59 protein-coding genes, 4 tRNA genes and 1 pseudogene (1 of these 64 only partly in view) are annotated in these 54,693 nt (G+C 61.8%); 29 read left to right on the top strand and 35 right to left on the bottom strand.

Annotated elements, in window-relative coordinates:
• Positions 1–109: 109 nt before the first annotated feature.
• Together TZ03_RS08865 and TZ03_RS28575 are read right to left on the bottom strand one after the other, a co-directional pair.
• On the bottom strand, positions 110–502 hold the full coding sequence (locus TZ03_RS08865; protein ID WP_051097121.1) for a glycine zipper domain-containing protein: 393 nt from the start codon (positions 500–502) through the stop codon (positions 110–112).
• 73 nt (positions 503–575) lie between these two features.
• Positions 576–755: a hypothetical protein gene (locus TZ03_RS28575; RefSeq protein ID WP_082056590.1), complete on the bottom strand. Its 180-nt coding sequence runs from the start codon at positions 753–755 to the stop codon at positions 576–578.
• Between the two features lie 223 nt (positions 756–978).
• Between TZ03_RS28575 and TZ03_RS08870 the strand changes: the two genes are divergently transcribed.
• Positions 979–2,178 carry a GGDEF domain-containing protein gene (locus tag TZ03_RS08870; protein WP_051097217.1) on the top strand — a complete coding sequence of 400 codons (1,200 nt, stop codon included), beginning with the start codon at positions 979–981 and terminating at the stop codon, positions 2,176–2,178.
• Here the strand turns inward: TZ03_RS08870 and TZ03_RS08875 are convergent.
• Positions 2,138–2,428, bottom strand: a complete 291-nt coding sequence (locus tag TZ03_RS08875; protein ID WP_051097122.1) for an RcnB family protein — start codon at positions 2,426–2,428, stop codon at positions 2,138–2,140. The genes TZ03_RS08870 and TZ03_RS08875 overlap by 41 nt on opposite strands.
• 117 nt (positions 2,429–2,545) lie before the next feature.
• Here TZ03_RS08875 and TZ03_RS08880 point away from each other — a divergent pair, with 117 nt between their 5' ends.
• Together TZ03_RS08880 and TZ03_RS08885 are read left to right on the top strand one after the other, a co-directional pair.
• A complete protein-coding gene (locus TZ03_RS08880) occupies positions 2,546–2,896 on the top strand; it encodes a hypothetical protein (RefSeq protein WP_051097123.1) in 351 nt (116 codons plus the stop codon).
• 318 nt (positions 2,897–3,214) lie between these two features.
• Positions 3,215–4,036 (top strand): class I SAM-dependent methyltransferase, encoded by an 822-nt coding sequence (locus TZ03_RS08885; RefSeq protein ID WP_051097124.1) that lies wholly within the window; start codon positions 3,215–3,217, stop codon positions 4,034–4,036.
• Here TZ03_RS08885 and TZ03_RS08890 read toward each other — a convergent pair whose 3' ends face one another.
• The 4 genes from TZ03_RS08890 to TZ03_RS08905 all read right to left on the bottom strand — a co-directional run bounded on the left by TZ03_RS08890 (position 4,037) and on the right by TZ03_RS08905 (position 7,251).
• The gene (locus TZ03_RS08890) at positions 4,037–4,804 is read right to left on the bottom strand and encodes an SDR family oxidoreductase (protein WP_051097125.1); all 768 of its coding nucleotides are present in this window, start codon (positions 4,802–4,804) and stop codon (positions 4,037–4,039) included. It lies immediately after the preceding gene.
• A 36-nt stretch (positions 4,805–4,840) separates the two neighbouring features.
• Positions 4,841–5,908, bottom strand: a complete 1,068-nt coding sequence (locus TZ03_RS08895) for a phosphotransferase family protein (RefSeq protein ID WP_051097126.1) — start codon at positions 5,906–5,908, stop codon at positions 4,841–4,843.
• A 259-nt stretch (positions 5,909–6,167) separates the two neighbouring features.
• Positions 6,168–6,485: an SCP2 sterol-binding domain-containing protein gene (locus tag TZ03_RS08900; RefSeq protein ID WP_051097127.1), complete on the bottom strand. Its 318-nt coding sequence runs from the start codon at positions 6,483–6,485 to the stop codon at positions 6,168–6,170.
• 55 nt (positions 6,486–6,540) lie between these two features.
• Positions 6,541–7,251, bottom strand: coding sequence for a histidine phosphatase family protein (locus TZ03_RS08905; protein WP_051097128.1), 711 nt, complete (start codon positions 7,249–7,251; stop codon positions 6,541–6,543).
• A gap of 197 nt (positions 7,252–7,448) precedes the next feature.
• Here TZ03_RS08905 and sohB point away from each other — a divergent pair, with 197 nt between their 5' ends.
• Together sohB and TZ03_RS08915 are read left to right on the top strand one after the other, a co-directional pair.
• Positions 7,449–8,468 (top strand): protease SohB, encoded by a 1,020-nt coding sequence (sohB, locus tag TZ03_RS08910; RefSeq protein ID WP_051097129.1) that lies wholly within the window; start codon positions 7,449–7,451, stop codon positions 8,466–8,468.
• Positions 8,469–8,622: 154 nt separating this feature from the next.
• Positions 8,623–8,696 (top strand) — tRNA-Cys (locus tag TZ03_RS08915).
• Positions 8,697–9,108: 412 nt separating this feature from the next.
• Here TZ03_RS08915 and TZ03_RS08925 read toward each other — a convergent pair.
• Together TZ03_RS08925 and adhP are read right to left on the bottom strand one after the other, a co-directional pair.
• Positions 9,109–9,327: a hypothetical protein gene (locus tag TZ03_RS08925; protein WP_051097131.1), complete on the bottom strand. Its 219-nt coding sequence runs from the start codon at positions 9,325–9,327 to the stop codon at positions 9,109–9,111.
• A 553-nt stretch (positions 9,328–9,880) separates the two neighbouring features.
• Complete coding sequence (adhP, locus tag TZ03_RS08930; protein ID WP_051097132.1) at positions 9,881–10,891, bottom strand: alcohol dehydrogenase AdhP; 1,011 nt, start codon at positions 10,889–10,891, stop codon at positions 9,881–9,883.
• Between the two features lie 469 nt (positions 10,892–11,360).
• Here adhP and TZ03_RS08935 point away from each other — a divergent pair, with 469 nt between their 5' ends.
• Positions 11,361–11,558: a hypothetical protein gene (locus tag TZ03_RS08935; RefSeq protein WP_051097133.1), complete on the top strand. Its 198-nt coding sequence runs from the start codon at positions 11,361–11,363 to the stop codon at positions 11,556–11,558.
• 1 nt (position 11,559) lies between these two features.
• Here TZ03_RS08935 and TZ03_RS08940 read toward each other — a convergent pair whose 3' ends face one another.
• The 3 genes from TZ03_RS08940 to TZ03_RS08950 all read right to left on the bottom strand — a co-directional run bounded on the left by TZ03_RS08940 (position 11,560) and on the right by TZ03_RS08950 (position 14,252).
• Positions 11,560–11,973 (bottom strand): DoxX family protein, encoded by a 414-nt coding sequence (locus TZ03_RS08940; RefSeq protein ID WP_051097134.1) that lies wholly within the window; start codon positions 11,971–11,973, stop codon positions 11,560–11,562.
• A 255-nt stretch (positions 11,974–12,228) separates the two neighbouring features.
• Positions 12,229–13,863: a reverse transcriptase domain-containing protein gene (locus TZ03_RS08945; RefSeq protein ID WP_321163302.1), complete on the bottom strand. Its 1,635-nt coding sequence runs from the start codon at positions 13,861–13,863 to the stop codon at positions 12,229–12,231.
• Between the two features lie 304 nt (positions 13,864–14,167).
• Positions 14,168–14,252, bottom strand: a tRNA-Leu gene (locus TZ03_RS08950).
• Positions 14,253–14,925: 673 nt separating this feature from the next.
• On the opposite strand from TZ03_RS08950, the gene TZ03_RS08955 reads away from it, so the two are divergent.
• The 4 genes from TZ03_RS08955 to TZ03_RS08970 all read left to right on the top strand — a co-directional run bounded on the left by TZ03_RS08955 (position 14,926) and on the right by TZ03_RS08970 (position 18,261).
• Positions 14,926–15,201, top strand: coding sequence for a hypothetical protein (locus TZ03_RS08955; protein ID WP_051097135.1), 276 nt, complete (start codon positions 14,926–14,928; stop codon positions 15,199–15,201).
• A gap of 82 nt (positions 15,202–15,283) precedes the next feature.
• On the top strand, positions 15,284–16,444 hold the full coding sequence (locus tag TZ03_RS08960) for a two-component system sensor histidine kinase NtrB (protein ID WP_051097136.1): 1,161 nt from the start codon (positions 15,284–15,286) through the stop codon (positions 16,442–16,444).
• 5 nt (positions 16,445–16,449) lie between these two features.
• Positions 16,450–17,895, top strand: a complete 1,446-nt coding sequence (locus tag TZ03_RS08965; RefSeq protein ID WP_051097137.1) for an ATPase domain-containing protein — start codon at positions 16,450–16,452, stop codon at positions 17,893–17,895.
• 12 nt (positions 17,896–17,907) lie between these two features.
• Entirely contained in the window at positions 17,908–18,261 is a 354-nt protein-coding gene (locus TZ03_RS08970; RefSeq protein ID WP_051097138.1) for a response regulator, read from the top strand.
• Positions 18,262–18,306: 45 nt separating this feature from the next.
• Here the strand turns inward: TZ03_RS08970 and csrA are convergent, their stop codons facing one another.
• The 8 genes from csrA to TZ03_RS09005 form a co-directional block, all read right to left on the bottom strand.
• Positions 18,307–18,504, bottom strand: coding sequence for a carbon storage regulator CsrA (csrA, locus tag TZ03_RS08975; protein WP_004375914.1), 198 nt, complete (start codon positions 18,502–18,504; stop codon positions 18,307–18,309).
• Between the two features lie 253 nt (positions 18,505–18,757).
• Positions 18,758–19,780 (bottom strand): DNA topoisomerase IB, encoded by a 1,023-nt coding sequence (locus TZ03_RS08980; RefSeq protein WP_051097139.1) that lies wholly within the window; start codon positions 19,778–19,780, stop codon positions 18,758–18,760.
• 57 nt (positions 19,781–19,837) lie between these two features.
• Complete coding sequence (gene modC / locus TZ03_RS08985) at positions 19,838–20,929, bottom strand: molybdenum ABC transporter ATP-binding protein (RefSeq protein ID WP_051097140.1); 1,092 nt, start codon at positions 20,927–20,929, stop codon at positions 19,838–19,840.
• A 1-nt stretch (position 20,930) separates the two neighbouring features.
• Complete coding sequence (modB, locus tag TZ03_RS08990) at positions 20,931–21,611, bottom strand: molybdate ABC transporter permease subunit (RefSeq protein WP_051097141.1); 681 nt, start codon at positions 21,609–21,611, stop codon at positions 20,931–20,933.
• Positions 21,611–22,369 (bottom strand): molybdate ABC transporter substrate-binding protein, encoded by a 759-nt coding sequence (gene modA, locus TZ03_RS08995; protein WP_051097142.1) that lies wholly within the window; start codon positions 22,367–22,369, stop codon positions 21,611–21,613. Before modA ends, modB begins: the two co-directional genes overlap by 1 nt.
• 206 nt (positions 22,370–22,575) lie before the next feature.
• The gene (locus TZ03_RS09000; RefSeq protein WP_051097143.1) at positions 22,576–23,652 is read right to left on the bottom strand and encodes an NAD(P)H-dependent flavin oxidoreductase; all 1,077 of its coding nucleotides are present in this window, start codon (positions 23,650–23,652) and stop codon (positions 22,576–22,578) included.
• A 50-nt stretch (positions 23,653–23,702) separates the two neighbouring features.
• Positions 23,703–23,873 (bottom strand): hypothetical protein, encoded by a 171-nt coding sequence (locus TZ03_RS31230; protein ID WP_177328450.1) that lies wholly within the window; start codon positions 23,871–23,873, stop codon positions 23,703–23,705.
• 7 nt (positions 23,874–23,880) lie between these two features.
• Positions 23,881–24,183: a DUF1883 domain-containing protein gene (locus TZ03_RS09005; protein ID WP_051097144.1), complete on the bottom strand. Its 303-nt coding sequence runs from the start codon at positions 24,181–24,183 to the stop codon at positions 23,881–23,883.
• 158 nt (positions 24,184–24,341) lie between these two features.
• On the opposite strand from TZ03_RS09005, the gene TZ03_RS09010 reads away from it, so the two are divergent.
• From TZ03_RS09010 to TZ03_RS09045, 8 genes are all read left to right on the top strand, one after another.
• Complete coding sequence (locus TZ03_RS09010; protein WP_051097219.1) at positions 24,342–24,701, top strand: hypothetical protein; 360 nt, start codon at positions 24,342–24,344, stop codon at positions 24,699–24,701.
• A 77-nt stretch (positions 24,702–24,778) separates the two neighbouring features.
• Positions 24,779–25,429: a c-type cytochrome gene (locus tag TZ03_RS09015; protein ID WP_051097145.1), complete on the top strand. Its 651-nt coding sequence runs from the start codon at positions 24,779–24,781 to the stop codon at positions 25,427–25,429.
• Positions 25,426–26,340, top strand: coding sequence for a c-type cytochrome (locus TZ03_RS09020; protein WP_051097146.1), 915 nt, complete (start codon positions 25,426–25,428; stop codon positions 26,338–26,340). The genes TZ03_RS09015 and TZ03_RS09020 overlap by 4 nt, the downstream gene beginning before the upstream one ends.
• 298 nt (positions 26,341–26,638) lie before the next feature.
• A complete protein-coding gene (gene galU / locus TZ03_RS09025) occupies positions 26,639–27,478 on the top strand; it encodes a UTP--glucose-1-phosphate uridylyltransferase GalU (protein WP_051097147.1) in 840 nt (279 codons plus the stop codon).
• A 97-nt stretch (positions 27,479–27,575) separates the two neighbouring features.
• Positions 27,576–28,931: a glutathione-disulfide reductase gene (gene gorA / locus TZ03_RS09030; RefSeq protein ID WP_051097148.1), complete on the top strand. Its 1,356-nt coding sequence runs from the start codon at positions 27,576–27,578 to the stop codon at positions 28,929–28,931.
• Positions 28,932–29,199: 268 nt separating this feature from the next.
• Positions 29,200–29,763, top strand: a complete 564-nt coding sequence (gene ahpC, locus TZ03_RS09035) for an alkyl hydroperoxide reductase subunit C (protein WP_051097149.1) — start codon at positions 29,200–29,202, stop codon at positions 29,761–29,763.
• A gap of 126 nt (positions 29,764–29,889) precedes the next feature.
• Positions 29,890–31,452, top strand: coding sequence for an alkyl hydroperoxide reductase subunit F (gene ahpF / locus TZ03_RS09040; protein WP_051097150.1), 1,563 nt, complete (start codon positions 29,890–29,892; stop codon positions 31,450–31,452).
• Positions 31,453–31,622: 170 nt separating this feature from the next.
• Positions 31,623–31,811 carry a hypothetical protein gene (locus tag TZ03_RS09045; RefSeq protein ID WP_029886312.1) on the top strand — a complete coding sequence of 63 codons (189 nt, stop codon included), beginning with the start codon at positions 31,623–31,625 and terminating at the stop codon, positions 31,809–31,811.
• Between the two features lie 4 nt (positions 31,812–31,815).
• On the opposite strand, the gene TZ03_RS09050 is transcribed toward TZ03_RS09045, so the two are convergent.
• From TZ03_RS09050 to nhaR, 3 genes are all read right to left on the bottom strand, one after another.
• A complete protein-coding gene (locus TZ03_RS09050) occupies positions 31,816–32,463 on the bottom strand; it encodes a YceH family protein (protein ID WP_025339663.1) in 648 nt (215 codons plus the stop codon).
• A 273-nt stretch (positions 32,464–32,736) separates the two neighbouring features.
• Positions 32,737–33,948, bottom strand: a complete 1,212-nt coding sequence (gene sstT, locus TZ03_RS09055) for a serine/threonine transporter SstT (protein WP_051097151.1) — start codon at positions 33,946–33,948, stop codon at positions 32,737–32,739.
• A gap of 168 nt (positions 33,949–34,116) precedes the next feature.
• On the bottom strand, positions 34,117–35,010 hold the full coding sequence (gene nhaR, locus TZ03_RS09060; RefSeq protein WP_051097152.1) for a transcriptional activator NhaR: 894 nt from the start codon (positions 35,008–35,010) through the stop codon (positions 34,117–34,119).
• Positions 35,011–35,144: 134 nt separating this feature from the next.
• On the opposite strand from nhaR, the gene TZ03_RS09065 reads away from it, so the two are divergent.
• Complete coding sequence (locus TZ03_RS09065) at positions 35,145–35,381, top strand: hypothetical protein (protein ID WP_051097153.1); 237 nt, start codon at positions 35,145–35,147, stop codon at positions 35,379–35,381.
• Positions 35,382–35,409: 28 nt separating this feature from the next.
• A complete protein-coding gene (locus TZ03_RS09070; protein ID WP_051097154.1) occupies positions 35,410–36,162 on the top strand; it encodes a TerC family protein in 753 nt (250 codons plus the stop codon).
• Positions 36,163–36,288: 126 nt separating this feature from the next.
• On the opposite strand, the gene TZ03_RS09075 is transcribed toward TZ03_RS09070, so the two are convergent.
• A complete protein-coding gene (locus tag TZ03_RS09075; protein ID WP_051097155.1) occupies positions 36,289–36,468 on the bottom strand; it encodes a hypothetical protein in 180 nt (59 codons plus the stop codon).
• A gap of 164 nt (positions 36,469–36,632) precedes the next feature.
• Between TZ03_RS09075 and TZ03_RS09080 the strand changes: the two genes are divergently transcribed.
• On the top strand, positions 36,633–37,376 hold the full coding sequence (locus TZ03_RS09080) for a peptidase C39 family protein (RefSeq protein WP_051097156.1): 744 nt from the start codon (positions 36,633–36,635) through the stop codon (positions 37,374–37,376).
• Between the two features lie 111 nt (positions 37,377–37,487).
• Here the strand turns inward: TZ03_RS09080 and TZ03_RS09085 are convergent, their stop codons facing one another.
• The gene (locus TZ03_RS09085; RefSeq protein ID WP_051097157.1) at positions 37,488–38,771 is read right to left on the bottom strand and encodes an NAD(P)/FAD-dependent oxidoreductase; all 1,284 of its coding nucleotides are present in this window, start codon (positions 38,769–38,771) and stop codon (positions 37,488–37,490) included.
• A 201-nt stretch (positions 38,772–38,972) separates the two neighbouring features.
• Between TZ03_RS09085 and TZ03_RS09090 the strand changes: the two genes are divergently transcribed.
• The 8 genes from TZ03_RS09090 (at position 38,973) to TZ03_RS09125 (ending at position 45,992) form a co-directional block, all read left to right on the top strand.
• A tRNA-Val gene (locus TZ03_RS09090) sits at positions 38,973–39,049 on the top strand.
• A gap of 341 nt (positions 39,050–39,390) precedes the next feature.
• A tRNA-Val gene (locus TZ03_RS09095) sits at positions 39,391–39,467 on the top strand.
• Positions 39,468–39,640: 173 nt separating this feature from the next.
• Positions 39,641–41,011 carry an oligosaccharide flippase family protein gene (locus TZ03_RS09100; protein WP_051097158.1) on the top strand — a complete coding sequence of 457 codons (1,371 nt, stop codon included), beginning with the start codon at positions 39,641–39,643 and terminating at the stop codon, positions 41,009–41,011.
• A gap of 78 nt (positions 41,012–41,089) precedes the next feature.
• Entirely contained in the window at positions 41,090–42,034 is a 945-nt protein-coding gene (locus tag TZ03_RS09105; RefSeq protein WP_051097159.1) for a DUF535 family protein, read from the top strand.
• Positions 42,035–42,311: 277 nt separating this feature from the next.
• Positions 42,312–43,454, top strand: coding sequence for a hypothetical protein (locus tag TZ03_RS09110; RefSeq protein WP_051097160.1), 1,143 nt, complete (start codon positions 42,312–42,314; stop codon positions 43,452–43,454).
• Between the two features lie 33 nt (positions 43,455–43,487).
• Positions 43,488–44,603 carry a glycosyltransferase family 61 protein gene (locus tag TZ03_RS09115; protein ID WP_051097161.1) on the top strand — a complete coding sequence of 372 codons (1,116 nt, stop codon included), beginning with the start codon at positions 43,488–43,490 and terminating at the stop codon, positions 44,601–44,603.
• A 126-nt stretch (positions 44,604–44,729) separates the two neighbouring features.
• Positions 44,730–45,299, top strand: coding sequence for an SPOR domain-containing protein (locus TZ03_RS09120; protein ID WP_051097162.1), 570 nt, complete (start codon positions 44,730–44,732; stop codon positions 45,297–45,299).
• Positions 45,300–45,566: 267 nt separating this feature from the next.
• Positions 45,567–45,992 carry a GTP pyrophosphokinase gene (locus TZ03_RS09125; protein WP_051097163.1) on the top strand — a complete coding sequence of 142 codons (426 nt, stop codon included), beginning with the start codon at positions 45,567–45,569 and terminating at the stop codon, positions 45,990–45,992.
• An 85-nt stretch (positions 45,993–46,077) separates the two neighbouring features.
• Here TZ03_RS09125 and TZ03_RS09130 read toward each other — a convergent pair whose 3' ends face one another.
• The 10 genes and pseudogenes from TZ03_RS09130 to TZ03_RS09175 all read right to left on the bottom strand — a co-directional run.
• The gene (locus TZ03_RS09130) at positions 46,078–46,320 is read right to left on the bottom strand and encodes a DUF1654 domain-containing protein (RefSeq protein WP_051097220.1); all 243 of its coding nucleotides are present in this window, start codon (positions 46,318–46,320) and stop codon (positions 46,078–46,080) included.
• A 120-nt stretch (positions 46,321–46,440) separates the two neighbouring features.
• Positions 46,441–47,148 (bottom strand): GntR family transcriptional regulator, encoded by a 708-nt coding sequence (locus tag TZ03_RS09135; protein ID WP_051097222.1) that lies wholly within the window; start codon positions 47,146–47,148, stop codon positions 46,441–46,443.
• Positions 47,149–47,301: 153 nt separating this feature from the next.
• A pseudogene (locus TZ03_RS28585) lies at positions 47,302–47,527 on the bottom strand (FAD-dependent oxidoreductase); the annotation flags it as partial.
• A gap of 247 nt (positions 47,528–47,774) precedes the next feature.
• Positions 47,775–48,548, bottom strand: coding sequence for an AraC family transcriptional regulator (locus tag TZ03_RS09145; RefSeq protein ID WP_051097165.1), 774 nt, complete (start codon positions 48,546–48,548; stop codon positions 47,775–47,777).
• A 38-nt stretch (positions 48,549–48,586) separates the two neighbouring features.
• On the bottom strand, positions 48,587–49,819 hold the full coding sequence (locus tag TZ03_RS09150; RefSeq protein ID WP_051097166.1) for an MFS transporter: 1,233 nt from the start codon (positions 49,817–49,819) through the stop codon (positions 48,587–48,589).
• A gap of 165 nt (positions 49,820–49,984) precedes the next feature.
• Complete coding sequence (locus TZ03_RS09155) at positions 49,985–50,449, bottom strand: DUF1348 family protein (protein ID WP_051097167.1); 465 nt, start codon at positions 50,447–50,449, stop codon at positions 49,985–49,987.
• Between the two features lie 456 nt (positions 50,450–50,905).
• Positions 50,906–52,087 carry an MFS transporter gene (locus TZ03_RS09160; protein WP_051097168.1) on the bottom strand — a complete coding sequence of 394 codons (1,182 nt, stop codon included), beginning with the start codon at positions 52,085–52,087 and terminating at the stop codon, positions 50,906–50,908.
• A 38-nt stretch (positions 52,088–52,125) separates the two neighbouring features.
• Positions 52,126–52,929, bottom strand: coding sequence for a 2,5-didehydrogluconate reductase DkgB (dkgB, locus tag TZ03_RS09165; protein WP_051097169.1), 804 nt, complete (start codon positions 52,927–52,929; stop codon positions 52,126–52,128).
• Positions 52,930–53,174: 245 nt separating this feature from the next.
• Positions 53,175–53,669 carry a DUF934 domain-containing protein gene (locus tag TZ03_RS09170; protein ID WP_051097170.1) on the bottom strand — a complete coding sequence of 165 codons (495 nt, stop codon included), beginning with the start codon at positions 53,667–53,669 and terminating at the stop codon, positions 53,175–53,177.
• Positions 53,653–54,693: the 3' portion of a nitrite/sulfite reductase gene (locus tag TZ03_RS09175; protein ID WP_051097171.1), read on the bottom strand. The gene runs 612 nt beyond the window's last position; the window shows 1,041 of its 1,653 coding nt (coding positions 613–1,653); its start codon lies off the right edge, out of view — the gene reads right to left on this strand; the stop codon is at positions 53,653–53,655. Before TZ03_RS09175 ends, TZ03_RS09170 begins: the two co-directional genes overlap by 17 nt.

Raw genomic sequence — 54,693 nt, forward strand, 5'->3', positions numbered from 1 at the left:
CTGGTAAAGGCCTCTTAAATAAAACCTTATAAAACAATGACTTATGTTTTGTTTGATAGGAGCCGGCTTGCCGGCGATGGGCTGCATAGCAGCCCCTCAGGTCAACGGATCAGTGACGGTGACGGTGGCGTTTTTTACCGCTGCGGTGGTCGTCGCCCAGATGGTTGCCGATGGCACCGCCGGCCGCACCACCCAGGCCAGCACCTACGGTCGAACCGGTCTTGCCGCCCACCGCGCCGCCAAGCAGCGAACCGCCGGCCGAACCCAGGCCACCGCCGATGGCGGCTTCGGTACGGTTGCCCTTGCGTGCACCTACCGCACTGCCGGCTGCGCCGCCGAGGCCAGCGCCGATGGCCGCCCCCGTCTTGCCGCCCATCTGTTGACCGACAACGTTACCCAGGGCACCACCCAGGCCGCCGCCAATGGCGGCAGTACCGTCACCGGCGAAAGCGCCCTGGCACAGCAACAGGCCGAGGGCAAGGGAAGGCAGAGTCAGACGCATGGTACGAACCTCAAAGGAATCATCAAGTTAAGGTGCCGCGTAATGGACGGCGGGTAAGGGTTGCAAAGACGCTTCAGCGGTAGTAGCGGTCACCGCGGTATCGACGATCGTCATCGTCGCGGTCATGCCGATGGTGGTGACGATGGCCACGGTCGCGGTCACGCCAGCCATCGTCGTCATGGTAGCGATGGCTATGGCAACCTGCGGTCAACAGGGCAACGGCGATCAGCGAAAGGCTTGCAAGACGGGATATCACGGTATAGGTCCTTGATCCGCAAAGGTTTACGGGGCACTTGCTGAGACTGGGGATGATCCATTTGGTTTCCTGGGCGGGCAAAAATTTGTGCTGCAGCGACAGGTGGCGTGCCTGTGGGTTGCTGTTCTGTCCCGCTCGGTCATGGCCGAGCGCTTGGCGCGGCTCTAGACTGCACGCTAAGCCGCAGCCAAGATGGCAATCTGCCACACGGTGAATCATGATGATCGCCCACACCCCCACGTTGTTCGCCGCCGTTGCCCTGGTGGCTACCATCCTCGCTTTTTGCCTGTTGCTGGTCGGCAGCAACCGCCGAGACAACCTGATGCTCACCGGTTGTGGGCTGCTGGTGCATGCGCTGGCGTATGTCTGCTACACCGTGTATGCCCAGGCCCCGTTGTGGCTCAGCTATGGCGTGGGCAACAGCCTGTTGTCGCTGGCGTTGGCCTTCTATACGGCCAGCCTGTTCCGGGTGCGCGAGCAGGTGGTGCCCTGGCGCATCGTCTTCGTTATCCCTGCCTGCATGCTGGTGGGGCTGATGCTGCTGCTCGACACGCTGGAGCCGCGCATGCTCCTGGCGACGCTGGTGTTGATGCTGCAATGCTCGATGATCCTGTACTGGGCGCGGCGCCATGCCGAGCGGCCGGGCAGGGCCCACCTGCTGCTGGAGATCGGCGCGCTGATCAGCCTGGTCGGCCTGGGCATGCGCGTGGTGGCGGTGGCCAATGGCACTGCGGTGGAAATGCGTTATGACACCAGCAACCTCAAGCAGAGCATTTCCGTGGCGATCGGCACGGCCACGGTGATGATGTATTCGATCGGGCTGGTGCTGATGGCCAAGGAGCGCAGCGAGTCGCGCCTGCAACAACTGGCCCTGCGTGATGTGCTGACGGGCACCTATAACCGTCGGGCGATTCTGGAGCGGTTCGCCGTAGAGCTGGAGCGTGCTCGTGCACAACAGGGCAGCCTGGCCGTGGCGATGATCGACATTGACCATTTCAAGCGTATCAACGACCTGTATGGGCACCTGGCCGGCGACGAGGTGCTGTGCCATTGCGTGCGCCAGTTGCAGCAGCGCCTGCGCCAGGCTGACAGCCTTGGCCGTTATGGCGGCGAGGAGTTCCTGCTATTGCTGCCGGGCACTGACCGTAGCGGCGCAATGGCTGCGCTGCAAGGGCTGCGCGAGGCCATTGAGCGCAGCCCGGCACGTTTTGCCGGTGACCAGATCGAGTTGCGCTTCAGCGTCGGCCTGTGGTGTGGCGTGCCGGGGCCGGAGGACAGTACTGCCAGCCTGCTGGCCCAGGCCGATGCCGCGCTTTACCAGGCCAAGGCCGCCGGGCGCAACACGGTGCACATGGCGGCTTTGTTCGAGGCAGGCTGCATCAGGACGCCGACTGGATCGCCAGCACCACGCCATTGGTGATCTGTACCAGTACGTAGTGCTCGCCCATGCGCACCCAGTGGCTTTCCTTTTCCGGCGCTGGCAGGCCTTTGGCTTTCCAGTCCTTGATGGCCTGGTCGTCGCGCTTGTACTGGTCAGGGGCCTTGTCGCCGACCTTCAGCTCACGATTGTGGGTTTCCGGCGCTGTGACGCTTTCTTCGCTGGAGGGGGCGGCGGTGACGACGAGGGGCAGGCAGGGCAAGGCGGCGAATAGCAGGTAGTGCAGTTTCATGGCGGTCTCCTTGTGATGTCATGCATTGACTGCGACAGCGGCTGGTGCATGACAATTCACTCGCGATGCCCGCCAGTGCTAGAGTCGCTTTCTTTTTCGATACCCTGAGGATGGAACATGCGTGCGATTCTGCCGATGGCCGCGGCGCTGATGCTGGTCGGTTGTGCTTCTGCGACCATGGAGACGGCTCGCGGCGGCAAGCCGACAGCGCAGCTCGACTCGCACAAGGCGCCAGAGCTGGTTGCCCAGTGCATCCAGTTCAGTTGGCAGGAAGAGAAGGTGTTCGGCGACGACGCCAGTGGCTACCTGGAGCCGCGCAAGCAGGGCGGGTTCACCGTGTATACCCGTGAGGCCGAGGCATTCGTGGACGTTTACCCGCAAGCGGGTGGGGCGCGGGTGGATTACTACGCGCAGAAGAACGACAGCGTGGCGCTGCAGCGCCGGGCTGCGGCGGCGACTTGCCTGTAAGGCCTGGAAAATGGGCAGAAAGCGAGCCCATGTGGGGCTAATGCCAGGCAGTTAAGCCTATGAGGCACATTGGAGCTGCTGTGCAGCCCATCGCCGCGGTTCGTCGCCACGGCAAGCCAGCTCCCACAGGGACTGCGCAAAGCTTGAGATCTGCGCGGTACCTGTGGGAGCTGGCTTGCCGGCGATGAGGCCAGTCCAGGCAGTACAAGACAGTTGCTCCCACAAAGACCGCGCGCATTACAATTTTTAGCAAGGCCGCTGTGTCGCAGCGGAGCAGGTGGCGGCTAGCATGAGGCTCCACCACTCAAGGACGACACCATGGACCGCTCCCTGCAACTCAACCGCGCCAGCTGGGACGAACGCGCCCCGCTGCACGCCGCCTCCAAAGACTACGAAGTCGAGCAACTCTTCCAGCACTGTGGGCACCTTTCCGAAACCGTACGCTTCGACCTGCCCTTGCTCGGCGATATCGACGGGCTCAACGCCGTCCACCTGCAATGCCACATCGGCACCGATACCCTCTCGCTGGCGCGTCTTGGCGCCAAGGTCTGCGGCCTGGACTATTCTGCGGCTTCGCTGGCCGAGGCGCGGGCACTGGCCAGGCGCTGCGCGGTGTCTATCGAGTATGTTGAGGCTGACGTCTATGCCGCCGACCAAGTGCTGCCGGTAGGCACTTTCGACCTGGTCTACACCGGCATTGGCGCGCTCTGCTGGCTACCTCGCATCGAACCATGGGCACGCACCGTGGCGGCCCTGCTGAAGCCGGGTGGGCGGCTATTCCTGCGCGATGGGCACCCGATGCTGATGGCCGTCAACGAAGACCACCAGGACCGTCTGCAGCTCGAATACCCCTACTTCGAGCACGAGGAGCCGACGGTGTGGCACAACGACCAGACCTACGTCGAAACCGAGCGACGGCTGGCTCACACCGAAACCCACGAATGGAACCACGGCCTGGGCGAGGTGATCACCGCGATGCTGGCTAACGGGTTGCAACTGACGGCTCTGGTCGAGCACCAGAGCCTCCCTTGGGAGGCGCTACCGGGGCAGATGGTCAGGGGCAACGACGGCGAATGGCGCTTGCGCGACCAGCCTGCACGCCTGCCCCTGAGCTACACCCTGATGGCGGTAAAAGCCTGATCAGGACAGGTAGCCGCCGTCGACATTGAGCGCGGTGCCGGTGGTGTAGCTGGAGGCATCGCTGGCCAGGTACAGCACCGCGCCGGCCATTTCCTTGGGGTCGGCCACGCGCTTGAGCGGAATCTGCTGCAGCGCGGCGTTGAGGATGGCGTCGTTCTTCACCAGGGCCGAGGCGAACTTGGTGTCGGTCAGGCCCGGCAGCAGGGCGTTGCAGCGGATGCCGAACGGCGCGCATTCCTTGGCGAAGACCTTGGTCATGTTGATGACCGCCGCCTTGGTCACCGAATAGATGCCCTGGAAGTGGCCCGGCGAAACACCATTGATCGATGCCACGTTGATGATGCTGCCGCCGCCGTGCTCGCGCATCAGCTTGCCGGCCTCCACCGACATGAAGAAGTAGCCGCGGATGTTCACGTCCACGGTCTTCTGGAACGCGCTCGGGTCGGTATCCAGCACGTTGCAGAACTGCGGGTTGGTGGCCGCATTGTTGACCAAAATGTCCAGGCGCCCGAACTGTTCACGGATGCTAGCGAATACCTGTTGGATCTGTTCCAGCTCGCCAATGTGGCAGGCCACGGCAGTCGCCTTGCCACCGGCGGCGATAATGGCCTCGGCTACCTGCTGGCAACCATCGAGTTTGCGACTGGAAACGATCACATGGGCGCCTTGCTGCGCCAGCAGGTGGGCGATGGCTTCGCCGATGCCGCGGCTGGCGCCGGAAACGAAGGCGATCTTGCCGTCGAGGTCGAACAGGTGGGTCTTGGACATGCTGTTTTCCTTGTTATCCGTCGTCGTGGTCGGTGCTCAGAGGCTGGACTTGGCGATGACCTGCAGGGTCATCTGCTCCAGCAAGCGGTTCATGTGGATGAACTGGGCGAAGCGCTTGTCCTGGGTCTGGCCGTGGTAATAGCGGTAGTAGATCTGCTGGACGATGCCGGCCAGGCGGAACAGGCCGTAACAATAGTAGTAATCGAAGTTGTCCAGGCGGATACCGGCGCGCTCGGCGTAGTAATCGACGAACTGGCGGCGGCTGAGCATGCCTGGCGCATTGCTCGGCTGGCGGCGCATCAGCTGTACCGGCGCCGGGTCGTCGGCCTCGATCCAGTAGGCCAGGCTGTTACCCAGGTCCATCAGCGGGTCGCCCAGGGTGGCCATTTCCCAGTCCAGCACACCGATGATGCGCATGGGGTTGTCGGCATCGAGGATCACATTGTCGAAACGGTAGTCGTTGTGCACGATGCCTGGCCGTGGATGGTCGGCGGGCATCTTCGCGTGGAGCCAGGCGGTCACCTTTTCCCAGCGCGGGGCGTCGGGGGTGAGCGCTTTTTCGTAGCGGCTGGTCCAGCCCTCGACCTGGCGCTGCACATAGCCTTCCGGTTTGCCAAGGTCCGCCAGGCCGCAGGCGTTGTAGTCCACTTGGTGCAACTCGACCAGGCGGTCGATGAAGCTCTTGCACAGCGCCTCGGTGCGGCTGGCGTCGAGGTTCAGCTCGGCTGGGATATCCGAGCGCAGGATGATGCCCTTGACCCGCTCCATCACGTAGAACTCGCCACCGATCAGGCTGCTGTCGGTGCAGTGCACATAGGCCTTGGGGCAGTAGGGGAAGCCGCTGTTCAGCTGGTTGAGGATACGAAATTCGCGGCCCATGTCGTGGGCCGATTTGGCCTTCTGGCCGAACGGCGGGCGGCGCAGCACGAAGTCGCGGCCCGGGTAGCTGACCAGATAGGTGAGGTTGGAGGCGCCGCCGGGGAACTGGCTGATACTCGGCAGGCCATCCAGGCCGGGGATATTGGCCTTGAGGTAAGGGTCGATGACGGCCGCGTCGAGTTCTTCGCCGGGGCGTACCTGGGTGGACTGGTCGGTGAGCATCATGCGTTTTCCTTATTCTCGATCGCAAGGACTATTGGCTAATCTAATGGCCTGCCGAGGTTGGAACAAGCGTGCCAGGTGCCATATAGGTGAGGGTGTTGCTGCCTGATCAACTGCTTTGATAGCGCTCGACTTGGTTTTTGTGGGAGCGGCCTTGTATCGCGAAAGGGCCGCACAGGCCAGATGAATGTGTGCCAGACAGGCAAAAAAAAACCGAAGCCATTCAGGCTTCGGTTTTTCGATCATCCGCTACTTCCAGCCCTCAGGACGGGAACAGCTCGCTGAGCTTCATCGACAGCATCATGTCGCCTTCAACGCGCAGCTTACCGCCCATGAAGGCCTGCATGCCGTCGGTTTCGCCACTGACGATACCCTTCAGGGTCTCGCTGTCCATCACCAGGGTGCAGTTGGCATCCGGGTTTTCGCCTTCCTGCAGGTTGCAGGTGCCGTCCTTGACGATCAGGGCGTAGTGCTTGTCTTCGTCGGTGATGTTGAAGCCGAACACCAGGTCCAGGCCGGTGGCCGCGGATGGGTTGAACTTCTCTTGCATCTTTTTCACGGCATCAGCTACGGAGGTCATGGCGCATTCCTTATAGAGTGATTTACACGTCCCGCAGGGACACAACAAGCCGGGCTCATCGATAGGTGACAAGCTCCGGCGCCCTCAACAGCTGCACATGGGCCTGGCTGTTGAAGGAAGCCAGTGCCACGTCGCGGCCGCGGAACTTCAGCTGGCTGAGCGACGTGTTGATGATCTGCCAGTTCAGCGCGAACGCCTGGCCGGGGGTGATACGGGTTACCAGGTGGAGCAGGGCGGCAATGGTGCCGCCCGAGGTGAAGATGGCGATATTGTCGCCGCTGCCGGCAGCATCGAGTACGCGCTGCAGGCCACCTTGCACGCGGGCGGTGAAGGCTTGCCAGGTTTCCAGGCCGTCGTCGGCATGCTCGCCATCGTGCCAGCGCTGCACCATCAGTGCGAACAGGCGCTGGAACTCGCTGCGATGCTGCGCGCCATTGCGCAGGATGTGCAGGGCATCGGGCTCTTCCGGCAGCAGCCCGGGCAACAGGGCACGGATCACGCCATCGGCATCGAACTCATTGAACGCCGCGTCGGTCTCAACAGCCGGCACTGGGCAGCCATTGGCGTGCAATGCCGCCAGTGTCAAATGCGCGGTATCCTGCTGGCGGCGCAGGTCGCCAGCCACGCAGCGGTCCAGCCGCACACCGAGCTGGGCCAGGTGTTCACCCAGCGCTTGGCTTTGGCGCACGCCCAAGGGCGAAAGGACGTCGTAGTCATCGGCACCGAAAGAGGCTTGGCCATGTCGAATCAGGTAGAGGTTGCCCACGAAAGGTTCCGGCCTGTTGGAGGTTGCTGCGAGGTTAGGATGCGGCACACGGGCTGTCAACGAAAAAACATACAAGCGTTTGAAAAGGTTGTTTGAAAGATGTTGCCAGCGTTTACACCGGCTGGCAGCACCTCAGGCGCAACGGTATGCTTGCAACAGTTACGCGCCGTAGTGGCGCTGGTCTTTAAGGAGTCAACGTGGAGTTTCTTGCTGAATACGCAAGCTTTCTCGCCAAAACCGCCACCCTGGTCATCGCCATCCTGGTGGTACTGTCGGCCATCGCCGGGCTGCGTGGCAAAGGGCGACGCAAACCGGGTGGGCAATTGCAGGTCACCCGCCTGAACGATTTCTACAAGGACCTGCGCGAGCGCCTGGAGTCGGGCCTGCTCGACAAGGCCCAGCTCAAGGCCCTGCGCAAGCAGCAGGCCAAGGCAGAGAAACAGCAGAAGAAAGGCAAGGCCGAAGAAAAGGGCCGGGTCTTCGTGCTGGACTTCGATGGTGACATCAAAGCCTCGGCCACAGAAAGCCTGCGCAACGAAATTACTGCCTTGCTGACCCTCGCCACCCCCCGTGACGAAGTGGTGCTGCGCCTGGAAAGCGGCGGTGGCCTGGTGCACAGCTACGGCCTGGCCGCTTCGCAACTGGCGCGCATTCGCCAGGCTGGCATCCCATTGACCGTTTGCATCGACAAGGTGGCTGCCAGCGGTGGTTACATGATGGCCTGCATCGGCGAGAAGATCGTCAGTGCGCCATTCGCCGTGCTGGGGTCGATCGGTGTGGTGGCGCAGTTGCCCAACGTCAACCGCCTGTTGAAGAAGCACGACATCGATTTCGAAGTGCTGACCGCAGGTGAGTACAAGCGCACCCTGACCGTGTTCGGCGAGAACACCGAGAAAGGCAGGGAGAAGTTCCAGGAAGACCTGGACATCACCCACCAGTTGTTCAAGGATTTCGTCGCCCGCTATCGCCCGCAACTGCACATCGATGAAGTGGCCACCGGCGAAGTCTGGCTGGGTGTCGCGGCACTCAACCGCAAACTGGTGGACGCGCTGCAGACCAGCGACGAATACCTCAGCGAGCGGGCCCGCAACGCCAACCTGTTCCACCTGCACTATGCCGAACGCAAGAGCCTGCAGGAGCGCATCGGTATGGCTGCCAGCGGCGCGATGGAGAACACCGTGGTGGGCTTGTGGAGTAAACTTGGCCGCTTGCGCTAACACCTTGAACCCGTTGAAATTTTTTTTCGTTCAGGGGGTTGCAAGGTTAGAAGAATGACGACATAATGGCGCCCATCGAAACGCAGCAAACTTTGAAAAAAGTTCAGCGTTTCAAGGAGATAGCGAAGCGAAAGCTGCTAGATCCGAACTTTGAGGCCGAGTAGCAAAGTGGTTATGCTCCGGATTGCAAATCCGTCTACGCCGGTTCGATTCCGACCTCGGCCTCCACCATTCGAAAGCCCCGCAGATTAACGTCTGCGGGGTTTTTCTTTGGGCGATAGAAAACCTGATTGTTTCCGCATAATCATGCATCGTTTCCGCATCAGGGACTAAACAGGCTCTCCTGGAGCTGATGGCGTGGGCTGGGATCGAGGAGCAGGGCGAGGCGATGACGCTGATGAATCATCACCTGCATGGGCTGGGTCCTGGCGTTGCACTGCCACTTCTGAGTAGATGGTTGATATCCCAGTCTAAGCTTTTTCCGAAGCTGTACGAGCAGAACGGGCATCCAGAATGCTCATCCGTACTCAGCCTGACCGTGTGTTTGACGCTAGATAAATCCATTCATATCTCCCGAGCCGGCCCCATGCCGGCTACCCGTAGTACCCCATCCCGAACCAAATTGCCACCATGCCAAAGGTCAGTCCGGCGAGCTTTTTGGGGAGTGGAACGGCGCGAAGGTCATTCCGAAAAACCAACCTCCGATCATTGCCAGCCATATCGACTTGTACCCGTCGACGTTATAGGCAAGCCAGTAGTTGGCCGCCGTAATGACAGCGAACACTGAGAAAAACTGCTTGCGGGAATACCTGCTCAGGTAGCGGGTTGCTGCGGCTTCGAGGTCTTTGAGCTTCTTCACTGCAATTCATCCTTGAAAAAACCCGTAATCCTACCCTATAGCCTAATGCCAGTCAGTTAAGGTTTCTGCAGCCCTTCGCGGGCACGCCCGCTCCCACAGGTTTGGCGCTGAGCTTTGGAAATGTGCGGTCCCTGTGGGAGCGGGCGTGCCCGCGAAGGGCCGCAAAGCGGCCCCAAATTGCTTAACTGACTGGCATTACCCTATAGCCCCACTTTGACACCATGCCGCATCCGGCCACGGAGGGCGATGCAGGCCTGATGACGCGCGGCAAGGCCCCGGCATTCTGCGATCCGGGCGACATGGTGTACCGGGTGACCGCCGAAGGGCAGAAGTTTGATCTGTCCAGGCTTCCGTCACCACCCCCTCGAAAGTACACAAAGTTCAATGCCTACCTCGACAAGTGCGAGTGTTACACGGATTCGCTCACTTCCTCGGCATCAACATGCCGCTGTAGGCAGCGCGGCGAGTGGCGGGATCGCGAATACTGGATGGTCCGCTACCCCGTGTGAGTGTGTACCGCCAGTATCGGCGCCACTATAGCTTCACCAAGTGCTCAACTTTCGAAGTCGATCACCATCCGGCCTTTGATTTTCCCCTCGAGCATTTCGTCGAAGATCTGGTTTATATCCTCGATCGGCCGCAGGGTCACCTTCGGCACCACTTTCCCTTCCGCTGCAAACTGGAAAGCTTCCTGCAAGTCCTGGCGGGTTCCCACCAGCGAGCCGACCACTTCGATACCATCCAGTACCAGGCGGGGGATATTCAGGTTCATGGATTCCGACGGCAGCCCGACGGCGACCAGGCGCCCACCGGCGCGCAGTGCGTCGACAGCCGAGTTGAACGCGGCCTTGGCTACTGCGGTAACTACGGCGGCATGTGCGCCGCCAGTCTGGGCCTGGATGACTTTCGCCGCGTCCTGCGTGCGTGAATTGATAACCAGGTCCGCACCCATCTCGCTGGCGAAGCGCAGTTGTTCGTCGTTGACGTCAATGGCGATCACTTTGGCGTTGAAGACGTTCTTGGCATATTGCAGGGCCAGGTTGCCCAGGCCGCCGAGGCCGTAAATGGCAATCCATTGGCCGGGGCGGATGTTGGAAATTTTCACCGCTTTGTAGGTCGTCACGCCGGCGCAGGTGATGCTGCTGGCGGCAGCGGAGTCGAGCCCGTCGGGCACCTTGACCGAGTAATCGGCTTTGACGATGCAGGCTTCGGCCATGCCGCCGTCCACGGTGTACCCGGAGTTCTTCACTTCGCGGCACAGGGTTTCGTTGCCGCTGTTGCAATACTCGCAATGCCCACAGCCCTGGTAGAACCATGCAACGCTGGCGCGGTCACCTGGCTTGAGCGAGGTGACACCCGGTCCTACCGCCTGGACCACGCCGATGCCTTCATGGCCTAGCACAACACCGGTCTTGTCGCCGAAGTCGCCATTTTTCACGTGCAGGTCGGTGTGACACACACCGCAGCATTGCATCCTCAGCAGCGCTTCGCCGTGTTCGAGAGGGCGCAGGTCTTTTTCCACCACATCCACGCGACCGCCTGGTGCAACAACAGCAGCTTTCATACGAGCCTCCATGTCTATCTGAGTGAGCTTGGGTTAGCGCTGGGTTAGCATAGCCCTTGCCTGGCCAGGCAAAACTGCCTCAGGTCATGGTCTCAAGCATCGGCGCAAGTGGCGCGATGCCTGGAAGAGCAGCGCATGTCACGCGGATGGCTTGTAGGCGAGCAAAAAGAAAAGCCCGCGGCAATGATGCGGCGGGCTGCAAGAACATACGGAGCAGGTTTAGTGTGCCTATCCAGATGTCAGTATTTCGTGAAGGTCAGGTCACCAGGTTGTCATGTATGTGCTTGTCTGACCTGGCCCTATCGCCAGACGCAGCCATGAAAAAAGCCCGCCATGAAAGGCGGGCAAGCGACGTTTGAAGGGAGAGCCTGCAGATTGGACCTGGCCGGTTAACCGAGGATTAAGCGCAATGCATTGACCTGCGAACCTGATCAGCCTATACAGGCCTGCCATTCGCTCAGGAGCCAGCATGCACGACGAAGACGACCTGCACGAACCCGAGCACGATCACCTGCTTGATCACGAATTTCTCTACGACGATGTGGAGCCCGAGGCGGATGCCCAGGGCGCCGAGGATGAGCTGGAGGAAGATGAGGAAACGCGGGATGACTTCGATGACGAAGAGCGTGATCACCCCGCCTGGTTCGACGACTGCGAAGACGATTGATTCAGCGCCCGTCCACCGAGAAGCGCCCGGGGCCGCTCACGGCCAGCAACAGCAGGCCGCCCATGATGCTGAGGTTTTTCAGAAACTGCGTCATGTTGGCGCTGCGCTCGGGGTCGACCATATTCCAGAACGGGTGGCCCAGTAGCGCCGTGCCGAGCACGAACAGCGCGAACAGGAAGGCCAGCGGGCGTGTGTAGAAACCCAGGATCAGCAGGATGGCCACGACGAACTCCATGAGCACGGCAATCGCTGCTGCCAGCATCGGGGCAGGGGCGCCCAGTGAGGTCATGTAGCCGACCGTGCCGTCGAAGCCGGTCAGCTTGGCCCAGCCAGACAAGACGAACAGGATCATCAGCAGCACGCGGGCAATCAGGATAATGATGTCGCGTTGACCATCGAACAGGGAGTAGCGCATGGTGGCGTTCCAGTGGACGGGTTCAAGCTCCACTCTAGCAGCTGCGCCAAATATTGCTGCCAGGTAGCAAAAAGGCGCCGCAAGGGCGCCTTTTCAAGGAAGTTTGGTGCGAGTGGCGGGACTCGAACCCGCAAGGCTCACGCCGACAGAGTTGGGTCGCCTGCCAGGGTCTCAGAGAGAACATCCAACAGGCTCCCACCGAACCGGACGTGCAACTTTCATAGCATCCGGCTCTCCAGCATGCGATTTACGCCATCACTGAGGCACGTACGCAAGTGAAGACAATTTGAGGTCGTCGTACTTGCCAGCGTGGATCTTGTCGTGGCAGCCCTGACAAACTGGGAGCTGCTTCCGATTGATGGCACTCATTATCTTGTTGAAACCACTCGTGATATTTTTGTTACCTTTGCGGAGGGCTCGGATGTGATGCATTTCCACACCAGTACTGTTGCCACAAACCGCGCAAGGGTTACCAAGGTGGCTGCGGGTTAACCTGGCAGTTTGTGCCATAAGAACATCAAGCTCTAATGGCTTCTGCGGCACCGCGAATGGCTGGCGCCATTGTGGTGGCTTCCAGAACCCTACGGTGATGGTTTCACCCTTCGCTGATCTGTAACTGGCCTGTGGGAAGACGCCGTACCGTTGAATCGCTCTAGGAACCCTAATCCTGTGCTTATGACTTAGAGTCATGAGGCAAGAATATTGAAGGATGTACATGACCCAGCTGAGCGTGTAGGCGTTGTTACACACGCAGTAGTAGTTGTAGATTCCTCTCCAGATCGAGTTGAATCGCATGATGATTTCATGGTCTTCAAGGCTCACGAAGAGCCTTTTCGATCTAGGGAAGAACTCCTTTCCTCTCAGTGTGTGGCAAAATCCTGATACATTCAGCTTGGTGATCAGCGTTTTCGCTGAGACATCAACCCTTGGTTTCCATCCGGTCACGCGCTTGATCGAGGATCGTCGGCCTTCGGCTTTAACTCGCAGGCGTTTTACCGACCCTCCAATGGAGAGCTGGTAGCCTAAGAATGAGGCCTGTTCCGACTTCGCGTGAGTGATTAACGTCTTCTCCGCAGAGAGTTCCAGTTTCAGTTGAGTTGCTAGGAATGTGGAGGCGCGGGACTTAATATCCTCAGCCAGTTCCTTGCTACCTGTGACGCCGATCATCCAGTCGTCCGCGTAGCGGACGTAGAACACCCGACAAAAGTCGGGGTCGTCGACTAGCACCGTCGGTAGGAGCGATGCTGCGTGCTCCAACTCCTTCACAACTTCAGAATCCTTGGTAGCTTGCCCCTTCGAAATCAGGTAGTCCTTCTTCCGTATGAGCTTTCGCCACTCCGGATTTGGTTTCCTCTTCGTCCCTTTGGTGAGTTCCGTGCGGAGGTCATCGACCCAGCTGTCGAACTCATGCAGGTAGATATTCGCGAGGATAGGGCTGATGACCCCTCCCTGCGGTGTCCCCAGCTTGTTGGACGACAGTGAGCCGTCCACTTCCCGGATATCCGCACGAAGGAATGTCCAGATGAGATTGATGAACCTCTCATCTTTGATCCGCTTGCGCAGCAAGGAGATCAGAACATGATGGTCGATGTTGTCGAAGAACCCTTTAATGTCCCCTTCGACCAACCATGTCACGCCGTTCCATTTAGTAAACTCTTGAATTGCCGTATGGCAGCCCAAATTCGGCCTGAATCCATGGCTATGGCTGGAGAACGAGGGTGAGGTCGCGCTGTCGTAGATTGATTCGAGAATCTCCCGAATCATTTCTTGGACGATCTTGTCTCTTGGGGAGGGAATCCCTAGAGGGCGGGTCTTCCCATTGGCCTTGGGTATGAATTTCCTGCGGACAGGTCTGGGCTGGTACGAACCGTTTCGGATCGACTCACACAGTTTCCAAGTGCTTCTGAGGAGATGTGATCAAGCGTAACTCCATCGTCGCCCGCAGTCATATTGCCTGGGTTTGACTTAATCCGCTCATAGGCAAGAGTTGCCAGTTGCGGAGAGCACACTAATCTGAAGATGTTGTCGTTTTCCCACTTGGGATCGCAATTCAACTTTCTGAGAGTTTCTAGTCGTTCAATGATCTTCATGAGCCATCCAACTCAACCATTTTCGAACTAGGTAACGCATGCCTGTAACCCTTCTGAGATCATCCCCCTCGCGGGATGAGATCCCCTTCCTTGTTAGGGAATAATGGTACCCCGGGTCGGACTCGAACCGACACGTTCAAAGAACGAGGCATTTTAAGTGCCTTGCGTCTACCATTTCGCCACCGGGGCCACACTCTACTACGATTACTCCGTAGCCATATCGCTCGCACGACTTAGGCCATCCCCGCGTTAACGGCGGAACGTTGCACTGGACTTAGGTACCCCTTTCGTCATTTGGCCCCTCGCTGGGGTTGAGCCTTGGAGGTGAACTACGGGAGGCCTTAAAATCTTGCCTTCCGTCACCAAGAAATGGGGCGTCGGTATCCTTTCCCCATCGACGCCGTCGAGTCGCTCTCTGACTAGGGTTCGAGCAGTATAGCCCTTACCATATCCATTCTACCTGCCTCGCCAGGGGAGCGGATACTACCCCATTTGAGACTTTTCACACCATGCTACAGTCCCTTGCGGGGTTTCCCCCTCCGGTAAGGTGCTGGTTTAGCCACATTATTCACAGTGGCAACGTATGCCTACGTTATCGATCCGCCGCCCTCTACGGGCGCACTTTTAAGTCTGCTGTGTATACCAATTCCACCACACTCGCACGCTTGAAGGGGTCGCAATGACCAGCTCGCTTCTAAGCAGAAGGGCTTCGCAATCAAGCGCGCTTTATAACCCATTGTTATAGTTGAGTCAACTGCAGCACCTATGATCAACAGAATGAAGGGCCGATCGAATGGGCAATTGACACCTTGCTGTCATTACGCCACTGTTCCCCCTTTATTGGATCCAAGAGTATGCAGCGATGACCGAGTCCAAGGCTTCCGGGCGTATCGTGCGCCCGCGGCTGTTCTGGCGGCTGCTGTTCGCGCAGGTGGTCGTGCTGGGGGCGTTTCTCTACCTCAGCTTGTTGAGCCTGGGTGGTTACCTGCTGGTGCTGGGTTTCGGTGCCGAGCACCCGCAGCCACAGCGGCTGATGGCCCTGGCCGGGGGCGGGGGGATCGTGCTGGTAGCCCTATGGCTGCTGAAAGTGGCAATGCCACGGCGTATCAGCCCGGTGCTCGTCGAGCCTGAGCGCTGACCCTCGGATAGCCACGCGGGCGTTCACAGGGCACTCTTGGCTAAGCTCATTTCGTCCTTCCTGCTGTGCCGGTGGAGTTTGCATGGTTTCAGCTGATTGCCTTGGCCACCCCGTCATGCCTGCCCACCGCTATGAACAGCTGGTTCAGTCGGTGGTGGATTACGCCATCTATATGCTCGACCCGTCTGGCCATGTGGTGTCATGGAATGCCGGTGCACAACGAATCAAGGGCTACCGTGCCGATGAAGTGATTGGCCAGCATTTTTCATTGTTCTTCACCCCGCAGGATTGTGCCGAGGGGCGCCCCGAACGCTTGCTGCGTCAGGCGCTGGAGCAAGGCGTGGCGCAGGATGAAGGCTGGCGCGTGCGCAAGGATGGCACGCAGTTCTGGGCCTTGGCAGCGCTGGACGTGATCCGCGATGACCAAGGCCAGATTGTCGGCCTGGCCAAGGTGACCCGGGACATCACCGACCGCCGCGAGTCGGCGCTGCAACTGGATGCTGTGCGCGCCCAGTTGTTCCAGGCGCAGAAGCTTGAAGCCCTCGGCCAGTTGACTGGTGGCCTGGCTCATGACTTCAACAACATGCTGACCATCATCATCAGCTCGGCGCGCCTGGCGCTGGCGACCCAGGACCCGGCGCGTGTCCAGCGCATGCTGCAGCACATCCTCGATGCCGGGCAGCGGGGTACCGAACTGACCCAGCAATTGCTCAGCTTTGCCCGCCATCGCAAGCTCGATGTGGCCTGCGTCGCCCCGACGGACCTTATTGCCACCACCCGTGGTCTACTGGAACATGCACTGCCCAGCTCGACTGAGCTGAAAGTGCTGTTGCAAGCGGACCTGCCCCTGATCGAGGTGGATGCCGGGCAGTTGCAGATGGTGCTGCTCAACCTGCTGTTCAATGCCCGCGATGCTATCGCAGGGCAGGGCCAGATCTGCATGGCGGTCGATGTGGTCGAGCTGGCAGGTGAAGTGGAAGGGCTGTGTGGCAGTTTCGTGCGTTTCCAGGTGGAGGACGACGGTGAAGGGATTGCGCCGGCGGTATTGCCGCGCATCTTCGAGCCGTTCTTCACTACCAAGCCATTTGGCAAGGGTACTGGCCTGGGCCTTAGCCAGGTTTATGGCTTCGCCAGGCAGAGCGGTGGTGCCATCTGCGTCGATAGCGAACTCGGCCGTGGTACATGCATGCAGCTTTACTTGCCAACCTATCAGGACCAGACGGACAGCCAACTCGACAGGTAGACACCATGGCACAGGCACTCACGCGGCTGGTGACGGGGATCGAAGGGCTCGATGCGCTGCTCAAGGGCGGCCTTGTGGCTGGTGCGTCCTACATCATTCAGGGGCCGCCGGGTGCCGGCAAGACCATCCTGGCCAATCAGCTGGCTTGCGAGCACGTGCGCGTCGGTGGCCGGGTGTTGGTGGCCACCTTGCTGAGCGAATCGCACGAGCGGCTGTTCCAGTACCTGGCCACCCTGGAGTTCTTCGACCCGGCGCTGGTCGGCGACCAGATCCAGTTCGTCAGTGCCTTCGACACCCTGGAGCAGGAAGGGCTGGACGCCGTGGTGCGGCTGCTGCGCCAGGAAATCGCCCGGCAGCAGGCCAGCCTGCTGATCGTCGATGGTGTGCTCAATGCCCGGGTGCGGGCGGAAACCACGCTGGACACCAAGAAGTTCGTCTCCGAACTGCAAGGCCATGCGGCCTTTGCCGGCTGCACCGTGCTGTTGCTGACCAGTGCACGGCTGGAGGAGGGCAGCCCGGAGCACACCATGGTTGATGGCGTGATCGAGCTGGGTGAGCTACTGGTGGGCAGCCGCGCCGTGCGCCATGTCCAGTTGCGCAAGACGCGGGGCAGTGCAGCGCTGTCGGGGCGCCACGAATGCCTCATCGATGAAGCAGGCATGCACATCTACCCGCGCCTGGAAGCGTTGTTCAGCCATCCCAGCCAGTTGGGCTGCGCAACCCTGGAACGTATCAGCAGCGGTGTGGCAGACCTGGACGAAATGCTCGACGGCGGCTTGGCCACGGGCTCGGTCAGCCTTCTGATCGGGCCCTCGGGTATCGGTAAGACGTCATTGGGCCTGGCCTTTCTCGGCGCCAGTACCACGCAGGCGCCGGGGCTGCATTTCGGTTTTTACGAAACGCCTGAACGCCTGCGCATCAAGGCCGCGTCGCTGGGTTACGATTTTGCCGCGATGGAGCAGGGCGGCAGCCTGCAATTGTGCTGGCAGCCAACCACCGAGGGCCTGCTGGATCAGGTCGGGGCGCGCTTGCTCGAGCGTGTCGAGGTACAGGGCAGCAAGCGTGTGCTGATCGACAGTCTCGGGGCGTTCAGCCGCCTGGCTACCGACCCGGCGCGGCTCAATGCGTTTTTCCGTGCGCTGACCGGCGAGCTGCGCGCACGCCACGTCAGCGTGATGCTGACCTGGGAAATGCGCGACATCTTCGGCGCGGAAATCAGCGCGCCGGCACCGGACCTGTCGAGCATCGTCGACAACCTGATGCTGATGCGCTTCGTCGAACAGGATTCGCAACTGCGGCGCATGCTGTCGATTCTCAAGGTGCGTGACAGCCACCATGACCCTGCCTTGCACGAGCTGCTGATCGGGCCGCAGGGCATTACCTTGCGCAAGGCGTTCGAAGGCGCCTGTGGTGTGCTCTCGGGAACGCCGGTGCCGCAGGGGAGCGGGTGACGAGGCGGGCAGATGAACACCATCCTGATCGTCGATGACGAGTACCTGATCGCCGACATCCTCGGTTTTGCCCTGGAGGACGAAGGCTTCCAGGTGGAAAAGGCGAGCAACGGCTGCAAGGCGCTGGAGGCGCTGAAGGAAAAGCGTGTTCAACTGGTGATCACCGACTACATGATGCCGGTGCTCAACGGTGAGGAGCTGGTTCGCTCGATGCGTGAAGACCCGGCCTTGAGCGAGTTGCCGGTCATCCTCATGAGTGGCGCGCAGGCCAACCAGGGATGCCCGGAACTGTTCGCCGCGGTGTTCGACAAACCGTTCGACATGGACTGTATGATCGCCAAGGTGCGCGAACTGCTGGACACCTGAGGCGCGGGGCGGTCAAGCGCGTCCGTGCGGCTTGAGGCAGGTCGCTCAGTGCGAGTCGTCGTGTTTTTCCGGGGCCGGGCTGCCTGCCTGGATGCGCTTGAAGATCTCTTCGCGATGAACCTGGACATCTTTCGGTGCGTCGATACCGATTCTCACCTGCATCCCTTTGACGCCCAGAATGGTGACTTTGATGTCGTCGTTGATGACGATGCTTTCGCCAACCTTGCGCGTGAGTATCAGCATGTAGTTCTCCTTGGTGATATAAAAGTCCGCCGGGCCAATTGCCGTGGCGGTGGGAGCTCGTCCCTCTTCCTTCTCATTAAAGACGCTTTCGGCGGATAGTAATTCCCCGACAGACAAATTCTGTTGCGTGTCTTCAGTCGCAGGTGCCGAAACAAACCGCCAGCAGTTTGTCGGCCAAGGTGCTCGGTGCCAAGGATAGGGCGCTTGGCCGCCAATGGGAAATTTCTTCGCATCATGGGCTGAATAGACCGGGTCAATGGTCGTCCTGTTCCTCGAGTGCCTGAAGAAATAACAGCAAAGTCACTTCCTCGCGGTCCAAGCCCTTGCGTACGCGGTTTTTCGGCAAACTGGCCAGCCTGCCCAAGGCATAGTGTTCAAGGACGGCCGGGTGGATGTAGCAGCGCCTGCACACTGCTGGTGTATTGCCCAGGCGTGCGGCGACCTGGCGGACCATGGCGGCGACTTGGCGCTTAGCTTCGTCCTCGGGTTCCCAGGCCAGCGGTCTGAGCAGGTCCAGGGCCAGGCTGCTGCCGGCCCAGGTGCGGTAGTCCTTGGCGGTGAAGTCGGCACCGGTCAGCTCCTGCAGGAACTGGTTGACCTCGCTGGAGCCGATGCTGTGGCGCTGGCCGTTTTCATCCAGGTACTGGAACAACGCCTGCCCGGGCAGCTCCATGCAGCGCTTGATCAGGTTGGCCAGGCGCCTGTCATTGAGGGTAACGTTGTGCTCGACGCCGCGCTTGCCACGGAACTGGAAACGGATACTGCTGCCCTTCACCTCGACGTGGCGGTTGCGCAGGGTGGTCAGTCCATAGGACTGGTTGTCACGCAGGTAGCGCTGGTTGCCAATGCGGATCAGGGTATGGTCAAGCAGGCTCACCACCAGCGCCATCACTTTTTCCCGGTCCAGGCCAGGCCGTGCGAGGTGGGCTTGCAACTGCGCGCGCAGCTTCGGCAAGGCCTGGGCAAAGGCCAGCATGCGCCCGTACTTGTGCTGGTCGCGCACTTCGCGCCACTGCGCGTGGTAGCGGTATTGCTTGCGGCCTCTGGCATCACGGCCGGTGGCTTGCAGATGGCCCTGCGGGTCGGCGCAGATCCACACATCGGTGTAGGCCGGGGGGATCACCAGCGCGGCAATGCGTGCGAGGGTGTCACTGTCGCGCACCCGCTGGCCATCGGCATCCAGATAGATGAAGCGGCCCCGCCAGCGCTGCCGGGTCAGGCCCGGCTGGCTGTCGTCAACGTAATGCAGGGTGCGCGGCAGGGGGCAGTCGAGCATGGGCGGCAGGCCTCGATCAGGTCACTGAGCAATGGACAACCGCCACCCTGGTATTGCTCAGCCCAACAAGGCCACCGACTTGATCTGGGCGAACAACGCCTGGCCCGGGTGCAGGCCAAGCTGATCCGCCGAGAAGCGGGTGATGCGCGCGAGCAAGGCATTGCCACCGGCATCCAGGCTGACCAGTACATGGGCCGGGTTGTCGGCCGGGCGGCTTTCGCGCACTCGCACTGGCAGGCGGTTGAGGATGCTCGAGGTGCTGTCGGCCGCCAGTGCCAGGCTGACGTCACGAGCCAGCACCTTGACCCGCAGGGTGCTGCCCATCACGTGGGCCGGGTGGGCGATGCGCAGTAGCGGCCCAGTGCTGCCGGGCAGGCGCAGGTCGAGCAGGTCGTAGTGCGGGTCGTGGCCAACCACCAGGCCCTCGAACACCACGCCGGCATCCTCGCCCTGGGCTAGCGACAGGTCGAGGCGGGCCAGGGTTTCGCCAATCGGGCCACTGGCCACCGCCTGGCCTTGCTCCAGCAACACCAAGTGGTCGGCCAGCCGCGCCACTTCGTCCTGGGCATGGCTGACATACACCAGCGGGATGTCCAGTTCGTCGTGCAGGCGCTCCAGGTACGGCAGGATCTCGCGCTTGCGCGGCCCGTCGAGCGCAGCCAACGGCTCGTCCATCAGCAGCAGGCGCGGGCTGCTGAGCAGGGCGCGGGCAATCCCCACACGCTGCGCTTCGCCGCCCGACAGCGTCGCGGGCCTGCGTGCCAGCAAGTGGCCGATGCCCAGCAGCTGGCAGGCCTGGTCGAGGCTGACCTTGCGTTCGCCAGGGGCTACCCGGCGCCAGCCGAACTCCAGGTTGCCGCGCACCGACAGGTGCGGGAACAGGCTGGCCTCCTGAAACACATAGCCCACCGGGCGCAGGTGCGGGGCCTGGAAGTAGTCGTGGGCGCTGTCTTCCCAGACTTCGCCGTTGACTTCGATATAGGCGCTGGCGGCCCGTTCCAGGCCAGCCAGGCAGCGCAGGCAACTGGTCTTGCCGGAGCCCGAGTGGCCGAACAGCGCACTGATGCCGCGCCCGGGCAGGTGCAGGTCGACATCCAGGGTGAAGTCGTCGCGCGCCAGTTTCAGGCGCGCCACAATCGATGTGGTCATCTCAGCTCCAGCCGGCTTTGCCGCGGCGTCCAGCGTACAGCAGGAGCAGCACCAGGAAAGAGAACACCAGCATGGCACCGGCCAGCCAGTGTGCTTGCGAATAGGCCATGGCCTCGACATGGTCGAAGATCTGCACCGAGACCACGCGTGTCTTGTTGGGGATGTTGCCGCCGATCATCAGCACCACGCCGAACTCGCCCACGGTGTGGGCGAAGCCGAGGATGCTGGCAGTGATGAAGCCCGGGCGGGCCAGCGGCAGCACCACATGGACGAAGGTGTCCCAAGGGCTGGCACGCAGTGTTGCGGCCACTTCCAGCGGGCGCTGGCCGATGGCGCCGAAGGCATTCTGCAGTGGCTGGACCACGAACGGCATGGAGTAGATCACCGAGCCGATCACCAGGCCCGTGAAGCTGAACACCACACTGCCCAAACCCAGCGCCTGGGTCGCCTGGCCCAGCCAGCCATGCGGGCCGAGGGCGATCAGCAGGTAGAAGCCGATCACCGTGGGTGGCAGCACCAGTGGCAAGGCCACCACCGCGCCCACCGGCCCGCGCAGCCATGAGCGCGTGCGCGCCAGCCACCAGGCGATGGGCGTGCCGACGACCAGCAGGATCAGGGTGGTCAGGCTGGCCAGTTTGATGGTCAGCCAGATAGCACCTAGGTCACTGGCATCCAGTGGCATCAGATTTCATAACCGTAGGACTTGATCACGGCGGCGGCTTTCGGGCCTTTGAGGTAGTCGACCAGAGCCTTGGCGGCAGGGTTGTCCTTGCCTTTTTCAAGGATCACCGCGTCCTGGCGGATGGGCTCGTGCATGGAGGACGGGACGATCCAGGCAGAGCCGCTTTCGACTTTGCCGTCCTTGTAGATTTGCGACAGGGCGACGAAGCCCAGCTCGGCGTTGCCGGTGGAAACGAACTGGAACGCCTGGGTGATGTTCTGCCCTTCGACCAGCTTGGGCTTGGTGGCTTCGGTCAGCTTCAGTTTTTCCAGCACTTGGGTGGCGGCCAGGCCGTACGGTGCGGTTTTCGGGTTGGCGATGGACAGGTGCTTGTATTCGTTTTTCTTCAGCACGTCGCCTTTGTCGTCGACATAGCCAGGCGTTGCCGACCACAGGGCCAAGGTGCCGGTGGCATAGGTGAAGCGCGAACCCGGGACAGTGGCTTTTTCTTCTTCGAGCTTGGCCGGGGTGCTGTCGTCGGCGGCGAGGAACACCTCGAACGGCGCGCCGTTCTTGATCTGTGCGTAGAACTGCCCGGTGGCGCCGTAGGCGGCGACCAGCTTGTGGCCGGTGTCTTTCTCGAAGTCCTTGGCGATGGCCTGGATCGGAGCTGTGAAGTTCGCTGCGACCGCGACCTGGACTTCATCGGCCCAGGCGGTGTTGAAGGCGAACAGGCTGGCCAGGGCGGTGGCGGCCAGGTGGAATGGGCGGATACGCATGAAGACAGCTCCTTGGGGTTTTCGTTATGTCTTCAACTATATAGCGATAGGCCATTTGCCGGGAAGGGGCTGTTGAAGCAATCATAGGCTCGGCCCTATCGCCGGCAAGCCAGCTCCCACAGGGACCGCACTGGTTTCGAATGTTGTGCAGGTACCTGTGGGAGCTGGCTTGCCGGCGATAGGGCCGAGCCTGCTTCAAACGATGCCTAACGGCCGACCACGATCAGCGCCTTTGCGGCAATCTCCCGGGTCAACTCCCCAGCCGGCATATGCCGCCCCAACCGCAAGGCCTGCCCCGACCACAAGTTGCTGAAGTCACTGTTGCCCTGCGGGTCGGTGATCGCGCGCAAGGGCATCAATGCCCCACCAGCCAGCGGGAAATGCGGCGCCAGCGCGCTCATCGGCCCCAGCTCGCGCATGATGCGGTTGTTGATGCCGCGTGCTGGGCGGCCGGTGAACAGGTTGGTCAGCGCCGTGTCACTGGCAGGCGCGCTGTCCAGCGCCTGGCGATGTGCCGGCGAAACCTTGGCCTCGGGGCAGAACAGGTAAGCCGTGCCGATCTGCACGGCAGATGCGCCCAAGGCCAGCGCGGCCACCAGGCCGCGGTAGTCGCCGATGCCGCCAGCGGCAATCACCGGCACGCTGACCGCATCGGCCACCTGCGGCACCAGGGCGAAGGTGCCGATCTGGCTAGTGATGTCGTCGCTGAGGAACATGCCGCGATGGCCGCCGGCTTCATAGCCCATGGCAATGATCGCGTCACATCCGTGGCGTTCCAGCCACCGTGCTTCCTCCACGGTGGTGGCGCTGGAAAGCACCTTGGCACCGCTGGCCTTGACCCGTTGCAGCAGGTCGGCTTGGGGCAGGCCGAAATGGAAGCTCACCACCTCCGGGCGCAGTTGCTCGACCAGCAGGCAGCTCTGTTCGTCGAAAGGCGCTCGGTTGGACACCGGCGTGGGGGCCGTGAAGTCGGCGCCGACTTCGGCATAGTAGGGCGCAAGGGCCTGCTTCCAGCGCGCGTCGCGCTCGGCATCCGGCGCGGGTGGCTGGTGGCAGAAGAAATTCAGGTTCAGCGGGCGGCCCGGGCAGCCGCTACGGAAGGCGGCGATTTGCGCGCGTACCTGCTCGCCCGTGAGCATGGCGCAGGGCAGGGCGCCCAGCCCGCCTGCCAGGCCCACGGCAATGGCCATGGGCGCCCCGGTCGCACCGGCCATGGGCGCCTGGAGAATGGGCAACTCGATGCCCAGCAGGTCGAGGATGCGGCGGTCGGGCCAGTGGCTCATGCGATTCTCCTTGCGCGGGGCGAACGGTGCGGCGGGGGTTTTGGCGGGTCCTACAAGGCTTTGCTGACCTGGATGTCGCTGATCTTCTCGGCGTCTTCGCCGTGGATCTTGCGCAGGGCTTCCAGGGCTTGCCCGTGGGAGGCATCGGGCATCAGGGCGAAGTCCCAGCGGCGCTGGCCGTCGAGCTTGTATTTGATGACGTACTTGATGGTCTGGGTCATGGCGGCCTTATCTGAGTTTCGACGACGAACGACGGATGATCTTGATCTTGTGGCTCAAGGTTGGCTTGCGGGTCACCGAGATCGGGCGGGTGGTCACGGTATCGATGGTGATGTTCCAGAAGCCGGTGCTGGGCACGGTGATCTTCGCCGGGAACTTGTCGAAATGGCCACCGTGGTAGGTGTGACGGCCGCCGTTCTTGAAGCTGCGGAAGTTGGCGTCGTTCATCAGGCGGATATTGCAGCGCTGGGAGCACTCGATGACGACGATGTCGTCCTCGTTGAGGTGCTCGCGCTGGTGTACGAATTTCATGTGATGCTCCGCAAGGATTGGTTCTGCAAAGGCAAAAGATACCACGATGTGCGCTTGCGCTGCCGCGCTGTTCGCCACGCTGGGATAAATCTGCCAGGGCAGGGAGCAAAACCGCCTGGTCGTGGTCGAAGGGGTTCGTGATGGCAGAGGTGTTGCAAATGAAGTGGATGGTGGCGGCGTTGTCGATGACGCTGGGTGGCTGTGTCAGCGTCGCGGAGCTGGAACAATCGCGGGAAACGCTGGATGTGATTTCTGGCAAGACTCCGCGTGCCTATGCCGACTGCGTCAAGCAGAAGCTCGCTGATACTCGCGGCCCGCTGGCGGAAGAACAGCGCGGCGATGGCCTGCGGCTGATCGTGCCGCAGAAGATCAGCTCGGGCGTGGGGCCGGCGGCGCTGGTGGATATCGGCAAGCGCGGCAGCGGCAGCAGCATCAAGCTGCACGAGCGGCTGAACAACTTCCCGCTGCGCCTGGGGGATGTACGTACGGCAGCCACCCAGTGCATCTCTGGGAGTTGATCCAAGGCAACTGATCACGCTCCATTTGCTTATATGTTTTAGGCTTAAGCATATAACAATAGAAATGGAGATTCGTGATGACACCGTTGAGTCGCGTCGTGATCGGCAGCTTGCTGATCCTGGCCTGGCCCACGGCGCATGCCGCCGATGGCCAGAAAGTCTTCACCCAGGGCGGGGCGAACCCCGCCGCCATGGCCTGCCTGGGCTGCCATGGCCCGGACGCCAAGGGTATCGCTGCTGCCGGCTTCCCGCGGTTGGCTGGGCTACCGGCCGGTTACCTCAGCAAGCAATTGCATGACTGGCGCAGCGGCAGCCGTAGGCAGCCGGTGATGGAGCCGCTGGCCAAGGCCCTGACCGAGGATGAAATCAAGGCAGTCAGCGCCTACCTGGCCAGCTTGCCGGCAGACCCCGCAGGTGACCTGCGCCGGCAGCAGATCGCCAATGACCCCACCACCCGCATGGCCCTGTATGGCGACTGGAACCGACAGATTCCCGGTTGCGTGCAATGCCATGGCCCGGGCGGTGGTGGTGTTGGCGAGCACTTCCCGCCCTTGGCCGGCCAGCCCGCCAATTACCTGGTGGCGCAGCTCAATGCCTGGCGCGACGGTAGCCGCAGCAATGACCCCAACCAACTGATGGTGGGCGTGGCCAAGGCCATGACCGATGACGAAATCAAGGCAATCGCCGAGTTCTTCGCCCGCCCCGCCAGCCAGGAGGTCATGCCATGAAGCCGATGATTCCAGCCCTGTTGCTGTTGGCCGTGGGCAATACCCAGGCTGCCCCGATCGTCATGGAGGACCAGTCGCAGCTGAAAGTGCCCGGTGTGCAGGCTGTGCCGCAGTTCGTGCCGCCAGCGGAAAGCGACTTGCCCGACAACGCCTTTGGCAAGATGGTGCGTGAGGGCCATGCCTTGTTCGTCGACACCCGCCGGCTGATGCCCGAGGCCGTGGGCAATGGCATGAACTGCAGCAACTGCCACCTCGACCAGGGGCGGCTGGCGCATTCCGCACCGATGTGGGGCGCGTACCCGATGTACCCGGCGTACCGCAAGAAAAACGACAAGGTCAATACCTACGCCGAGCGCATCCAGGGCTGTTTCCAATTCAGCATGAACGGCAAGCCGCCTGCCGCCGACAGCCCGCAGATGACGGCGCTGGCGGTGTATTCCTACTGGCTGTCGACCAAGGCACCGAGCGGCGTGGAAATGGCCGGGCGCGGCTACCCGGAGGTGCCGCAGCCCAAGGGCGGCTATGACTTCAAGCGCGGCCAGCAGGTATACCGGGAGCAATGTGGGATCTGCCATGGCGATAATGGCGAAGGGCAAAAAGTAGCTGGCGAGTATGTGATGCCGCCGCTGTGGGGCAAGGACAGCTACAACTGGGGTGCCGGGATGCACCGCATCAACACGGCGGCGTCGTTCATCAAGTACAACATGCCGCTGGGCAAGCCGGGCAGCCTGAGCGATCAGCAGGCCTGGGACGTGGCTGCGTGGATCAACCGTCATGAGCGGCCGCAGGACCCGCGCCTGGTGGAGGGTTCCATCGAAAAGACGCGGGTGAAGTTCCATGCCAATGATGGTGTGAACCTGTATGGGCAGGAGGTGGATGGGGTGCTGATCGGGCAGGGCACCGGTAGTTGATTGCCTGCCAGGGCCCTATCGCCGGCAAGCCAGCTCCCACAGGTACCGCGCAGAATTCAGGAATTGCGCGATCCCTGTGGGAGCTGGCTTGCCGGCGATAGGGCCGCTGCAGGCAGCCGTGATCAGCTGTCATCCAATGGTCATGTATGACCGTAATATTTACGATCCCCCGGAACTAACTACACTGGGTTATCTCTATCATCCCACCGGTCGGCCTCAGGCGGGGGCATTGTAAGGTGACTGCCGCCTGATTAGACTGCGCCGAATCCCACAGGCCTAGCCTTTTGTAAGGACGTATATGATCAAAAAATGCTTGTTCCCGGCAGCCGGTTACGGCACCCGCTTCCTGCCCGCTACCAAAGCCATGCCCAAGGAAATGCTGCCGGTGGTCAACAAGCCACTGATCCAGTATGGCGTTGAAGAGGCACTGGATGCCGGTCTGAACGAGATCTCCATCGTGACCGGGCGTGGCAAGCGTGCCCTGGAAGACCACTTCGACATCAGCTACGAGCTGGAAACTCAGATCAAGGGCACCGACAAGGAAAAATACCTGGTTGGTATCCGTCGCCTGCTCGACGAGTGTTCGTTCTCCTACACTCGCCAGACCGAAATGAAAGGCCTGGGCCACGCCATCCTCACTGGTCGCCCGCTGATCGGCGACGAGCCGTTCGCCGTGGTGCTGGCGGACGACCTGTGCGTCAACCCGGAAGGTGACGGCGTGCTGACCCAGATGGTCAAGCTGTACAATCAGTTCCGCTGCTCGATCGTCGCCATTCAGGAAGTCGACCCGCAGGAAACCAACAAGTATGGCGTGATCGCCGGCGACATGATCCGTGACGACATTTTCCGCGTCACCAACATGGTCGAGAAGCCCAAGCCCGAAGACGCCCCGTCGAACCTGGCGATCATCGGCCGCTACATCCTGACCCCGGACATCTTCGACATCATTGCCAGCACCGAGCCGGGCAAGGGTGGCGAGATCCAGATCACCGACGCGCTGATGCAACAGGCGCAGAACGGCTGCGTGATCGCCTACAAGTTCAAGGGCAAGCGTTTCGACTGCGGTGGCGCCGAAGGCTACATCGACGCGACCAACTTCTGCTTCGAGAACTACTACAAGACCGGCAAGGCTTACTGATAAGTCCTGCTGGCCTGAAAGCCACCCCTCCGGGTGGCTTTTTTGTTTGCGGCGGCTGACGGCGTTATGCTGGGCGCCTGCCTAGGAGACTGAATACATGGCCTACGATTTTGATCTGTTCGTGATTGGCGCCGGGTCCGGCGGTGTGCGCGCGGCGCGGTTCGCCGCCGGCTTCGGCGCAAAAGTGGCAGTGGCCGAGAGCCGCTACCTGGGCGGTACCTGCGTCAACGTCGGCTGCGTGCCGAAAAAACTGCTGGTCTATGGCGCGCACGTCGCCGACGAGCTGGAGCAGGCCGCAGGTTTCGGCTGGACCCTGGAAGAAGGGCATTTCGACTGGGGTACCCTGATCGCCAACAAGAACCGGGAAATCGAACGCCTGAACGGCATCTACCGCAACCTGCTGGTCAATAGCGGCGTCACCCTGCTGCAGGGGCATGCACGTCTGACCGGTGCCAATGAAGTGGAAGTGGAAGGCCAGCGCTACACCGCCGAGCACATCCTCATCGCCACCGGTGGCTGGCCGCAGGTGCCGGATATCCCGGGCAAGGAACTGGCCATCACCTCCAACGAAGCCTTCTACCTCAAGGCCCTGCCACGCCGGGTGCTGGTGGTGGGCGGTGGCTATATCGCCGTCGAGTTCGCCGGCATCTTCCAGGGCCTGGGGGCCGATACCACGCTGCTTTACCGTGGCGATCTGTTCCTGCGCGGCTTCGACGGCTCGGTGCGCACGCACCTGAAGGAAGAACTGGAAAAGCGCGGCCTGAACCTGCAGTTCAATGCAGATATCCAGCGTATCGACAAGCTCGATGACGGCAGCCTCAAAGCCACCCTCAAGGATGGCCGCGAGCTGGTTGCCGATTGCGTGTTCTACGCCACCGGCCGGCGTCCGATGCTGGACAACCTGGGCCTGGAAAACACCGGTGTAGAGCTGGATGCGCGCGGTTACATTCGCGTTGACCCGCAATACCAGACCACCGCCCCATCGATCCTGGCCATTGGCGACGTGATCGGCCGCGTGCAGCTAACCCCGGTGGCCCTGGCCGAAGGCATGGCCGTGGCGCGGCGCTTGTTCAAGCCCGAGCAATACCGCCCGGTGGATTACCAGAACATCCCCACTGCGGTGTTCAGCCAGCCGCCCATCGGCACCGTTGGCCTGACCGAGGAGCAGGCGCTGGAGGCCGGGCACAAGGTGCAGGTCTTCGAAAGCCGCTTCCGTGCCATGAAGCTGACCCTGACCGATATCCAGGAAAAGACCCTGATGAAGCTGGTGGTCGATGCCGAGACCGATAAGGTGCTGGGTTGCCACATGGTCGGCCCTGACGCCGGCGAGATCATCCAGGGCTTGGGCATTGCCCTGAAGGCCGGCGCGACCAAGCAGCAGTTCGACGAAACCATCGGCGTGCACCCGACGGCGGCCGAAGAGTTCGTCACCATGCGTACTGTCACCCGCTGATGCCACTGGCCGCATCGCCGGCAAGCCAGCTCCCACAGGTACAGCACAGGTCTCTGGCCATGTGCTGTACCTGTGGGAGCTGGCTTGCCGGCGATGAGGCCCTTGAATGTTGCGCAATCCTTTGCTCAGCCCATTCCCTTCTATTAATAAACCCCGGTTATAGCCAAAACCAATCACAAGCATGAGCTTTGCCAATGAGCCTTTAGTGGGATGAACGGTTAGGATTCTCTCCGTCAACTGATTTCAACCCCATGAAGGAGCGTCTCTCATGCCTATCATCAACAGCCAGGTCAAACCGTTCAACGCCACCGCCTACCACAAGGGCGAGTTCGTCCAGGTCAGCGAAGCCGACCTGAAAGGCAAGTGGTCTGTCGTGTTCTTCTACCCGGCCGACTTCACCTTCGTCTGCCCGACCGAACTGGGTGACCTTGCTGACAACTACGCCGAGTTCCAGAAGCTGGGCGTGGAAATCTACGGCGTGTCCACCGACACCCACTTCACCCACAAAGCCTGGCACGACACTTCGGACACCATCGGCAAGATCGAATACCCGCTGATCGGTGACCCGACCCACATCATCTCGCGCAACTTCGACGTGCTGATCGAAGAAGCCGGCCTGGCCGACCGCGGTACCTTCGTGATCAACCCAGAAGGCCAGATCAAGATCGTCGAACTGAACGACGGTGGTGTAGGCCGCGATGCTGCCGAGCTGCTGCGTAAAGTGAAGGCTGCCCAGTACGTTGCCGCTCACCCAGGCGAAGTTTGCCCGGCCAAGTGGAAAGAAGGCGAAGCCACTCTGGCGCCATCCCTGGACCTGGTCGGCAAGATCTAAGTCCATGTGCAAGTCGCGGGCGGTGGACAGCCGCCAAAGCTGAAGTACCTACCGCCCCGTAAAAACGCCCGGGCGACCTCGCCTGGGCGTTTTTGTATCCGAGTTTTGAAAAAGGAATCGCCCCGTATGTTGGACGCCACGCTTAAATCGCAACTGAAAACCTACCTGGAGCGGGTCACCCAGCCGATCGAGATCGTTGCTTCCCTCGACGACGGCGCGAAGTCCCGCGAATTGCACGACCTGCTGGTGGAAATCGCCGGCCTGTCGAACCTCATTACCCTGCGCGCGGATGGTGATGACGCCCGTCGTCCATCGTTCTCGCTCAACCGCCCGAATGGCGAGATCAGCCTGCGTTTCGCCGGCATCCCCATGGGCCACGAATTCACCTCGCTGGTGCTTGCGCTGTTGCAAGTCGGTGGCCACCCGAGCAAGGCCAGTGCCGAAGTGATCGAGCAGATCCAGGCGCTGGAAGGCGAATTCACCTTCGAAACCTACTTCTCGCTGTCGTGCCAGAACTGCCCGGACGTGGTCCAGGCGCTGAACCTGATGGCGGTACTCAACCCCAACGTGCGCCACGTGGCCATTGATGGTGCGCTGTTCCAGGCTGAAGTCGAATCGCGCAAGATCATGGCGGTGCCGAGCATCTACCTGAACGGCGAAGTGTTCGGCCAGGGCCGCATGGGCCTGGAGGAAATCCTCGGCAAGATCGACACCAACGCCGGTGCCCGCCAGGCCGAGAAGATCAACGCCAAGGGCGCCTTCGATGTGCTGGTGGTCGGTGGTGGCCCCGCCGGCGCCGCGGCCGCCATCTACGCTGCGCGTAAAGGCATTCGCACCGGTGTCGCTGCCGAGCGCTTCGGCGGTCAGGTACTCGATACCCTGGCCATCGAGAACTTCATCTCGGTACAGGAAACCGAAGGGCCGAAGCTGGCCACGGCGCTGGAAGAACACGTCAAGCAGTACGACGTCGACATCATGAACCTGCAGCGCGGCGAAGCGCTGATTCCGGCCACCGATGGCGGCCTGCACGAAGTGCGCCTGGCCGGCGGTGCCTCGCTCAAGGCCAAGACCGTGATCCTGGCCACCGGTGCCCGCTGGCGCGAAATGAACGTGCCGGGCGAACAGGAATACCGCGCCCGTGGCGTGGCTTACTGCCCACACTGTGACGGCCCGCTGTTCAAGGGCAAGCGCGTGGCGGTGATCGGCGGTGGCAACTCGGGCGTGGAAGCGGCCATCGACCTGGCCGGCATCGTTGCTCAGGTGACGCTGATCGAGTTCGACAGCCAACTGCGGGCCGATGCGGTGTTGCAGCGCAAGCTGCACAGCCTGCCGAACGTGAAAGTGATCACCAGTGCACTGACCACCGAGGTGCTGGGCAATGGCGAGAAAGTGACCGGCCTGCGCTACCAGGACCGCACCACGGACCAGCAGCACGAGGTGGCGCTGGAAGGCATCTTCGTGCAGATCGGCCTGTTGCCGAACACCGACTGGCTGAAGGGTACCGTCGAGCTGTCGCCACGTGGCGAGATCATCGTCGACGCCAAGGGCCAGACCAGCATCCCGGGTGTGTTTGCGGCGGGTGACGTGACCACCGTGCCGTACAAGCAGATCGTGATTGCGGTGGGTGAGGGGGCCAAGGCTTCGCTGGCGGCCTTCGACCACCTGATTCGCACTTCGGCGCCGGCGTAAGCCTGTATCGGCCCTTTCGCGGCTAAAGCCGCTCCTACAACGAACTGCACAGGTTTTGAAAGCTGTGCAGTTCGTTGTAGGAGCGGCTTTAGCCGCGAAAGGGCCAGCACAAGCAAAGCACCAACCTGAAGGTGTCTATGCTTACGGCAGACCCTTCAGGAATCACCTTCATGACCCTGATCAGCCGCGAACCCTGGTGGCTAGTCCCGCCAAAGCCCGGGCAGACAGAGCAGGACCTGCACTGGGGCTACCTGGAAATCTACGCTGACGGCCGCACGGTGTTCGTCGACCAGCGCCCCAGTGACCGGGAGCTGGCCGAGCGCAAGAGCTGTCGCAACTTCCCCGACCCCGAGCCGTGATGGCTTAGCCTTCCAGCTCGGCCAGGCGTGCCTCCAGGGCTGCGATACGGGCTTCCAGGGCTTCGATTCGTTCCTCCGATACATTGCCGCCACTGCTGCGGGCGCCACCTTCCTGCTGCCGTGCGGCCAGGATTGCCTCGATTTCTGCTGGGTCGCCCAGGGCGTGGGTGTAGCGGTCCTCACGCTGGCCAGCCTGGCGTGGCAGGTGCAGGGCCAGGCCGCGCGAGATCAGGCGCTCCAGCTGGTGCTGGATCTGCTCGGTGTCGTCGAAGTCGTGCAGGCGGTTGCTGCGGGTCAGCAGTTCGTTGAGGGTTTGTGGCCCGCGCAGGAACATCAGGCCCATCAGCACCAGTTGCGCTGGCACCAGCTCCAGGGCCTTGTCCACCCGCTGTTCCCAGCGATCGGCGCGGCTGCCCATCTGCAGGCGGGTCATGTCCTGCCCTTCGAGGGCGCGCAAGGCCTGACCGACCTGGCCTTGGGTAAGGTTCATCACCGGCTCGCGGCTGGTCTTCTGGTTGCAGGCCAGGACCAGGGCGTTGAGGGTCAGCGGGTAGCTTTCCGGGCTGGTGGCCTGCTTCTCGATCAACGAGCCGAGAATGCGGATCTCGATGCTGTTGAAGCGGCCTTCACCTGCGGTTTCGTGTTCTGACATGGCCCTGTCTCATTGCTGGGGAAAGGCCACTAGCCTAGGTAAAGCGCCTGGCTTAAGCAATCGCTGGCAGCATCGCCGGCAAGCCGGCCCCCACAGGGATAGCACCAACCTGGCGGTCTGCGCTGTACCTGTGGGAGCAACTGTCTTGTATTGCCTGGACTGGCCTCATCGCCGGCAAGCCAGCTCCCACAGGTACTGCACAGGGCTTGAGGCCCATGCGCTCGAGGTGGGAGCTGGCTTGCCGGCGATGGGCCGCAAGCGGCCCTGACAATCTCAACCGTTACGCCGCTCTTCGGCCTGGCACGCCGCTGCGGTAAACAACACATCGGTCGACGAATTCAGCGCCGTCTCGGCCGAGTCCTGCAGTACCCCGATGATGAAGCCCACCGCCACCACCTGCATGGCAATCTCGCTGGGGATGCCGAACAGGCTGCACGCCAGCGGAATCAGCAGTAGCGAGCCCCCGGCTACACCCGAAGCGCCGCAGGCGCATACCGCGGCCACCACGCTCAGTAGCACTGCCGTCGGCAGGTCCACCGGGATACCCAGGGTATGCACTGCCGCCAGGGTCAGCACGGTAATGGTGATGGCTGCACCGGCCATGTTGATGGTCGCGCCCAGTGGGATCGACACCGAGTAGGTGTCTTCATGCAGGCCAAGGCGCTCCGACAGCGCCAGGTTGACCGGGATGTTGGCCGCCGAGCTGCGGGTGAAGAACGCGGTGATGCCACTTTCGCGCAGGCACAGCAGGGTCAGCGGGTAAGGGTTGCGGCGGATTTTCCAGAACACGATCAGCGGGTTCATCACCAGCGCCACGAACAGCATGCAGCCGATCAGCACCGCCAGCAGGTGCAGGTAGCCAAGCAGGGCGTCCAGGCCCGACTGGGCGAGGGTGGCGCTGACCAGGCCGAAGATGCCCAGCGGGGCGAAGCGGATGACCACGCGCACGATCAGGGTCACGCCGTTGGACAGGTCGTCGACCACGGCGCGAGTGGTTTCGCCAGCGTGCCGCAAGGCCACGCCCAAGCCGATGGCCCAGGTCAGGATACCGATGAAGTTAGCGTTCAGCAGGGCATTTATCGGGTTGTCCACGGCGCTCAGCACCAGGTTCTGCAACACTTCGGCAATACCACCCGGCGCGCTGAGCGTGGCCTCGCCCGTACTCAGGGCCAGGGTCGAAGGGAACAGCATGCTGGCGACCACAGCCACCACCGACGCGGCGAAGGTACCCAGCAGGTACAGCCAGAGGATCGGGCGGATGTGGGTTTCCTGGCCGTGGCGGTGGTTGGCGATCGAGGCCATGACCAGGATGAACACCAGCACGGGCGCTACCGCCTTGAGGGCGCTGACGAACACCTTGCCGAGGAAGGCCAGGTCGCGGGCGATGGCGGGTGCGAGCAGGGCCAGGGCGATACCGGCGAGCAGGCCGATGACGATCTGCGTCACCAGGCTGGTGCGGTTGAGGAAGCGGAGGACGGGGGTCATGTGCAGCGATATCCCAGCATTTTCAGAAAGGGCGCGACTTTACCATAGACCTATGTTGGGCAGGGCCGGCCTCTTCGCGGGCATGCCCGCTCCCACCTCGACCGCATAGGCCTCAAGCTCTGTGCAGTACCTGTGGGAGCGGGCGTGCCCGCGAAGAGGCCGCCACGGTCACCAATGAAACAACTCCCGCCGCGCCCCTTCGGTAATCGCCACGATGCCCGGGTGCTTGACCTTGCGCTCCACCGAAATGGCGTAGAACGACTCATGCACGGCCTCGGTCTGGCCAATCAACTGCACGCCATATTGGCGGCACACTTCTTCGGCGATCACGCTGGGGGCAACGAATATGCCGCTGCCTGACTGCCCGAACGCCTGCATCAAGGCGCTGTCATCGAACTCGCCAACGATCCGTGGCTGCACCTGTTGCTCGCCCAGCCAGCGCAGCAAGCGGCTGCGCACCACGGTTTCCTGGCCGGGAATCAGCAGTGGCGCGTCCTGCAGGCAGGCAGGGAAGGGGCCCTTGTGAAGCTGTGCCAATGTTGGGGTAGCAAAGAAGCTCAGCCCGCATTCGCCGAGTTTCTGGCTGTAGCCCTTGATGTCCAGGTGGCTGGGCATGGGGCTGTCGGAAATGACCAGGTCCAGGCGCTGGATCGCCAGATCGCCCAGCAATCGCTCCAGTTTGTCTTCGCGGCAGTTGATGCGCAGCACGTCTTCCAGCTCCATGGTTGGCGCCAGCAGGCGGTAGACGATGGACTTGGGCACCACGTCGGCCACCCCCACGCGGAACAGGATCTGCCCCTGCGGGCCGGCACGCAGCATGGCTTCCAGTTCGCCACCGAGCTGGAACATCTGCTCGGCATAGATCAGCGCCTGGCGCCCGGTTTCGGTCAGCTCCAGTTGCCGCCCCACGCGCTGGAACAGCTCAAGGCCGTAGGTCTGCTCGAACAGGCTGATCTGCCCACTGATGGTTTGCGGTGTCAGGTTCAACTGCTGGCTGGCACGGGCGATGCTGCCGGTCTTGGCCACGGCCCAGAAGTAATGCAATTGCCGATAGTTGAGCATCGGTTTTTTCCCGATTCGTAAAAACCGAAGTATAAGCGTTGGAAATGCGAATTTTCCTGATGTATTGCCGTCTCTAGAATGCCACTCCATCAGGCGCGCTATGCGCCGCCGGCACATCGACAAGCGAGGAATCCATGCTGCACTTGAAATCCATCGGTACGCCGCTGGTATTGGCCCTGGCCCTGTTCACCCTGGCGGGGTGCGACCAGGCCGAAAAATCCGCCCAGCAGATGCTCGACCAGGCCGCGCAATCGGCCAAGCAGGCCATCGACGACACCAACAAGGCTGCCCAGCAGGCCTTGAGCGAGGCCCTCGGCAGCGAAGGGCGCAAGCCCGAGGGCGCCGACAAGAAAGACACCCAGGAAATCTGACCCCAACCGCCGCTGCAGGATTTAACCAATGGAATACTTGCTGGAACTCGCCGCTAGCCCTACCGCCTGGGTTGCCCTGGCTACGCTGGTGGCCATGGAAGTTGTACTGGGCATCGACAACCTGATCTTCATCTCCATCCTGACCAACAAACTGCCCGTGGAGTATCGCTCCAAGGCACGACGTATCGGGATCAGTATGGCCCTGGTCATGCGCCTGGCCTTGCTCAGCACGGTGGCGTGGATCGTACAGCTGACCGACCCGGTATTCGAAGTGTTCGGCAACGCCTTCTCCTGGAAGGATGTAATCCTGATTGCCGGTGGCCTGTTCCTGTTGTGGAAGGCGACCAAGGAAATCCATGAAAACGTCGACCCACACGGTGCCAAGGAAGAGGCCAAAGTCGCTTCGACGGTTACCTTGGGCTTTGCTGCAGCGATCTTCCAGATCCTGCTGTTGGACATCGTCTTCTCGGTCGACAGTATCATCACCGCCGTGGGCATGACCGAGCACTTGCCGATCATGATCATTGCCGTGATCACCGCGGTAATCGTCATGATGGTGGCAGCCGACCCGTTGGCCAACTTCATCAACGACAACCCGACCGTGGTCATGCTGGCCCTGGGCTTCCTGATCATGATCGGCATGACGCTGATCGCCGAAGGTTTTGGTGCCCATGTACCGAAGGGTTATGTCTACGCGGCCATGGCTTTCTCGACCGTGATCGAGATCCTCAATATCCTGGCGCGCCGGGCGCGGCTCAAGCGTGAGGCGGCTGAGGGGTGATGCAAGAGTGGGGCGCTTAGCGCCCCATTCGCGGGCAAGCCCGCTCCCACAGGGATCGCGTCAGCCAGATGACTGTGCGGTCCCTGCGGGCTTGTCCGCGAATGGCTCTATGTCGATGCTGAAATCTTAATGCACCCCGGCATGCCGTCGCGCCCGGCGTACAGGCTGTGGCTTGGCAAGGGCCTGCGGTGGCAAGTGGTGATGTTGTGAGTGACGCCGCACGATACGCAGTACACCCCATAGCATGGCGGCTGCGACGCTCAGCCACATACCCACCAGCATGAGGATTGCCATGGTCAGGCTCATCTGTGCCTCCATCTCTACGGCAAACGCGGTCAGCCGCCGCTCGCCTTCCAGACACTGCTTTAGTCTAGCTCGGCGCCCATGACGTTCCATTGACCAAAGGTCTATTGCTTGGTCCGATTCGTTCCAAGCGGGTGTCGGACTATACCCGCGCAGCTGTCCGACCTATGATCGGTGGCCAGAGCCGGGCGCTGCCTGCCTGGCGTTGGAACAAGCGAGTGTCCATGGAGCAAGATTCCTTCAAGTCGGCAATCACCACCCCGCGCCGGTTGCTGCTGGCCTGCCTGGTGGCGGCCAGCCTGGCCGGCTGTGCCAGTGCGCCGCCCGCCAACCTCAAAGGCCTGCCGCAGCGGGTCGAGATCAGTAGCGTGCCGTTCTACCGCGGCAACGCCAACCACAGTGGGGCCATGGCCTTGGCGGCAGTGCTGTCGCAACAGGGCGCGCCGATCACCCCGGGCCTGCTGGACAAACCGTTGAACCTGCCCCAGGGCGCGGAGGCGCTGGACACCGCTATCCCACGGGTGGCACGTGACTACGGCATGGTGGTGTATCCGCTGGACAAGCAACTGGACGCGTTGTTGATCCAGGTGGCGGCGGGCAACCCGGTGCTGTTGCGTTACGACGAGGGTTCGGCCTGGTGGAGCGAGCCACGTTATGCCGTGCTGATTGGCTATGACCGTTACAAGCAGCGGGTGCTGTTGCGCTCGGGCATGCACCGGCGCCAGGTGATGGCATTCGATGAGTTTGCCTCGGCGTGGGCGAAGCAGGGGAGTTGGGCGGTGCTGGTGCAGCCTCCGCGGCAACTACCGGCCCAGGTGGATCGTCAGCGCTGGTTGCAGGCGGCAGATGAACTGGCGCGGGCGGGGCAGGAAGTTGCGGCGAAACAGGCTGTGCGTAGCCTGAATAAATAGCTTTACCTGCACCGGCCCTTTCGCGGGCATGCCCGCTCCCACAGGATTTGTGTCATGGCACAGTACCTTGTGGGAGCGGGTTTACCCGCGAAGAGGCCTGGCCTGCTTACATCAGAAGCCCAGGCGATCGCGCAGGCTGTAGTACCAGGCACCAATGGCGCTGAACGGTACGCGCAGCATCTGCCCACCCGGGAACGGGTAGTGCGGCAGGCCGGCGAAGGCGTCGAAACGCTCGGCCTGGCCACGCAGGGCTTCGGCCAGCACCTTGCCCGCCAGGTGGGTGTAGGTCACGCCGTGGCCCGAGCAACCTTGGGAGTAGTAGATGTTGTCACCGATACGGCCAACCTGCGGCAGGCGCGACAGGGTCAGCAGGAAGTTGCCGGTCCAGGCGTAGTCGATCTTCACGTTCTTCAACTGCGGGAAGGCCTTGAGCATCTTCGGACGGATGATCGCCTCGATGTTGGCCGGGTCGCGCGCGCCATAGACCACGCCACCACCGAAGATCAGGCGCTTGTCGCTGGTCAGGCGGTAGTAGTCGAGCAGGTAGTTGCAGTCCTCGACGCAGTAGTCCTGCGGCAGCAGGGTGCGCGCCAGTTCCTCGCCCAGTGGCTCGGTGGTGATCACCTGGGTGCCGCATGGCATGGACTTGGCGGCCAGCTCCGGCACCAGGTTGCCCAGGTAGGCGTTACCGGCAACGATGATGAACTTGGCGCGGACCTTGCCCTGTGGGGTGTGCACGACCGGGTTGGCGCCACGCTCGATGCGCACGGCCGGGGTCTGCTCATAGATGATGCCGCCCAGCGACTCGACTGCGGCCGCTTCGCCCAGGGCCAGGTTCAGCGGGTGGATGTGGCCGCCGCTCATGTCCAGCATGCCGCCGATATAGTTGTCGCAGGCGACCACTTCGCGGATGCGCTTCTGGTCCATCAGCTCCAGCTGGTTGTGGCCGAAGCGTTCCCACAGGCGTTTTTGCGACTCCAGGTGGCCCATCTGCTTGCTGGTGAGGGCAGCGAATACGCCACCGTCTTTCAGGTCGCACTGGATGTTGTACTTGGCCACGCGCTCACGAATGATGCGCCCGCCTTCGAAGGCCATATGGCCCAGCAGTTGTGCCTGTTTGGGGCCGACGGTGCGTTCGATGACGTCGATGTCGCGGCTGTAGCTGTTGACGATCTGGCCACCGTTGCGGCCCGACGCGCCGAAGCCGACCTTGGCCGCTTCGACGATGCTCACCTTGAAGCCGTTCTCCAGCAGGAACAGGGCGCTGGACAGGCCGGTGTAGCCGGCACCGATGATGCACACATCGGTTTCCACCTCACCCTGCAGCGCCGGACGTGGCGGCACCGGGTTGGCCGAGGCGGCGTAGTAGGACTGGGGGTAGGGGGTGTTAGCCATGCTGCAGGAACCTCGTGTTTTATATTTTTAACGAATGTACCGATGCTATCAATAATAATAAACACCCGCTAGTCGTCTGTTGAAAATCCTTTACTCGAGCCCCGCCGACGCTTCTCTATAAAGAGGTTAAGATTCAGTAGCTTAGCGCGAAAAAAAGTGTTGACAGGGTTTTTGGAATGGGTAGAATGCGCACCACACGACAGGCACATAGCTCAGTTGGTTAGAGCACCACCTTGACATGGTGGGGGTCGTTGGTTCGAGTCCAATTGTGCCTACCAAACGAAAGCCCCGGGTTTCCGGGCACGAGAAGGGCGATCCGAAAGGGTCGCCCTTTTTGCATTTGCAAAAAGTTAAGCCTTAGTGGCAGCCATTGGGGCTGCTTTGCAGCCCATCGCCGGCAAGCCAGCTCCCACAGCGACCGCGCAAAACTTGAGGCCTGCACTGTTCCTGTGGGAGCCCGGCTTGCCGGCGATGGGCCGCAAAGCGGCCCCAGTAAAGTCTGCAGAAACCTTAACTGACTGGCATTAGCCCGAAGGCTGCAATCCCGAAAGTTTTTGATTTCTCTCAAAAAAAAGCTTTACAGGTACGCATTCGATCACTAATATGCGCACCACACGACAGGCACATAGCTCAGTTGGTTAGAGCACCACCTTGACATGGTGGGGGTCGTTGGTTCGAGTCCAATTGTGCCTACCAAATAAAGTCCCGGTTTTCCGGGCATGAAAAGGGCGCTCCGAAAGGGGCGCCCTTTTTGCTTTTGCGGCAAAGTCATCGCTGAGGGCAATTTCACGCGTTGCAGGCTGTCCCGATAGCTGTATGGCGAATTGTGACTATAGTGAGTCTCTAGCAATAGGTTCAGAGATGCGGCTATGCCTTCGATTGATGTGTCGCCTCCCTTGAGCCTGCGCAGACGGGCCATATGGGCCAGCGCGTTAAATCTTCTTGCTGTCTTCGCTTCACAGGCCATGCGGCTAGGCGGCAATCTGGTGATCACTCGCCTGCTCGTGCCAGAAATGTTCGGCATAATGGCCATTGCGACCACCGTGTCGGTGCTGCTGCAAATGCTGTCCGATGTCGGGCTACGGCCAAACGTCATTCAAAGTTCGCGAGGCGACGAACCGCTGTTTCTCGATACTGTGTGGACCGTGCAAATCATCCGTGGGTTTGTGCTGTTCCTGCTGACGTTGCTATTGGCCCTGGGGGCTCAGTTCACGCAGTACATCCAACTGTGGCCGGCCCACTCCACCTATGCCGCACCAGAGCTGCCGATGGTGCTGGCTTTGTCAGGCATCGCCGCGATCATCTATGGCTTCCAGTCACCCAAAGTCGATGTAGCCATCCGGGTCTTCCAGCAGAAGAAGGTGGTGGTCGCCGAACTGATTTCGCAGTTTGTCGGCTTGGTGGTGATGCTCGTGGCTGGCTACCTCACCCGCTCCATCTGGTCATTGGTGGCAGCGGGCCTGGTGGGCACATTGGTTTTCACCGCCCTCAGTCACTTGATCTTCCAGGGCCCGCGCAACCGCCTGCGATGGGACCCGGCCGCACTGCGCGAGGTGTTCGATTACGGACGCTGGATCCTGTTGTCGTCCTCGGTAGGGGTCCTGGCGATGCAGGGCGACCGGATCTGGTTTGGCGGCAGTATGTCGGCCACGGAACTGGGGGTGTACTCCATCGCCATCGCCATCCTCGGCGCCATTCAGTCGGTCCTGCAACGGCTGGCAGGGGCGGTCGCCTTGCCGGCCTTCAGTGAGGCGACGAGAGGTGGCGACAAAGAACGGGTTCGCAACCTCTACTACCGCTCCAGAATGCTGTTCGACCTTAGCTCGCTGTTCGCTTGCGGCTTTCTGCTGACTGCCAGCCCGCTGATGATCGGGTGGCTCTATGACGCCCGTTATGCCGGCGCCGGCAATACCATCGCCATTCTCTCGCTGTCGCTTTTCACCTTGCGCTTCACGCTGGCGCATCAGCTTTGGCTGGCCCTGGGGCTGACCAAGTACGTGGCGATGGACAACGTCATCCGGGTCGTTTCGCTGTTCGTCCTGCTGCCGGTGCTTATGGCCATGGGTGGCGTGACCTATGCCATTTGGGGCGTGGCCCTGCATACCTACTTCACGCTGTTCCTGATTTTCAAGGTCAACCGCCAGCTGGGGTTGCTGGACCTGAAACGCGAACTTGTCGTACTGCCTGCCCTGCTGATCGGCGTTTTGTTCGGCGAAATGATAACCAAGCTGTTCGCCTGAGTGAGCCGTCAAGGCGCGGGCAGGTGAGCGCGTGGCCGGGTAGAAACACTGTGCTGTGAGTGAACAAGGTAAGACAGCATGATCTATAGAGCGATAGTGAAAAGCGTGTTTGTCCTGCATCCTGGCTATTCGCTGCGGGCCTTGCGCAACAAGCTCCGGCTGACGTTGCTCATCATTCGTAACTGGCCCGGGCTCAAAGGTTACTTGGAGCGCCTGCGCAACACGCTTGGCCGCGAACGATTCCAGCGCCTGGGGGAGGACTGCATCGGCATCGTCCAGTGGCCCTACATCAGCAAGTCGTGGGCAGCGCAGACCCGTTTCGATGCACTGGCTTCGCACTACGAGGTGGTCACTCAATATTGCCAGCCGCTGTTGCTCCTGGGCCGGGACGATACCTTGCTGCTGGCCGACCTCACCCAGCATGCCCCAAACTGCACCCTGGTGCTGGACCGGGCGTCATGGTTCATGCGTGAGGGGGAACTGGTACTGAACCTGTTCCAGGGTGAGCTGCGCGTCGCCTCGCTGGCTTTCACTCTGTCGCGCTCTGGGGAGGGGGTGTGCCTGTTCATCGGTGCGGTACAGGGCATTCACAAGGGCGTGGATAGCGAAACATCGCTGAATATCTACCGGGCATTGACCAAGGACTTCGAAGGGCTACGCCCCAGGAGCCTGCTGATCGAGGTCGTCAGGCATATCGCTCACGGGCTTGGGGTGACCAGGCTCTACGCTATCGGCGACGGCTACCGTCACCACCGCCATCCCTATTTCGGCAGGGAGAAGTCCCAGGAGTTGCTGGCCAATTATGATGTCATCTGGCAAGAACACGGGGCGATGGCGTCCGAACGTGAAGACTTCTTCAGCATCCCTGCGGTCGTTCCCCGGCCGCCCCTCGAGCAGATAGCTGCCAAGAAACGCGCGATGTATCGCCGCCGCTATGAGCTGCTGGATGGAATATTCGCGCAACTGGACAGCGCCGTGCGGCATCAGCTGGCAACCCGTGGCGAAGAGGGCCGAGAGCGCTGACGGGGTGGGTGGAAAACACGGTACTCAGGTAAGCCGTTGGCACATTTCGCTATATCCACGAAGAAAAATTGGCGCCATAAAACATACGCTTATCCACGCGTAATCACTGAATAATCAATGACTAAGCGTGTCTTGACAGATCATTTTCGCCCATCTTTAATCAATTTGTATCTGTTTGTGTCTGTCAGCCCAAAGCATTTAGGTGCTGAAGGTGATGGGATGTGTTTATTCGACAGCGCTCGCTACCTTTTACCCGGGTAAACTCCAAGGATATAAAATGAGAGAGCACATAAGAAAGCTCATAACACCGTCGATGCGCTTCGAAATAAGAAAGTTCTTTACTTGGGCCCAGGATATAACTGAGCGTGCGTGTTTATGGCGCTGGGAAATCACCAGGTTTCGGCTACAGACAAGTAACGACTACGAAGTCCTGTATGTCGGCAGAAAGAGCCGCAAGGAAATGGCCAAGCTGCTCATCGGCGGTAAACCCGAGGCCGACGCCAAACCCGGCGATGGCACGCAGCAACCTGCCGGTGCGTCCCATGTGGTGCTGATCAGCGAGATGCCCAGCGCCGGTGCCCTGTATGTGCCCCATTACCTGAGTGCAATCATCCCCCTGGGGCGCCCGCTGGAGGAGATCGTCGCACGTTACGATGGTGAACTGCGCCGTAACATCCGCAAGTGTCGGCCGCTGTACCGCATGCAACAAGTGCTGACGGACGAGGAGATCGGCAAGGCCGACCGGGAGATGCTACAGCCTTATGCCCAGGCGCGGCATGGCCTGTATGCCAAGCAATTCGACTCGCAAGAACTGTTGCGCATCGCCAAGACGGTTGGCCGGCTCGACCTGATAATGAAAGGCGATGAGGTCGTCGCCTGTCATTTTGGCTGCGTGATAACCCGGGCTGGGAAGCGCTACTGGAGCACGTTGCGCTTTGGTTACCCGGAGGCCGTCTTCAACGACCCCAAACGACTGCGCGAGGTCAACTCGATCACTACCTTCATGGCCCTGGAGTGGGCCATCGAACAGGGTTTCGATTACTACGATATCGGCCAATGCCTGGCACGTCCGGACGATGGACTTTTGAAATGGAAACGCCGACGCGGCGGTGACGTGGACACCCTGGGCAACCAGGCCTATATGTTCGTCCGGCTACCAAAGACCGGCATCGCCAAGTTCCTCTGGGAGTTCCCGTTGTTCGCCGTAGAGGGCAAGAACCTCACACTTCACCTGGGCTTGCCGGATGGGCCAAGTGACGAGGAAATCGTCGACCGCTACCGCGAGATGGTCTTCGGCGGTTTGTTCAAGATATACCTTCATTGTGCAAAAGCGCCTGGCGAATTATTGCTGGAAAACCTGCGCAATCGATATGCCCACTTCCAGTCTCCGCCCATTCTGGAAAAAGTGTCCTCCAACTGAGCGTGAAAGATAGTCTTTCAATGAGAGCTCTTCATGAAGAACGATATTTCGGATCTAGACACGAAAGGCGCCGGCCGAAAAAGCTGGAGCTTGGCCGCATACAAGTACCTTGCCAGAAAGCGGCTGGGACGAAAGCAATCGGAAAACTTGAAGAGCCTAGCGGTCAAAACCTGGGATATCGCGGCGGCTGAGGTCACCCCGGCGCCGCCTGCTTTCTTTCTGCCGAATCAGTTGGAGCGAGTGACCGGCTGGGAGGCGACACGTTTCTTTCCCTTCGAACATCCGCGCCGGACCATGGAGGGGCTGGGTAGTGTGGAACAACGTCCTACCAAGGGCTATCTGATCAAGGACGTCATGCTGATCGATGGGGCGCTGTACAAAGATACTGCCAGTTTCTGGCTGTCTGATCGGCCCAGTCGGTTGCCGCGAATTGTCGTGGAACAAGAGATCGAGCGGGGGGCCGCTTATTGTTCACGTTACGGCAACCGTTGGTTTGGTACATGGCTGGCCGAGGACTGCGTCACGTATGCATTGGCCTGTAACGAAGGGGTGCCGGTGACCACCGCGCCCTCGGGCAGGTTCCCTCTTTTCTCCCAGGCCCCGGCGTACGAAGATTGGCTCGGCATGCATCCGCTTCGGCTGCGCAGTGCGTACTTTCGAGAGTTGGTGCTGTTCGATGACGCCAGCCACAACACCAACCAGTCAGCGCGATACCGCGCCATGGGCCAGAAGTTGTTAGCGCGGGTGAATTACCAGTCGCACCCAGGGGTTTTCATCTTGCGGGGCTACGCCGGAGATCTGCGCCTGCTGCACAATGAACTGGAGATCGCCGAACACCTGCAAAAACATCGCGGCTTTCGCATCCTTGACCCTTTGAAGAGCGACCTGTCGACCATCGTCGAAACCTGTGCCGGGGCGAGGGTAGTGTTGGGCGTGGAGGGCAGTCAGCTCATCCACGGTGTCAATGTGCTGGCGCCCGGAGCTTCGGTGGTCACCCTGCAGCCACCCAATCGCTTTGTCTGCTTCTACAAATACCTGACCGATCGTGACCAGCAGCATTTCGCCTTCGTGGTCGGCATACCAAACGGAAACAACTTCCGCATCGACCTCAATGAACTCGAACGGACCTTGGACCTGCTGCCCTCGTGACCAAGCGCAGCATGCCCTGACTGTCTGAGGCGCAGGGCCATTTGTTGCACGGTGTAACGTATGGTCGCGGTCCTTGCCCGGGGCCGGCGTGCTAGAATCCGCGCCTTCGAATCTGGAGGTACACGCGTGCGCAAACTGGCTGTGGTAATGGCAGTGCTCGCCCTGGCGGGCTGTGAGAACGAGGTCGAAGGCGTGCACAAACAGGTGGCCGAACACCTGCACAACCCCAAGACCGCCAAGTTCGGCAACGTGCGGATCGACACTCAAGGCACCATCTGCGGCCAGGTCCGCGGCAAGGATGATGCCGGGCAGTACGAGGCCTACCGCAGCTACGTGGCGATCAAGCGCGATGGCCAATACCAAATCATCGTCGACGATACCGGCAACAACCTGCGCATCCGCGAGATGTGTGGTGGCGCCGACCTGCAGCGTCGCGCCGAGGCGCTGGCTGACCAGCCGGCACCGCAAGGCTGGGATGTGGAAGTGATCCAGGGCGCCAACATGGGTGCGCTGAGCGACATGACCGCGCGCCTGATCGAAAAGGGCATTCCGTCCTCGGTGGAGTACCGCGACGGCAAGCCGGTGGTGTTGATGGGGCCGTTCCCTACCCGTGAGGAGGCCGAAGCACGCAAGGCCGAGGTGATGGCCAAGCTGGGCACCGATTCGGTGGTCATCCAGCACGGCGTAGCTCGCTAAGCCTGTAGCAGAAGCCTTATGTGGGGCAGCTGTCTTGTATTGCCTGGGCTGGCCTCATCGCCGGCAAGCCAGCTCCCACCTCGACCGCATAGGCCTCAAGCCCTGTGCAGTACCTGTGGGAGCCGGCTTGCCGGCGATGAGGCCAGCCCAGGCAATACAAGACAGTTGCTCCCAAAGGGCTATGCAGCACGGCTCTCCCTTGCGCTAGACATTGTTCACCCAAGTTTGGCTATGCTTGGTTGGAAGAAACTGAGCGGGGAGGGCCTCATGTCTACACTGGAGCGGGCCATTGCCGTGGCCGCCAGGGCACATGAAGGGCAGTACGACAAGGGTGGGGCAGCTTATATCCTTCATCCACTACGCGTGATGATGCGGGTCTCCACACCCGAGCAACGGATTGTCGCGGTGCTTCACGATGTGATCGAAGACACCCCGCTGACCCTGTCCGATCTGGCGCGCGAGGGCTTCGCGCTGAAAATCCTTGCCGCCTTGCTGGCGCTCAGCAGGCGCGAGGGCGAGGCCTACCAGGACTTCGTGGTGCGCTTGGGCGATGACCCGCTGGCGCGCACCGTCAAGCTGGCCGACCTGGCCGACAACAGTGACCTGTCGCGTATCCCCTGCCCAGGCCCGGCCGACCTGGCGCGGCTGGCCCGTTATCGGGAAGCACGCGCCTACCTGGAGACGCTGGCCTGACTTTCAGCCACATGCCTTGAGGTTGACCGGCCCGACGAACGCGTTTCGGCCAGGCTGCCGCGAAAAGCGAAGCTCTCATGCGCGGTCAGTCTTCCTTCGGTACTGTCCAGAAGATCTGCACGCCGCCATCGTCGCGGTGGGCGAGGGTGACGTTGTCGTTTTCGGCGATTTCCTCGAGCAGGCTGTCCCAATCTTCCGGGGTTTCCTGTTCCAGACGGAAGATCAACGCCGCGCGGCTGCGCTGGGCGGTGGGGCTGTTGATGATTTTCTGGATGCGCATACCCAGTTGTTCATAGCTGCTTGGGGTGGCGGAGGCGGTACTGGACACAGGCATTTCCTTGTTTTGCTGTATGTACATACAGTATTTCACTGTAAGTAAATTCGCAACAGCTTGTCGGGAAAACATCTATGCCAGTACCGGTTTTTCGTCGCTTGCCGGCAAGGTCTGTCAGGCGATAGACATGCGAGCCGTCAGGTTCTGCTGCATGTAGTCGAGGAACCGGCGCTGGAACAGCATGGTGTGTTCGTGCGCGGCGGCTTCGGCAGCGTCGGCGTCGCGAGCGGCGATGGCCGCGATGATTTCATCGTGGTCGCGGCCAAGGCGGTGGGTGCTGGCGGAACTGACCACATGATCGAAGTGCAGGTGCAGCAAGCGCTGGCCTTCGCCCAGCAGGCGCTCGTAGTAGTTGATGAAATAAGGGTTGCGTCCAGCATGGGCAATGGCCATGTGGAAGGCTTTGTTCAGCTCGGACATGGCCTGGAAGTCGCCAGTGGTCACGGCCTTGAGGTAGGCGGCGTCGGCCTTGCGGATGGCCTCAAGGTCTTCTTCGCGATGCTGGGTGGCGGCCAGGCGGGTGACGGCGCGCTGGATCAGGTCCAGGGCGGAGATGTAGTTGGGGAATTCCTCGATCTCGAACGGCGTCACCAGCGTGGTGCGGTTCGGCAGGATCACCACCAGGCCTTCGGTGATCAGGCGGGCGAGGGCATCGCGTACTGGCGAGCGGGACAGCCCGAACTGCGCAGCCAGCGACACTTCGTCCAGTTGCACGCCGGGTTTGAGCTTGAGGGTGAGGATCTGTTTGCGCAGCTCTTCGTATATGTAGCGGCCGCTGTGGCGTCGTGGCGCGCCTTCGGTGTCGGTATCTTTGGCCATCATCAGGTCTCGGTTGGGCTCGGTCGTATCATACAGGCCGGCCCTTGTAATTTTCATCCCAGGCTGATCCGGGCCCCCGGCAACCTACGCGGCGACATCGAAGCGCTCGAAGCGGTAGGGCGTCGGGTCGATAAGCGGGTCGGATTGGGACACCAGGTCCGCCGCCAAGGTAAGGGGAATGTCGTGGGCGTGGCGGTTGGTCTTGCGCACCCAGCCCAGGTTGCCCGATGACTGCTCGCCGGCGATGCGCCCCTTTTCTAGCACCACCACTGGTATGTTGCGTTGGCGAGGGTCAGTGCGGCGGTGAGGCCGATGATGCCGCCGCCGATGCTCACCACGGTGGTGCTGGCGGGTGGCGGGTGCTGGTTTGCACAGGGGCGATCGTGGGGGGACATTGTTTTACTCGATGCGGTTCGGATAGAGGGCGTGCTCGCGGACTGCCCTTAATGCCAGTCAGTTAAGCCTATAAGGCACATTGGGGCTGCTGTGCAGCCCATCGCAGGCAAGCCAGCTCCCACAGGTACCGCGCAGGTCTCAAGCTTTGCGTATCCCCTGTGGGAGCTGGCTTGCCTGCGATGGGCCGCAACGCGGCCCCAGGGGCGTAGGTACGCTGACCGAAACGCCCCCGATCATTTGAAGAACTGACTCGGTGTAGTGCCGAACTGGCGCTTGAACATGCTGGCAAAGGCACTTGGGCTGTCATACCCCAGCATGCCTGCCACATCGATGATCCGCTCGCCCAGGGCGATCCGTTCCAGCGCCTGCATCAGCCGAGCCTGCTGGCGCCACTGGCCGAAGGTCATGCCGGTTTCCTTGCGGAACAGGCGCTGGATGGTCTTTTCGTCCACCCCCAGCCGCACGCCCCAGTCGGCCACGGTGGCGTTATCGTCAGGCCGGTCATGCAACGCCGAGCAGATTGCCTGCAGGCGCTTGTCGCTGGGCTGCGATAGCTTCAGCGGCAAGGTTGGCAGCACGCAGATCTCGTCGAGGATCAGGCGCATCACCCGGGCTTCGCGCGAGTCTTCGGCAAACGGCGCGGCAAAGCCCACGGAGGCCTTGATCAGTTCACTGAGCAACGGCGAGATGCTGATGGCCTTGCTCTGCAACGGCAGGCCGGCTGCGGCGTCGGTGCGCACGAACACGCTGCGCATCTTCACATCGCCGACACAGCGGATCGCATGCACCTGGCCACAGGGCATCCATACGCCGCGGCTGGGTGGCACGGTCCAGCGTTCGTTCCTGGACTCGACGATCATCAGGCCTTTGATGGCATAGATCAGTTGATGCTTGGCATGGCTGTGGGGTTCGATGAACCAGTCGGGCGGGTAGTCCGTCGCGCGGCTACCCACCTCCCAGGTCCACTCGTCAACTTCCACCAGCAATTCATGTTGCGGCTTTACCATCGACACCTCGTCTACAGCCTCCCCCTGGCAGGGCCACTTTAGCAGCAACGGCTGGGGCGGGCTTGCGAGCGCGTGGCCGGCAGTAGCGCGGTGGCCAGCCCGAGCAGCGGCAGGAACGCGATGGCCTGGTACACCCACTCGATGCCATGCCGGTCGGCCAGTTCGCCGAGCCCGGCGGCACCGATGCCGCTGATGCCGAACATCAGCCCGAACATCACCCCCGACACCATGCCGACCCGGCCTGGCACCGCTTCCTGGGCATACACCACCAGGGCGGCGAAGGCCGAGGACATCACCAGGCCGATGGCCACCGCCAGTACCGCTGTCCAGGCCAGGTTGGCATAGGGCAGGGCGAGGGCGAAGGGCGCTACGCCGAGGAACGAGACCCAGATCACCGCCTTGCGCCCGATGCGGTCACCCACCGGGCCGCCGGCGAAGGTGCCCAGTGCCACGGCCGCGAGGAACACGAACAGGTACAACTGGCTGTGCTGCACGCTCAGGCCGAAATGCTCGATCAGGTAGAAGGTGAAGTAGTTGGTGAACGAGGCGATGTACACGAACTTGGCGAACATCAGCACGGCGATCACCCCCACCGCGCGCCACATGGCGCCACGGGACAGTCCCGGAGCCTGCTGGCCGGCGAAGGTCTTGAGCCGGGCCTGGCCGTGGCGCACGCTCCAGCCGGTCACACGCAACAGCACGAACACTGCCAGCGCGGCGGCCAGCATGAACCAGGCAATGGCAGGTTGGCCGTGTGGAATGACGATGGCGGCGGTAAGCAGCGGGCCGAGGGCCGAGCCGGTGTTGCCGCCGACCTGAAAGGTCGACTGCGCGGTGCCGAAGCGCCCGCCGGAGGCCATCCGGGCTACCCGCGAGGCTTCTGGGTGGAAGGTCGCCGATCCTACGCCAACCACTGCGGCGGCCACCAGCAGCATTTCATAGCTGCCAGCGAAGGCGAGCAGGGCGATACCCACCAGCGTGACCAGCATGCCGGCGGGCAGCAAGTAAGGCTGCGGATGCTTGTCGGTGAACAGGCCAACCCAGGGTTGCAGCAGGGATGCGGTCACCTGGTAGACCAGGGCGATCCAGCCGATCTGGGCAAAGCTCAGCGCGAAGTCACTCTTGAGCATCGGGTAGATCGATGGCAGCACGGCCTGGATCAGGTCGTTGAGCAGGTGGGCGAAGGCGGCAGCGCCGACGATGCGGACCAGAAAGCCCTGGGGTTGGTCGGCTGGCGTCGTGGCGGCCAGAGAGGCGGCGGGAGTCGTCATGGGCGAATTTCTTCTGTCGAGGGGAACAAGGCATTGCCCAAGGAGGGTAGCCAGTGCCCGGGTTGCCTGTCTCACGCCGAACAGGCAGCCACTGTCGCGTTTCGGGCATCCGTGCCCAGAAGGCCCTATCGCCAGCAAGCCAGGGTTATGCTGCCGTGGGGCTGATCAGAGCCCCAGCTCGCTGAGCCCTGGGTGATCATCCGGGCGCCGCCCCAGCGGCCAGCGGAACTTGCGCTCGGTTTCGCTGATGGGGTGCTCGTTGATGCTCGAGTGGCGGTTCTGCATCAGCCCGTCATCGGCAAACTCCCAGTTTTCGTTGCCATAGGCGCGGTACCACTGGCCGCTGTCGTCGTGGTACTCGTAGGCATAGCGCACGGCAATACGGTTGCCGGTGAACGCCCAGAGCTCCTTGATCAGGCGGTATTCGAGCTCATGGTTCCATTTGCGCGTCAGGAAGGCCTCGACCTGCGCACGGCCACGGGGGAATTCGACGCGGTTACGCCAGACGGTGTCGGCGGTATAGGCAAGCGCGACCTTGGCAGGGTCACGGCTGTTCCAGCCATCCTCGGCCAGGCGGACCTTTTCGATGGCGCTTTCGCGGGTGAAGGGCGGAACGGGTGGGCGGGGCATCGGGCTACTCCTCGGGTCGATTGGCTTGTAGGAGATTAGTAGCCGATGCCCGAACAGAGAATGGACGTGTCGGGCACTTCTTAATTTCAGTGCATGGAACAATACCGATTCCGCGGTAAACCGTTTCTACCGAGCGCCCCGCCACCTGTCATGTGCTGCCTGTCCTGGCCCTATCGCCGGCAAGCCAGCTCCCACCTCGACCGCATGGGCCTCAAGCCCTGTGCAGTACCTGTGGGAGCTGGCTTGCCAGCGATGAGGCCAGTCCAGGCAATACAAGACAGTTGCTCCCACAAGGGTGCGCATGGCCTCAGGTCAATGCGGTCGAGTTGGGAGCAATTGCCTTGAACCAATCCCCCGACCGTCCCTTCAGGTCGGTGCCCCCTGTGGGTGTGCCCGCGAAGGGCCGCAAAGCGGCCCCAAATTGCTTAACTGACTGGCATTACGGTAAGCCGGCGATCAGGCGATATGGGACGCGGCTTTTCCTGCTGCCTTGCTGCGCCCGCCCAGCCACACCAGCAGCAGCCCGGCAGCCGCCAGCAGACCCCCGGCCATCGGCACGGCGGCATAACCCAGGTCCAGGCTGATTACCGCCCCACCCAGCGCCGCGCCCACGGCATTACCCAGGTTGAACGCGCCAACGTTGATCGACGAGGCCAGCCCCGGTGCTTCGATGGCGGCGATCATCACCCGCATCTGCAGCGGAGGGACCACGGCGAAAGTGAACATGCCCCACACCAGCAAGGCGATGGCAGCGCCGATGTGGCTGCCCAGCACCAGCGGCATCAGCAGCATGATCAGCGCCAGGGCAGCGAGGAAGATTCGCGCCGCGCCATCCAGCGACCAGTCGGCCAGGCGGCCACCCAGGCTGTTGCCCAGGGTGAAACCAACGCCGATCAACACCAGGCCCAGGGTGACGAAGCTGTCCGAGGCGCCGGTCAGTTCGGCCAGCACCGGCGCTACGTAGGTGTACAAGGTGAACATGGCGCCGGCACCGAGCACGGTGGTGGCCATCGCCAGCAGCACGCTGGGGCGGGCGATCACCGCCAGTTCCTTGCGTACATGCGGCACGCTACCGCGTTCACCCTTGGGCAGCGCGTACCACAGCGCGGCCATGGCCAGCAGGCCAAGCGCGGCGGTACCGGCAAAGGCCATGCGCCAGCCGACCTGCTGGCCGACCCAGGTGGCGGCCGGCACGCCACCGATGTTGGCGATGGTCAGGCCCATGAACATGGTGGCCACGGCACTGGCCTGTTTCTCCTTGGGCACCACGCTGGCTGCCACCACTGCCCCCAGGCCGAAGAACGCGCCGTGGTTGAGGCTGGTGACCAGCCGCGAGGCGAGCAGGGTGTAATAGTCTGGCGACACCGACGACAGCAGGTTGCCGAGGGTGAAGATGGCCATCAGCGCCATCAGTGCGGCGCGCTTGCCGAAACGGCTGAACAACAGGGTCATGATCGGCGCGCCGACCATCACGCCGATGGCATAGGCGGTAATCAGCATGCCCGCGCTGGGGATGCTCACATCGACACCTTGGGCGATCACCGGCAGCAGGCCCATGGGGGTGAATTCGGTGGTGCCGATGCCGAAGGCGCCGATCGCCAGGGCGAACAGCACCCGTTTGGGGGAAAGTGTGCTCATCAGGAGTTCCGCAATGAATATGGAGGAGGGCCGCCTGATCAGTCCCAGACCGGCGCCAGGCCATCCGGGCTGACTTCACGGCCATTGCGCTCGAGCGCGGCAATGCGCGCCAGGTCGTCGGCATCCAGGCGCAGGTCGCGAGCGAGCAGGTTGCTGGCCAGGTTCTCGCGCTTGGTCGAGGACGGGATCACCGCATAGCCCGATTGCAGCGCCCAGGCCAGGGCAACCTGGGCGACGGTGGCCTTGTGCTTGGCGGCGATGTCGGCAAGTACTGGGTCCTTCAGCACCTTGCCGTAGGCCAGGGTCATGTAGGAGGTGACGGTAATGCCTTGTTCCTTGAGGAACGCGGCCAGCTTGCTGTTCTGCAGGTACGGGCTGAGTTCTATCTGGTTGGTGGCGATTTCGCCTTTGCCTACCACGTCGATGGCCTGGCGGGTCAGCTCGATATTGAAGTTGGATACACCGATCTGGCGGGTCAGGCCCAGCTGCTTGGCTTCTGCCAGCGCGGTCATGTACTCGCGCAGTTCAACGCCGTTGCCTGGGGCTGGCCAGTGGATCAGCAGCAGGTCGACGTAGTCGGTGCGCAGTTTCTGCAGGCTTTCCCGCAGGCTGGGAACCAGCTTGTCGGCCGCGTAGTTGTCGACCCAGATCTTGGTGGTGATGAACAGCTCGCTGCGCGGCACGCCGCTTTCGGCGATGGCCTGGCCAACGTCGGCTTCGTTCTGGTAGATCTGTGCGGTGTCGATGACTCGGTAGCCCAGTTCCAGGGCCGACTTGACCGAATCGATGACAGCTTGGCCGGTGAGGCGGAAGGTACCGAGGCCGAAGGATGGAATGTTCATGGGGCTGCTCCTGGTGAGTGAGGGGAGCAGTGTGCAGGGTTGAGGGAGATTGATTAAGGTGGGGTGGGGCCAAGGTCATTTGCGTCATGGTCAAGAATTGGCGGCCAAGTTGTGACGCTGTTGCTGGAGTATCGGTTATATCCTGTACCGGCCTCTTCGCGGGTAAACCCGCTCCCACAGGGCCGGCACAGCAGGAACGAAACGGCCCGCCAAGAGGCGGGCCGTCAGGTATTGCAGGGTGACGATCAGCGGCGGCGGAACAGCGGCAGCGGCTCGTCGGTGGCGGCCTGGTAGGTCACCGAGAAGTCCTTCAGGCTTTGCAGTGCGTCTTCCGGGTCCTTGTCGGCACGGATGGCGAACGCGTCGAAGCCGCAACGGGCCATGAAGAACAGCTGGTCGCGCAGTACGTCGCCAATGGCGCGCAGCTCGCCCTTGAACTTGTAGCGGTCACGCAGCAGGCGCGCATTGGAATAGCTGCGCCCATCGGTGAACGCCGGGAAGTTCAGCGCGATGACCTGGAAGTGCTGTACGTCCTCGCCGATTTCCTCGGCTTCTTCGTCGCTGTCCAGCCACACGCCCAGGCCGCCGTCGCGGGCCTTGAGCACGTGGGCATGGTCACGCCACATCTGCAACGGGACGATGTAGTCGTCGCAGTTGGTCAGTTCGTCGAACGAGGTTTCCTTGGGCAGCAGGTGCCAGGTTTCGTCGACGATCTGGTTGTTCTTAATGATTCGCTGCATAGACGCGTTCCTTGAAGGGGTCGATGCCGATACGCTGGTAGGTGTCGATGAAACGCTCTTCCTCGGTACGTTGCTCGACGTACACGGCGATCAGCTTCTCGATCACATCGGCCATGTCATCCTGGGCGAAGGACGGGCCGAGGATCTTGCCCAGGCTCGCACCGCGCGCGGCGTTACCGCCCAGCGACACCTGGTAGAACTCTTCACCCTTCTTGTCCACGCCGAGGATGCCGATGTGGCCTACGTGGTGGTGGCCGCAGGCGTTCATGCAGCCGGAGATGTTCAGGTCGATTTCGCCGATGTCGAACAGGTAGTCCAGGTCGTCGAAGCGGCGCTGGATGGATTCGGCGATCGGGATCGACTTGGCGTTGGCCAGCGAGCAGTAGTCACCGCCCGGGCAGCAGATGATGTCGGTCAGCAGGCCGATGTTCGGCGTGGCGAAGCCGCCCTCGCGCAGTTCCAGCCACAGGGCGTGCAGCTGGCGCTGCTCGACGTCGGCGAGGATGATGTTCTGTTCGTGCGAGGTGCGCAGGAAGCCGAAGCTGTAGCGCTCGGCCAGGTCGGCCACGGCGTCCAGCTGCTTGTCGGTCAGGTCGCCCGGGGCAACGCCAGTGGGCTTGAGCGACAGGGTCACGGCCACGTAGCCAGGGCGCTTGTGGGCGCGGGTGTTGCGCGAGCGCCAGCGGGCGAAGCCTGGGTACTCGGCGTCCAGGGCGGCGTAGTCGACGTTGTCGAGGGCCAGGTACTCCGGGTCGACGAAGTGGCGCGACACGCGCTGCACTTCGGCTTCGGTCAGGGTGGTGCTGCCGCCCCGCAGGTGGACCATTTCGGCCTCGACCTTCTCGGCGAACACTTCCGGAGTGAGGGCCTTGACCAGGATCTTGATCCGCGCCTTGTACTTGTTGTCACGGCGACCGTAACGGTTGTACACACGCAGGATGGCGTCCAGGTAGCTGATCAGGTCTTGCCACGGCAGGAACTCGTTGATGAACGAGCCTACTACCGGGGTCCGGCCCAGGCCGCC

Origin of the sequence: Pseudomonas sp. 10-1B (genome assembly GCF_000935045.1) — a bacterium.
Lineage (GTDB): Bacteria > Pseudomonadota > Gammaproteobacteria > Pseudomonadales > Pseudomonadaceae > Aquipseudomonas.

Bases quoted from the DNA above. Each gene is read 5' to 3' on its own strand.
- TZ03_RS08865 (WP_051097121.1), bottom strand. From the start codon at position 502: ATGCGTCTGACTCTGCCTTCCCTTGCCCTCGGCCTGTTGCTGTGCCAG.
- TZ03_RS08870 (WP_051097217.1), top strand. From the start codon at position 979: ATGATCGCCCACACCCCCACGTTGTTCGCCGCCGTTGCCCTGGTGGCT.
- TZ03_RS08875 (WP_051097122.1), bottom strand. From the start codon at position 2,428: ATGAAACTGCACTACCTGCTATTCGCCGCCTTGCCCTGCCTGCCCCTC.
- TZ03_RS08880 (WP_051097123.1), top strand. From the start codon at position 2,546: ATGCGTGCGATTCTGCCGATGGCCGCGGCGCTGATGCTGGTCGGTTGT.
- TZ03_RS08885 (WP_051097124.1), top strand. From the start codon at position 3,215: ATGGACCGCTCCCTGCAACTCAACCGCGCCAGCTGGGACGAACGCGCC.
- TZ03_RS08890 (WP_051097125.1), bottom strand. From the start codon at position 4,804: ATGTCCAAGACCCACCTGTTCGACCTCGACGGCAAGATCGCCTTCGTT.
- TZ03_RS08895 (WP_051097126.1), bottom strand. From the start codon at position 5,908: ATGATGCTCACCGACCAGTCCACCCAGGTACGCCCCGGCGAAGAACTC.
- TZ03_RS08900 (WP_051097127.1), bottom strand. From the start codon at position 6,485: ATGACCTCCGTAGCTGATGCCGTGAAAAAGATGCAAGAGAAGTTCAAC.
- adhP (WP_051097132.1), bottom strand. From the start codon at position 10,891: ATGAAAGCTGCTGTTGTTGCACCAGGCGGTCGCGTGGATGTGGTGGAA.
- TZ03_RS08935 (WP_051097133.1), top strand. From the start codon at position 11,361: ATGCACGACGAAGACGACCTGCACGAACCCGAGCACGATCACCTGCTT.
- TZ03_RS08940 (WP_051097134.1), bottom strand. From the start codon at position 11,973: ATGCGCTACTCCCTGTTCGATGGTCAACGCGACATCATTATCCTGATT.
- TZ03_RS08955 (WP_051097135.1), top strand. From the start codon at position 14,926: ATGACCGAGTCCAAGGCTTCCGGGCGTATCGTGCGCCCGCGGCTGTTC.
- TZ03_RS08960 (WP_051097136.1), top strand. From the start codon at position 15,284: ATGGTTTCAGCTGATTGCCTTGGCCACCCCGTCATGCCTGCCCACCGC.
- TZ03_RS08965 (WP_051097137.1), top strand. From the start codon at position 16,450: ATGGCACAGGCACTCACGCGGCTGGTGACGGGGATCGAAGGGCTCGAT.
- TZ03_RS08970 (WP_051097138.1), top strand. From the start codon at position 17,908: ATGAACACCATCCTGATCGTCGATGACGAGTACCTGATCGCCGACATC.
- csrA (WP_004375914.1), bottom strand. From the start codon at position 18,504: ATGCTGATACTCACGCGCAAGGTTGGCGAAAGCATCGTCATCAACGAC.
- TZ03_RS08980 (WP_051097139.1), bottom strand. From the start codon at position 19,780: ATGCTCGACTGCCCCCTGCCGCGCACCCTGCATTACGTTGACGACAGC.
- modC (WP_051097140.1), bottom strand. From the start codon at position 20,929: ATGACCACATCGATTGTGGCGCGCCTGAAACTGGCGCGCGACGACTTC.
- modB (WP_051097141.1), bottom strand. From the start codon at position 21,611: ATGCCACTGGATGCCAGTGACCTAGGTGCTATCTGGCTGACCATCAAA.
- modA (WP_051097142.1), bottom strand. From the start codon at position 22,369: ATGCGTATCCGCCCATTCCACCTGGCCGCCACCGCCCTGGCCAGCCTG.
- TZ03_RS09000 (WP_051097143.1), bottom strand. From the start codon at position 23,652: ATGAGCCACTGGCCCGACCGCCGCATCCTCGACCTGCTGGGCATCGAG.
- TZ03_RS31230 (WP_177328450.1), bottom strand. From the start codon at position 23,873: ATGACCCAGACCATCAAGTACGTCATCAAATACAAGCTCGACGGCCAG.
- TZ03_RS09005 (WP_051097144.1), bottom strand. From the start codon at position 24,183: ATGAAATTCGTACACCAGCGCGAGCACCTCAACGAGGACGACATCGTC.
- TZ03_RS09010 (WP_051097219.1), top strand. From the start codon at position 24,342: ATGAAGTGGATGGTGGCGGCGTTGTCGATGACGCTGGGTGGCTGTGTC.
- TZ03_RS09015 (WP_051097145.1), top strand. From the start codon at position 24,779: ATGACACCGTTGAGTCGCGTCGTGATCGGCAGCTTGCTGATCCTGGCC.
- TZ03_RS09020 (WP_051097146.1), top strand. From the start codon at position 25,426: ATGAAGCCGATGATTCCAGCCCTGTTGCTGTTGGCCGTGGGCAATACC.
- galU (WP_051097147.1), top strand. From the start codon at position 26,639: ATGATCAAAAAATGCTTGTTCCCGGCAGCCGGTTACGGCACCCGCTTC.
- gorA (WP_051097148.1), top strand. From the start codon at position 27,576: ATGGCCTACGATTTTGATCTGTTCGTGATTGGCGCCGGGTCCGGCGGT.
- ahpC (WP_051097149.1), top strand. From the start codon at position 29,200: ATGCCTATCATCAACAGCCAGGTCAAACCGTTCAACGCCACCGCCTAC.
- ahpF (WP_051097150.1), top strand. From the start codon at position 29,890: ATGTTGGACGCCACGCTTAAATCGCAACTGAAAACCTACCTGGAGCGG.
- TZ03_RS09045 (WP_029886312.1), top strand. From the start codon at position 31,623: ATGACCCTGATCAGCCGCGAACCCTGGTGGCTAGTCCCGCCAAAGCCC.
- TZ03_RS09050 (WP_025339663.1), bottom strand. From the start codon at position 32,463: ATGTCAGAACACGAAACCGCAGGTGAAGGCCGCTTCAACAGCATCGAG.
- sstT (WP_051097151.1), bottom strand. From the start codon at position 33,948: ATGACCCCCGTCCTCCGCTTCCTCAACCGCACCAGCCTGGTGACGCAG.
- nhaR (WP_051097152.1), bottom strand. From the start codon at position 35,010: ATGCTCAACTATCGGCAATTGCATTACTTCTGGGCCGTGGCCAAGACC.
- TZ03_RS09065 (WP_051097153.1), top strand. From the start codon at position 35,145: ATGCTGCACTTGAAATCCATCGGTACGCCGCTGGTATTGGCCCTGGCC.
- TZ03_RS09070 (WP_051097154.1), top strand. From the start codon at position 35,410: ATGGAATACTTGCTGGAACTCGCCGCTAGCCCTACCGCCTGGGTTGCC.
- TZ03_RS09075 (WP_051097155.1), bottom strand. From the start codon at position 36,468: ATGAGCCTGACCATGGCAATCCTCATGCTGGTGGGTATGTGGCTGAGC.
- TZ03_RS09080 (WP_051097156.1), top strand. From the start codon at position 36,633: ATGATCGGTGGCCAGAGCCGGGCGCTGCCTGCCTGGCGTTGGAACAAG.
- TZ03_RS09085 (WP_051097157.1), bottom strand. From the start codon at position 38,771: ATGGCTAACACCCCCTACCCCCAGTCCTACTACGCCGCCTCGGCCAAC.
- TZ03_RS09100 (WP_051097158.1), top strand. From the start codon at position 39,641: ATGCCTTCGATTGATGTGTCGCCTCCCTTGAGCCTGCGCAGACGGGCC.
- TZ03_RS09105 (WP_051097159.1), top strand. From the start codon at position 41,090: ATGATCTATAGAGCGATAGTGAAAAGCGTGTTTGTCCTGCATCCTGGC.
- TZ03_RS09110 (WP_051097160.1), top strand. From the start codon at position 42,312: ATGAGAGAGCACATAAGAAAGCTCATAACACCGTCGATGCGCTTCGAA.
- TZ03_RS09115 (WP_051097161.1), top strand. From the start codon at position 43,488: ATGAAGAACGATATTTCGGATCTAGACACGAAAGGCGCCGGCCGAAAA.
- TZ03_RS09125 (WP_051097163.1), top strand. From the start codon at position 45,567: ATGTCTACACTGGAGCGGGCCATTGCCGTGGCCGCCAGGGCACATGAA.
- TZ03_RS09135 (WP_051097222.1), bottom strand. From the start codon at position 47,148: ATGATGGCCAAAGATACCGACACCGAAGGCGCGCCACGACGCCACAGC.
- TZ03_RS09145 (WP_051097165.1), bottom strand. From the start codon at position 48,548: ATGGTAAAGCCGCAACATGAATTGCTGGTGGAAGTTGACGAGTGGACC.
- TZ03_RS09150 (WP_051097166.1), bottom strand. From the start codon at position 49,819: ATGACGACTCCCGCCGCCTCTCTGGCCGCCACGACGCCAGCCGACCAA.
- TZ03_RS09155 (WP_051097167.1), bottom strand. From the start codon at position 50,449: ATGCCCCGCCCACCCGTTCCGCCCTTCACCCGCGAAAGCGCCATCGAA.
- TZ03_RS09160 (WP_051097168.1), bottom strand. From the start codon at position 52,087: ATGAGCACACTTTCCCCCAAACGGGTGCTGTTCGCCCTGGCGATCGGC.
- dkgB (WP_051097169.1), bottom strand. From the start codon at position 52,929: ATGAACATTCCATCCTTCGGCCTCGGTACCTTCCGCCTCACCGGCCAA.
- TZ03_RS09170 (WP_051097170.1), bottom strand. From the start codon at position 53,669: ATGCAGCGAATCATTAAGAACAACCAGATCGTCGACGAAACCTGGCAC.